41 protein-coding genes (1 of these 41 running past the window's edge) are annotated in these 57671 nt (G+C 30.5%); 25 read left to right on the top strand and 16 right to left on the bottom strand.

Annotation, left to right across the window (positions count from 1 at the left end; all coding sequences use genetic code 11):
* Positions 1-3116: the 5' portion of a right-handed parallel beta-helix repeat-containing protein gene (locus MXE27_RS07770; RefSeq protein WP_248611852.1), read on the bottom strand. It extends 106 nt beyond the left edge of the window; the window shows 3116 of its 3222 coding nt (coding positions 1-3116); it begins with the start codon at positions 3114-3116; its stop codon lies beyond the left edge, outside the window.
* A gap of 212 nt (positions 3117-3328) precedes the next feature.
* Here MXE27_RS07770 and MXE27_RS07765 point away from each other — a divergent pair, with 212 nt between their 5' ends.
* The 11 genes from MXE27_RS07765 to MXE27_RS07715 all read left to right on the top strand — a co-directional run bounded on the left by MXE27_RS07765 (position 3329) and on the right by MXE27_RS07715 (position 15420).
* Positions 3329-7807 (top strand): right-handed parallel beta-helix repeat-containing protein, encoded by a 4479-nt coding sequence (locus MXE27_RS07765; RefSeq protein ID WP_248611851.1) that lies wholly within the window; start codon positions 3329-3331, stop codon positions 7805-7807.
* Between the two features lie 56 nt (positions 7808-7863).
* Positions 7864-8247 carry a hypothetical protein gene (locus MXE27_RS07760; protein WP_248611850.1) on the top strand — a complete coding sequence of 128 codons (384 nt, stop codon included), beginning with the start codon at positions 7864-7866 and terminating at the stop codon, positions 8245-8247.
* A gap of 50 nt (positions 8248-8297) precedes the next feature.
* Positions 8298-8741 (top strand): hypothetical protein, encoded by a 444-nt coding sequence (locus MXE27_RS07755; RefSeq protein ID WP_248611849.1) that lies wholly within the window; start codon positions 8298-8300, stop codon positions 8739-8741.
* 71 nt (positions 8742-8812) lie between these two features.
* Complete coding sequence (locus MXE27_RS07750) at positions 8813-9139, top strand: hypothetical protein (RefSeq protein ID WP_248611848.1); 327 nt, start codon at positions 8813-8815, stop codon at positions 9137-9139.
* Positions 9140-9164: 25 nt separating this feature from the next.
* Positions 9165-9572 carry a hypothetical protein gene (locus MXE27_RS07745; protein ID WP_248611847.1) on the top strand — a complete coding sequence of 136 codons (408 nt, stop codon included), beginning with the start codon at positions 9165-9167 and terminating at the stop codon, positions 9570-9572.
* 53 nt (positions 9573-9625) lie between these two features.
* Positions 9626-10900 (top strand): DDE-type integrase/transposase/recombinase, encoded by a 1275-nt coding sequence (locus MXE27_RS07740; protein ID WP_248611846.1) that lies wholly within the window; start codon positions 9626-9628, stop codon positions 10898-10900.
* A gap of 894 nt (positions 10901-11794) precedes the next feature.
* Positions 11795-12490: a hypothetical protein gene (locus tag MXE27_RS07735; protein ID WP_248611845.1), complete on the top strand. Its 696-nt coding sequence runs from the start codon at positions 11795-11797 to the stop codon at positions 12488-12490.
* Positions 12491-12553: 63 nt separating this feature from the next.
* Positions 12554-12808 carry a hypothetical protein gene (locus MXE27_RS07730; protein WP_248611844.1) on the top strand — a complete coding sequence of 85 codons (255 nt, stop codon included), beginning with the start codon at positions 12554-12556 and terminating at the stop codon, positions 12806-12808.
* A gap of 345 nt (positions 12809-13153) precedes the next feature.
* Entirely contained in the window at positions 13154-13816 is a 663-nt protein-coding gene (locus tag MXE27_RS07725; protein ID WP_248611843.1) for a hypothetical protein, read from the top strand.
* Between the two features lie 146 nt (positions 13817-13962).
* The gene (locus MXE27_RS07720) at positions 13963-14268 is read left to right on the top strand and encodes a tetratricopeptide repeat protein (RefSeq protein ID WP_248611842.1); all 306 of its coding nucleotides are present in this window, start codon (positions 13963-13965) and stop codon (positions 14266-14268) included.
* Positions 14269-14328: 60 nt separating this feature from the next.
* Entirely contained in the window at positions 14329-15420 is a 1092-nt protein-coding gene (locus MXE27_RS07715) for a tetratricopeptide repeat protein (RefSeq protein ID WP_248611841.1), read from the top strand.
* Between the two features lie 263 nt (positions 15421-15683).
* Here the strand turns inward: MXE27_RS07715 and MXE27_RS07710 are convergent, their stop codons facing one another.
* The 4 genes from MXE27_RS07710 to MXE27_RS07695 form a co-directional block, all read right to left on the bottom strand.
* Entirely contained in the window at positions 15684-19262 is a 3579-nt protein-coding gene (locus MXE27_RS07710) for a right-handed parallel beta-helix repeat-containing protein (RefSeq protein WP_248611840.1), read from the bottom strand.
* A 46-nt stretch (positions 19263-19308) separates the two neighbouring features.
* Entirely contained in the window at positions 19309-21321 is a 2013-nt protein-coding gene (locus MXE27_RS07705) for a chitobiase/beta-hexosaminidase C-terminal domain-containing protein (protein WP_248611839.1), read from the bottom strand.
* A gap of 1125 nt (positions 21322-22446) precedes the next feature.
* The gene (locus tag MXE27_RS07700) at positions 22447-23649 is read right to left on the bottom strand and encodes a cation:proton antiporter (RefSeq protein WP_248611838.1); all 1203 of its coding nucleotides are present in this window, start codon (positions 23647-23649) and stop codon (positions 22447-22449) included.
* A 170-nt stretch (positions 23650-23819) separates the two neighbouring features.
* Entirely contained in the window at positions 23820-24188 is a 369-nt protein-coding gene (locus tag MXE27_RS07695; protein ID WP_248611906.1) for a response regulator, read from the bottom strand.
* A gap of 286 nt (positions 24189-24474) precedes the next feature.
* On the opposite strand from MXE27_RS07695, the gene MXE27_RS07690 reads away from it, so the two are divergent.
* Positions 24475-25209 carry a sulfite exporter TauE/SafE family protein gene (locus tag MXE27_RS07690; protein ID WP_248611837.1) on the top strand — a complete coding sequence of 245 codons (735 nt, stop codon included), beginning with the start codon at positions 24475-24477 and terminating at the stop codon, positions 25207-25209.
* An 88-nt stretch (positions 25210-25297) separates the two neighbouring features.
* Complete coding sequence (locus tag MXE27_RS07685; RefSeq protein WP_248611836.1) at positions 25298-25477, top strand: MarR family transcriptional regulator; 180 nt, start codon at positions 25298-25300, stop codon at positions 25475-25477.
* 308 nt (positions 25478-25785) lie between these two features.
* On the opposite strand, the gene MXE27_RS07680 is transcribed toward MXE27_RS07685, so the two are convergent.
* From MXE27_RS07680 to MXE27_RS07650, 7 genes are all read right to left on the bottom strand, one after another.
* Positions 25786-26247, bottom strand: a complete 462-nt coding sequence (locus MXE27_RS07680) for a hypothetical protein (RefSeq protein WP_248611835.1) — start codon at positions 26245-26247, stop codon at positions 25786-25788.
* 468 nt (positions 26248-26715) lie between these two features.
* Positions 26716-27177, bottom strand: a complete 462-nt coding sequence (locus tag MXE27_RS07675) for a hypothetical protein (RefSeq protein WP_248611834.1) — start codon at positions 27175-27177, stop codon at positions 26716-26718.
* Positions 27178-27730: 553 nt separating this feature from the next.
* The gene (locus MXE27_RS07670) at positions 27731-28765 is read right to left on the bottom strand and encodes a M48 family metallopeptidase (protein WP_248611833.1); all 1035 of its coding nucleotides are present in this window, start codon (positions 28763-28765) and stop codon (positions 27731-27733) included.
* 26 nt (positions 28766-28791) lie between these two features.
* Positions 28792-29457, bottom strand: coding sequence for a zinc ribbon domain-containing protein (locus tag MXE27_RS07665; RefSeq protein WP_248611832.1), 666 nt, complete (start codon positions 29455-29457; stop codon positions 28792-28794).
* A gap of 307 nt (positions 29458-29764) precedes the next feature.
* Positions 29765-30901, bottom strand: a complete 1137-nt coding sequence (locus MXE27_RS07660) for a hypothetical protein (protein WP_248611831.1) — start codon at positions 30899-30901, stop codon at positions 29765-29767.
* Positions 30902-30942: 41 nt separating this feature from the next.
* Positions 30943-32547: a Zn-binding domain-containing protein gene (locus MXE27_RS12045; protein WP_425438281.1), complete on the bottom strand. Its 1605-nt coding sequence runs from the start codon at positions 32545-32547 to the stop codon at positions 30943-30945.
* 49 nt (positions 32548-32596) lie between these two features.
* Positions 32597-33754: a DEAD/DEAH box helicase gene (locus MXE27_RS07650; RefSeq protein WP_248611830.1), complete on the bottom strand. Its 1158-nt coding sequence runs from the start codon at positions 33752-33754 to the stop codon at positions 32597-32599.
* A gap of 139 nt (positions 33755-33893) precedes the next feature.
* Here MXE27_RS07650 and MXE27_RS07645 point away from each other — a divergent pair, with 139 nt between their 5' ends.
* Together MXE27_RS07645 and MXE27_RS07640 are read left to right on the top strand one after the other, a co-directional pair.
* Entirely contained in the window at positions 33894-34073 is a 180-nt protein-coding gene (locus MXE27_RS07645; RefSeq protein WP_248611829.1) for a hypothetical protein, read from the top strand.
* A gap of 1 nt (position 34074) precedes the next feature.
* Entirely contained in the window at positions 34075-36501 is a 2427-nt protein-coding gene (locus MXE27_RS07640) for an AAA family ATPase (protein WP_248611828.1), read from the top strand.
* Positions 36502-36516: 15 nt separating this feature from the next.
* Here the strand turns inward: MXE27_RS07640 and MXE27_RS07635 are convergent, their stop codons facing one another.
* Positions 36517-37053 carry a hypothetical protein gene (locus MXE27_RS07635; RefSeq protein ID WP_248611827.1) on the bottom strand — a complete coding sequence of 179 codons (537 nt, stop codon included), beginning with the start codon at positions 37051-37053 and terminating at the stop codon, positions 36517-36519.
* Positions 37054-37130: 77 nt separating this feature from the next.
* Between MXE27_RS07635 and MXE27_RS07630 the strand changes: the two genes are divergently transcribed.
* From MXE27_RS07630 to MXE27_RS07585, 10 genes are all read left to right on the top strand, one after another.
* The gene (locus tag MXE27_RS07630; RefSeq protein WP_248611826.1) at positions 37131-40901 is read left to right on the top strand and encodes an MrcB family domain-containing protein; all 3771 of its coding nucleotides are present in this window, start codon (positions 37131-37133) and stop codon (positions 40899-40901) included.
* Positions 40902-40910: 9 nt separating this feature from the next.
* Positions 40911-42722, top strand: a complete 1812-nt coding sequence (locus tag MXE27_RS07625; protein ID WP_248611825.1) for a DUF2357 domain-containing protein — start codon at positions 40911-40913, stop codon at positions 42720-42722.
* 836 nt (positions 42723-43558) lie between these two features.
* On the top strand, positions 43559-44329 hold the full coding sequence (locus MXE27_RS07620; protein ID WP_248611824.1) for a hypothetical protein: 771 nt from the start codon (positions 43559-43561) through the stop codon (positions 44327-44329).
* Positions 44316-44909, top strand: a complete 594-nt coding sequence (locus MXE27_RS07615) for a DUF5591 domain-containing protein (protein WP_248611823.1) — start codon at positions 44316-44318, stop codon at positions 44907-44909. Before MXE27_RS07620 ends, MXE27_RS07615 begins: the two co-directional genes overlap by 14 nt.
* On the top strand, positions 44906-45955 hold the full coding sequence (locus MXE27_RS07610) for a tRNA guanosine transglycosylase family protein (RefSeq protein ID WP_248611822.1): 1050 nt from the start codon (positions 44906-44908) through the stop codon (positions 45953-45955). Before MXE27_RS07615 ends, MXE27_RS07610 begins: the two co-directional genes overlap by 4 nt.
* Positions 45956-45966: 11 nt before the next feature.
* Positions 45967-46764: a hypothetical protein gene (locus MXE27_RS07605; RefSeq protein ID WP_248611821.1), complete on the top strand. Its 798-nt coding sequence runs from the start codon at positions 45967-45969 to the stop codon at positions 46762-46764.
* Complete coding sequence (locus MXE27_RS07600) at positions 46761-50297, top strand: ligand-binding sensor domain-containing protein (protein ID WP_248611820.1); 3537 nt, start codon at positions 46761-46763, stop codon at positions 50295-50297. The genes MXE27_RS07605 and MXE27_RS07600 overlap by 4 nt, the downstream gene beginning before the upstream one ends.
* A complete protein-coding gene (locus MXE27_RS07595; protein WP_248611819.1) occupies positions 50298-50855 on the top strand; it encodes a hypothetical protein in 558 nt (185 codons plus the stop codon). It begins immediately after the preceding gene.
* A 9-nt stretch (positions 50856-50864) separates the two neighbouring features.
* Entirely contained in the window at positions 50865-51986 is a 1122-nt protein-coding gene (locus MXE27_RS07590) for a DNA double-strand break repair nuclease NurA (RefSeq protein WP_248611818.1), read from the top strand.
* Between the two features lie 9 nt (positions 51987-51995).
* On the top strand, positions 51996-53591 hold the full coding sequence (locus tag MXE27_RS07585; protein ID WP_248611817.1) for an ATP-binding protein: 1596 nt from the start codon (positions 51996-51998) through the stop codon (positions 53589-53591).
* A 4-nt stretch (positions 53592-53595) separates the two neighbouring features.
* Here the strand turns inward: MXE27_RS07585 and MXE27_RS07580 are convergent, their stop codons facing one another.
* The 3 genes from MXE27_RS07580 to MXE27_RS07570 are packed head-to-tail and all read right to left on the bottom strand — an operon-like array spanning position 53596 to position 57562.
* Positions 53596-54024 (bottom strand): DUF1232 domain-containing protein, encoded by a 429-nt coding sequence (locus tag MXE27_RS07580; RefSeq protein WP_248611816.1) that lies wholly within the window; start codon positions 54022-54024, stop codon positions 53596-53598.
* Between the two features lie 10 nt (positions 54025-54034).
* The gene (locus MXE27_RS07575) at positions 54035-55222 is read right to left on the bottom strand and encodes a PD-(D/E)XK nuclease family protein (protein WP_248611815.1); all 1188 of its coding nucleotides are present in this window, start codon (positions 55220-55222) and stop codon (positions 54035-54037) included.
* A gap of 9 nt (positions 55223-55231) precedes the next feature.
* Positions 55232-57562 (bottom strand): UvrD-helicase domain-containing protein, encoded by a 2331-nt coding sequence (locus MXE27_RS07570; RefSeq protein WP_248611814.1) that lies wholly within the window; start codon positions 57560-57562, stop codon positions 55232-55234.
* Positions 57563-57671: the final 109 nt, after the last annotated feature.

The raw sequence follows: 57671 nt of genomic DNA, 5'->3' as shown, positions 1-57671 counted from the left end.
AAAAACTTGACTTTCACCGTTTTGTACTTTCCACTCCCAATTGCTGAGACTTTTACTACCTTGTACTTTTTAGAAGTGTACCATACTTTAAGGTAAGAAACTTTTGATGCCGCACTACCACTGTTTTTAATAGTGATATAATAATTATTGCCGGATATTTTGATTTTTGTTACCTTTAAATCAGCACCTTTTACAATGATCGTTCTGGATGTTGTCCATGGATTGTACTTAGTATTTGAATTACTCACTGCTTTTAATGTATGTGAACCGATTTTAGCATTTTTACCTATGGTGTAGTGGTATACTGCAATTCCATAGGCATTGGTTGTGGCTTTGGCGATGTATTTCCCGTCCAGGTAAAATGAGACCACCATACCTGAAACTGAATTGTTCTCCTCATCAACAACCCTGGCCTTAAAATCAACACTACCACCTAAAGTTATATTGCTGGAATAAACCGTAATCGTAGTATTTCGTGGATAGTTACCTCGCACAGTATCGTTATTTAATGATATTACTGCAGAGTTACCTTTTTTTACAGAAGAAACCAGATAATTGTCTTTTACTGTAGTATTTTCAGCATTGGTAGAGTTAACGGCCCACCTTCCATTGGTGGCTATGTGGTTTTCAAAAATCTGATTGTTTTTAGAACCTGTAATTACGTAGATACCAATGTTAGTTGCAGGTATGGGGTCACTGTGGCTGTTAATGATTTCTATTGCATTATTTGAGTTACCCTCAGCTGTAATGTAATTTTTTAATATGGAATTATTTAAAGCACTATATAATCCCATTCCAATACTGTAGTTCCCATATCCTGAGAAATAGTTTTGAATGAACTGATTGTAACTGGCGTGATCCAGTGCAGCCCCGTAAGTAATATTAGACTGTGTGGTGAAATTATTCCCACTTATTAAAGAATTTTCACTTCCAATCATTACCAGACCATAGGCATAGTTTAAAGCCGTTGTTATAACATTGTTACCGGCAAGGGTGGTGTTATAAGCGTACCATCCTAAATTCACACCATTACTGTAACCAACCCCTGTAGTGGTAATATTGTTACCTGTAAAATAGTTGTTGGCGGATAATGATTCATTAGTTGCTGGTTCAATACACTGATAAATAGTTAGACCATATGCATGGCCACCCCCAGAACTTATAATCTCATTATTTGCCACGAGATTATGATTACAGTTGTAATAGAAGTTCACTCCGGCAATTGGATTATTGGAAGATGTGGTATCAATTATATTTCCCATAATGTTATTGTAGGATGACTCCTCCAAATAGATACCTAGTGTAGGGAATTCTAAGCTGAATCCTCCAGTTTCCGGGCCGGTACCATTGGTTTTGATTTCATTTAATAAAATTTCATTATAATTGGATCCTTTTAAAAAAAGGCCATGGGTGATACTGGAACCTGTGGCAGAAATTTTATTTCCACTTATAATGTTTTTATCAGATTCTGTTAAGTATATACCGTAACTTTCTAATTCCTGATTTACAGAGATATCATTGGCTTTTATAGTGTTGTTTTCGCTCTTGTTTAATATTATTGCGTTTTGATTATTATTTCTAATTGTTAAATTTGATATATTAGAACCCGATGCACTTTCAAGAAGAGTTATTGTTCCATTATATATAACTGAGCCTATTTGTCCCATGATATTCAGTGGAACAGACAAAATCATGTTCTTGTTATAAAATTCACCGGACAAACGGAAAGTGTCTCCGGGAACCACGTATGACTCTTTTAATGTTCCGTCATCATTGAAGTAGGTGCTGTAATTACTGTCAGTTAAATCAAAGATAAGAGGTGCAGCTGTAGGGTTTTGTTCTGTATTAAAATTAATGCTTTCGTTACCGACTTTTCCACTGGCCTCCAGGATATTGGATAGGAAAATAGTATTTACTGATTGGGCTGCATCAATAGAGAACACGGAAGTGGTATTTATATTATTGTTAACCACCACATTATTTCTAGGTTTTTTACTGGATGACTGCCCCTGAAAGAGTATTCCAGTGCTATTAGAACCAATAATATTTCCAGATATGTAGTTTCCATAGGACAATCCATAAATATAGATTGCTTCTTTTGTGTCGGTGTTTATCCTGTTTTCGGTGATGTTGTTGTTTGAGCCTAAAATGTTGATTCCATAAGCAGAACCCACACTAATCGTATTATTGTATATTGTAGAGTATGATCCAGTAGATTGTATCCCATTTACAGTTGAATTTAATCCATATATTGTGTTTCCACTTATATTACAATTGTATCCTGCATAGATACCCGTATCTGTGGCCCGAATAATATTTTCAATAATATTATTCCCCTCTTCTGAATCTGATTGGGATGATACACCACGGTATGCCCCGGTGATATTGTTCCCTTTTATTTCATTGTGATGCCCCATAACCTGTATGGCATAACACCATGATGTGTCCACTCCATAAAGGTTGTTTTCAGTTATATTGTTATATGTGCAGGGGTTTCCATTGCTGTAATCTGCAAAACTATAGGTACAGAGATATATACAGTTGGATACATTGGAAGTGATATTGTTGTTTGAAATATTGTTATAGTGGGAGTCTCCCAGAATTAAAGGAGAATGTGTCCATCCATTGATTGTTTCAGACTCTGATAGGTTGTTTTCAATTATCTGATTGTATTTTGAACCTACCAGGGCCACACAATAACCTCGACATCCATCGGAGTGTATCGTGTTACCTTTAATGGTGTTGTTTTCTGTATTTAAGAGATAGATACCTTTAGTATTATCTTCACTGTTGTTTATTGTTAAATTAGTGATATTACTCCCTGATCCAGTAGACAAAATAATCAATGTTGTATTCACCAGTAGAGCTGTTTTAGTAGTGCTGGTAATATTCAATGGCCGATTTATATTCATTTTTTTATCGGTGAATGTCCCTGATAAATCCAGGACGTCCCCTTCCACCACTTCAGAATTATTTATGTCTCCCGAATCATTGAAATAGTTTGAATAACTTTCATTTGTTACATTATGTATGTTGGCCCCGTTAACAGCCCCTAATAAACAAAAAAATATGAAAAATGCTGCTAAGAAGCCGGGTTTAAATAGTTTTTTCACCATATCTCACTCCATTTTACTTTAATTATATTCAAGTGTACTTGAATATTTAATTATGATAAGTGATTTAGTATAAACTTTACCCAGAAAAATAATAACAAAATCATTAATTTTCCTGTTTAAGTTAATATTCTTTTAATTAATAATATTACCAGCCCCATATTTTTAAATTTTACTTGATTTTTATTAAAGTAAAATGGAAAAAAATAAATATTATGAACTATTATTTTTCTGTAATAAAATATGATAAAAATAATTTTTTTATAAATGGTGTTGTTTCTGCTGCTGATTGGGAGGTTCATCCCGGGGAGAGTATTCAGTCTACTATTAACAATGCTGCAGATAATGATACAATAACAGTAAAAGATGATGGTTTGTCCAGTACTTATCATGAAAATATTATCATTACTAATAAAAAGGTGAATCTAAAAACAGAAGGGAATGTTACCATAGAAGCTTCAAATGTAAACCAACCTGTAATTTATCTGAGTCAAACAAGTGGAACGGTTATTTCCGGATTTAATATTCATGGGTCAAATCATTTCAACACCAGTATAGGCATATATCTGGATGATGTAACTGACACTCTAATTTCCCAAAATAGTATTTCCGGAGCATATAAAGGTATTTTTTTGCATTATGGTTATGGTAATACTATAACAAATAACAACATTACAAACAATAATTATGGGATTTATACCCTGGAATCAGATGAATGCAGCTTTATCGGAAATAATGTAATCAATAATATAAAAACAGGTTTTTATTTCTTATCTCCTGGAGTAAATTATGCCCACTTTAATAGGATTGCTCAGAATGGGCGGTGTGGTCTTTTTAATGAATACTCAATGATATATATCTCAGAAAATTGGTGGGGGTCCAATGATGAACCCCAAATACAACAATTAGATAATATAGATTGGGGAAATGAAAATATTGACATTGCTTACAAAGGAAATCCGGGGCTTTATAACAACTGGCTTGTTTTAAATAGAAATATTAGTTATGCTAATGGTATTTATAGTATAAATACTAATTTTACTCCGTATTCTGGTGAAATCGATTATAACTGCTATTCCGGATACATTTATGATAATCACTGGCACATCCCTGATGGCACACCTGTATATGTATTATATTACATCAATAAGATAAGTACGGGTTATACAGTTAATGGTACAGCTAATTTGACCTTTTATAGATCTGATGCAATACAAATAACTATATCTGTGGATGATGAAAGTCTTACTGACCTGGTTGCCCCCGTAGTAAATGCAAGTCATGAAACTGGTTTTTATAATCATTATTTAAATGTAACTTTAAATGTCACTGATAACCTGGATACTAATCCTGTGATTTATTACACTCTAGATGGAAGTACTCCCAATATATATAATAGCCTGATTTATAATGCACCATTATTAATTCGTAATAGTACTGTTGTGAAATTTTTGGCCCTTGATTCATCAGGTAATCAAGCAACAGTTCAAAGTCGTAATTACATTATAATAAACCATCCTAGTGGTTCATATAATGTTCCTTCTTTAAATGTAACCTTACAAACAGTGAATAATACGGATTTAATATTTTACAGTTTCAATAATGGAACAACTTGGTATAATTCCTCAGGAAACGTGACCTGGAACCTTTATGAGGATATGTGGAATATATTATATTATAGTAGGGATTCACAGGGACATAACTCACCTACTAATAATGTATCCTATGTGATTGATGGTACGGCCCCATATGTTTGGACAAATAAGGGTACTGGTTTATATAATCAATCCGTACCTGTGAATTTAACAGCTAGTGACAACTTAGATACAAATCCACTGATCTATTACACATTAGATGGATCTAACCCAACTAATTCCAGTATACTTTTCACAGGACCATTAAACATCACTAACACCACTACTTTGAAGTTTATTGCCATAGATAACTTGGGTAATATGGGTTCAATTGTCACAGAATATTATATATTTTCACCAATTGGTAACTTAAATACGGGAATTGGTTATGATCTTATTCAAATTGCTATACTTGATCCTTTGACTTTAGATGGGCATGTTATTGAGGTTGCAAATGGTACTTATGTGGAGAATGTGGTGGTTAATAAGAAGGTTAGTTTAATTTCTGATGGTGATGTGACAGTTCAAGCGGCGAACACTTCACGCCCTGTTTTCACCATTATTCAAAGCGGTAACGGATCTCTGATTCAAGGTTTTGTTATATCTGGGGCTGTTAATAGTTATGGGTTATGTTTGGATGGAAGTTCAAACTGCACTATCAATAACAACACAATAACCAGTAATTACTTTGGAATCCTTACTAATACTATCAAAACTGAGAACAATACTATTATCAACAATAATATAACTCTTAATCAAGAGGTTGGATTAGGAACTTTCAATGCGGATAATTATGTAATTAATGGGAATACAATCACTTACAATGGATACTGCGGCATAGAACTCCTTGATTCAAACAATAATATCATCTACACTAACCTGATAATGGATAATGAGGGTCATGGAATTTTTATTTCAAATTCAAACAACACCCTAATTCAAAATAACCTCATCCCCGGAAATATATTGGGGCTATGGGTTGAATATAGTGAAAATTGCACAGTTTATGGGAATTTAATAACTCAAGGCACATATGGAATATATACTAATTCTTCATCGGCTGACATTAATTTTAACAGAATCGCTTCAAACACTTATTATGAGCTTATTAGTGAGGATGGAACGGTAAATGCGACAAACAATTGGTGGGGGTCAAATACTAATCCTGTGAATTTAGGGGAAATTATCTTCAGTGGATATGTGGATTACAATCCATGGCTCGTGCTGAGTATTGACAATACTTCAACCATTAATTCCGGTGGAAAAGCCAGTATAATCGCTGATTTAACTCATAATAATCTGGGAGAGGATACTTCATCTCAAGGACATGTTATAAAAGGACTACCTATTACTTTCGGCACAAATTACGGAACAATTAGCAACCAAGCACTTACTTTTAATGGACAGGCAGCTGCCATTTTGAATCTGGGCACCACAGGGTCTCGAACAGTTACAGTTAATGCATCTCTTGATAGTCAGACTGTTTCCAAACAGATAGTTATTGCTCCAGGTGTAGCAACACTGAATATTACAAGCACGGCTTTAAACAGTTCCACACTCCAACCCATAACTTTAAGTTATAATTTGCCTTTGAATAATTCAGTCTCTTGGCTCAGTGTATTATGGAAGAATACTTATCTGTTTTATGGTGAATTACAGATAATAGTTAATGGAACTATAGTAAAAAGAGTAGGATATGTTAATCCCGCTTATAATACCTGGAAGAACAGTTATCGTAGTGATGTTTTCAGGGCCATTATTTATGCAAATAATTACATACTGCAGGAGGGTATGAATACAATTACAATACCCGTAAGTTTTTGGAATGATTTAAAATCATTGTACAATTTAACTAACATAGAATTAGTTTTTGTCCAGAATCACCGATTAGAGTTCATTGACAATCTAACAGTTAAATTAACCTATCCTGGAGTAAAATCACCGACGATGACGGTTACTGATCCTCAAAGTAATAGTACAATAAATTTAAACTTCACGGGCAATGTTGTTAACCGGTCCAGTCAGATATTCTATATGGATGGAAGTTTAGGGACTGCGGGATATGAAGGTGTTAAAAGTTTCGCCATCGCCACCACACGGGTTACGGATGAGATTGCCCAGTATTGGGCAAGTCAAAAAAATGCAACATACAATAATGGAACTCTATTATATCCTGCAGGTTCAATGAAAGCAGCTTATGGAACCTTTTTCACGGCTTTAATGTTGATTTACTGTCATGACACTCTAGCAGATACCGCCGCAACTGAGTTTAATGTTACATGGAGTAGAACACATCCAGTAGTAGTTTCTCTGGGCGATGATGCAAATCAAACTTACTTAACCCTAGAATGTGACCACAGTATGGGCATGACAGTTATCGGATCGTTGAAGAATATAATACTCTTTAACTCAGCATGTTCTTCTCAAATTTCCACCATTGAATACGGGATTATGCGAAACCTGGATTTCAACTCCCAGTATGGCAATGCAAGCTTGGATATTATGGGGTCCGTGACAAGAGACATGTTCTATACATTCCTTACAGGAACAGATATGGAAGTATTCACACAAGACGGTTACATTTTCATGAAACTAGTGGGTCGTGACGATTTGATACTGCTTTATGATCCGGAAACGGGTATTATGCGAGATATTAATACCGAGAATGGGTTCTGTGGTGCATACTGTTTTCATAACTCCATAACAGAAATGGCTAATGATTTATTTAATGCAATTTCGAATAATGCTTCTGATTTTAGAAATTGGTTAATGGATACTATGGTGAATTTTAATTGGGGTATGATTGATGTTAATTTCAATGGGAAAAAATATTGGTATCTGGCAAAAACATATGGTACTGCAGCAGGATTTGTATTCGGGCTGTTTACTGGTTCAACTGAAATAGTAATAGGTACTGTTGTGATTGAAGTAATAAGCCAAGGGTATGATTTTGTTTTTGATCAATCCCTCCCTTCAAATAAATTTTGGGATACTCCCTGGTTAGAAATAACAGTCAATGGGCGTATAGTGCTTGTTAGACGTCATACTTTGTTTGAATGAAACATTATCAGTGTTTCATAAGGTTTTAATTGTAAATTAAGATGGGAGAGATTATAATGGAAGAAGTTATGGCAAAAGGAGATTATGCTTTTTTACTATTTTTTTTATTTGTGGGTGCTGCAAATATTCAAACTAACATAGGAATAGCAGTCCTTAATTTAAGTGCAGGGTTGTTATTAACGGTAATAGCTATATTTAATTACAAAGAATATGCTAACAGAACAATGTATTGGATAATAGTTTTTATAATACTCTGCACCATGTTCATACTGGCTTCTTTTATTTTACTTTGGGGATTAATACATAATATTGATAAATTCATTATTTTATTTATTGGAAACGTGCTGGCCTTGGCTGCATTAATTTATATGGCCCATATAAAAATGAAAAAATTAGAAAAAAGATTTAATAAGAGTTCGGATTCCATTAATGAATCTTAAATTTTATTATAATTTAGAGTGCTAGAACTGATAGGGGTAGTGACGATTTGATGCTGCTTTATGATCCGGAAACGGGTATTATGCGAGATATTAATACCGAGAATGGGTTCTGTGGTGCATACTGTTTCCATGACCCCATAACTGAATCAGTTTATAATTTCTTTAATAATGTTTATAATAGCACATCCGATTTCAGGGAATGGGCAAAGAAAATTATAAATAATTTCAGTCAAGGTGTAAACTGGTTTATGGGTCCATTTTATAATATTCGCAGTTCTTATCAGTGGAAAGGGTGGGAAGTAGTTTATAATCGTATCAGATATGGTTATCTTATTGTTGGAGGTGCTGCTGGAATTTATTATTCATGGAATAAAGTTTTCACTTTTGAGGGATTCATAACTTTCGGTTTTGCTCTTGATTCGCTTTGGACTGGTTTAAATGAGTATTCTGCACATTTGGATGAAGTTGGATCTATTGATTATAAGCCTTTTTAATAAAATAACTTATTTTAGTAATTTATAGAAAAAATTTAAAACGTTATGAAATTCATAGGTGAGGGATGATAATGAAAGTTAAGAATTGGAGTTTTAATGAAGGTATTTTCTTATTAATATTTTTTTTAATAGGCATTTTTATTTTGGGTAGTTTACCATTTTGCCTGTTAATTTTAATAATATTTTCAATAATGATTATAATTGAAAATCTGGTTCGAAAAGAGCATAGGGATAAATTAACACTATTATTTCTTTTTTTAGTGTTAATAAGTGCTTTATTATGGATTGCAATTGGTCAGATAGCTTTAGATGTGATTTTTGCTTTAATTTTATCCATATTTTTTATTATATTATGGATTTTAAGATTTTCAGGTTATATTCCTGAAAAGTGGTTTTAAGAATAATTGATATTAAGTGATAACTATGACAAATATTTCGCGTCGCAAAATTTGGATTTTTTTATTTATTCTTTCTTTAATGTTTTGTTGGGGTCCTCAAGGACCATTTTTTCCTGCATTTGTGATAATGATAGCTTCTTTTTTCACTATCATTTTGGAATCTGTGGATAAAAAGTATTCTGCAAAAATATCAATAATAGAAATGTTTTTATTTATAATTTTATGTTCAATATGGATTTTATTTAAAGGAACAGCTCCAGACGTGATGATTATCCTAATAATTGCTGTAGGGGGCTTAATCGTAATGGGTTTAGTTGATTCGGGTTTTATACTTGAGAAATGGTTTCAAAATCGTGGCTGTAAAGTTGTTGGGTGTTGGGACTTTGCGAAAAATTTTTTGAAAAAAAATTATTATGGAGTTCCTGACCCATAAATCTGAATTTAAGCCGTTAAATATAAGTATTAAGTGAGGGTAGATATATTATCATGCGAAATCAAATTACATCCACCCTCAGTAATTGTATTGATTCTATTCAACTTAAACTTTCCGATTTTGGTTTTGAAAAAATTGAATTTCAAAAAATTCTAAAAACCAGATTTACAAACACTAAAAATCCCCGAAACGTAAATAAAAACTTAGAACTGCTTGATAATAACCATTTTGAATATGTGAATCCTACTTGCCCAAATTGTGATTCTAAAAAAGTAATTAAACAGGAATTTCGCGAGAGGCAAGTGATTATTGATGATCCACAACCTTTAAAGCTTTATTTACGAAGATACCAATGCAAAAAATGTGGTAAAAAGTTCACCACAACCATAGAATCAATTATAAAACCACACAACAAATATTCAAACAATTTCAGAGACAAATTAGATGTTTTAATAAAAACTGGTTATCGTTCATTGCGTAATTCTTCATCAGACTTCTACAACTTCTTTGGAGCGTCACCATCACATCAAACCATACAAAACTGGCTACAACAACCCACTAAAAACACACTCAACAACATAATAACCGATTATTCTGGATATTACTGTTACGATGAACAATATATTAAAATCAAAGGCATATGGCATTACCGTTTAACACTATTCGACCATAAATTAAATTTACCCGTAAATGAACGAATCACCTCAGATAAAGAATACAAGACCATAAAACAATTTCTAATAGAATCAACAAAAAACAAAAGATTAATAAGCATAACCACAGATCATTTAAGAGAATATAAAACTATAATCGACCAAATGGGTGCAAAACACCAATTATGTCTCTTCCACCTATACAAAATGATAAACAACAAAATATACGGCCCCCAGAAATCTAAAAAGATCTCAAAACATAATAAAAAATTATTAGACAAATATTTCAAAGAAATCAGAGAAATATTCAACACAAATGATGAAAAAATCGCAATAAAACGATTAGAAAAATTATTAGACAATTTTAATAACATCCCCCATGTTTTACAAAAAATAATCAATAAAAAAATCATCCCTGACTTCCAAAGACTCACACAATTCATGCGAGACCCAAACATCCCCAAAACAAACAATTCTATTGAAAACTACTATCGTCAAACACTACCCAAATCAATAAAAAAAATATTCAAATCAACACACGGAATAACCAACCATATACAACTCAAAAAGCAAAACTGGACACAAAAACACGGAAAACACACCAACCCCCCAATAACTTTACAACCCCGTAAAATGGGAAAAAATATATATTATGAAATATTATTAATTCTGTAATAAAATATGATAAAAATGATTTTTTTATAAATATTAGAATAGTAGGAAATAGGTGTGTGTAATTTGAATGAAAATGAATTGAAAAAATGGGTAAATGAAATATTATATCTTTGTGTTTTTTGTTTCATTCTTCTTTTATTGAGTTTTTTATTTGATCAGAATTTTGTTAAACTATGTTTTGCTTTAATCGCGTTTGTTGGTGTTTTAATTCTCTTTTTAATTAGGAAGAAATGTTTGAAGTAGATTTTTGTGTTTTGTTTGAAATATTTAGTGCAAAAAATTGAATAGTTAATGGTGTTTTTTTATGGAGTTAAATAAAAAGTTTTTTGGGATATTTTTGTGGGTAGTTGGGATTGGAGCTTTTATATCATTTATTTGTTCCTTTTTTAAAGACCCCGGGTTTCTATTATATGTCGAGGCCTTTTTTTTATTTATATTTAGTATAATTATTAGCTGGTATGCGTTTATGGACTATTATCAAATAATTAGTATTCGTTATATTTTAATTATTAATTTGTTGGCAATGTGGATTGTGGTTTTTTTCAAATCAATTCCCCCAGATACAAATATAATTGTTTACTACACTTTCCCACTTTTTATATCCATAGTGTTAATAGGCTTATTAATAATAAATTGGAGAAGAAAGAGAAACCACTGCGAGATACCATGAAGGAAGCATTGGTAAATTGTTAAAAAGGATTGATTTAATGGACAAAGAAGAAATGAAAAAAACAACAAATAAAGTGTTATATCTTTGTATTTTTATATCTATCTGCGGTCTTTTTCGTATTTTATTCTTTGATACAAGTTTAATATACGTATATACTACTGCAATCATAGTTATTTGTACTTTCATAATGTTAATTTGTAGAATAAAATTATAGGGGTTTTTGTATGGATTATGCAAATGAAGACATTATATCTGATTATGAAACATTTTTAACATATTTGATACTGCTTTATGCTCCGGAAACGGGTATTATGCGAGATATTAATACTGAGAATGGGTTCTGTGGCGCATACTGTTTCCATGACTCCATAACAGAAATGGCTAATGATTTATTTAACGCTATTTTTAATAGCACCTCTGCATTTGAGGATTGGGCGCATGCAATGGTTGATAACATAGTGGGATATTTAGACACTAAAAAGTATAATCTTATGTGGGATAGTCTCAATGCAGCAATTTTAGGATATGCTATAAAATTTGCAGCCTCACCTGCAGGTAAAGTAATTCCACGTTTTTTGGGATATGTCGGAATTATTATTTCTGCAGGTGAGTTATGGTATAGTGTCAGGAATCATTATATACCTATGGAATATTGGCAGTGGGCTCATCATAATCCAATGTGGAGATCTAAAACATATACTCTTTGTCATCTTGACAGTTCAGGCACACCTATATGGAATGAACCTACGGTGCAGGTAGAAGTTCCATACAAAGATGATTTCACTCTTGATTGGGATAATTCAGTTTATTATTATTCTACAAATAGCCCTAAAAAAGTGAATTCAAAACAACTAAAAAAACTTACTGAAGGTTACTGGTGGGGAGGTTATGGAGGATTTTATCAATGTCCTATACCATAAAAAAAATAACTTATTCGTATTATCCAATTTTTTACATTTTTCAAATAGAAAACGGGGCTAAAAATGTTAGAAAAATTAAAAGAAACTGAGACTAAAATCCAAATACTTTATTTAGTTACATTCTTAATTTTTGCCTTGGAATTATTGTACCTTAGTAGTCCTAACCCTGAAATAATTGACATTGTTTTTGTAGTAAACCTGGGTATTTTAATTTTTGGAAGGGAAAAAGCAGGGGCTAAAGGACATGAGGAAGCAATTGAAGTATTAGGTGCTATGATGCTAATCACAGCCCTAATTAGACTTTTAAAGGGTCCATGAACTTCTATTCAATACATTTTATCATTAAATGATAACAATCCAGAATCATCGATATGAATTTCAAACAAAAACTTAATAAGAGTGATTAATATATTTACTTCACAAAAAATACCTAAAAATCAGACAGCACTCTTGATTAGAGTAAAACAGCAAATTATGATGGTAAATTATATGGATAACAAATTGTGAAGGTAAAATTCAGATTTTTAGTTGTTGTAGGTTCTGGATAGGAAATGATAATGCAAACTATATAACATGGAACACATTTAGATGAAGTTGGTTCGTGGGATTATAAACCATTTTAAAAAGGTTATCAATTTTTAATTTTTTTAGGAGGATTAACTGATGAGTTCATCGCATGATTTTACAGTTATGGGGTTTGTTTTTTTGGGTTTGATAATGGGCACTATTTTTTTATTTGTTGAGGATATTTTAGTTAGAAAACTTGAGAATTTCTTGAATTTTAAAATAAAGAAAAATAATTGCAAAGCTATGGGTTGTTATACTTATGAAGGTTTACCCTGGATTTTGTTAATGTATGTATTTATTGTATTAATAGTTCTATTTTATCCTTTTATAATTCATTATCATAATTTACCAGTATATATTGGAATTCTATTTATCACATTATATCCACTTTTAGTAATTATTATCCGGAAGGATACTTTTAATGATTCTAGTGTTCCTTCGGCTAAAAATCCAGTTTATATTGGTTCAAATAGGGTGAGTGGTGGTCCTGGCTATAATCCAATGTATTATTTTTTATTTTCTTTTGCCATTGGTGGTGCATCTACAATTTGGGGATTTTCAATGCTTAATTTCCCAAACATTCCTCTGAATATTGGATTAAGTAAAATTATCTTTGGTTTATTAGCCCAAACTGTGATTCTTTTTCCAGATAAATTCAATAAAATACTCCCCTCAGATACCAGAACAAAAAAAGGATTATACTACATAAATATCATCACTATCATACTAATAATCATACTAATAACATATCCAACTTAATGGGTTGTAAAATCATGAAATTCACAGGTGATGGATAATAATGAAAATTAATAAGAGTGATAATCATGTTTACTTCATAGAAATACCTAGAAATCAGGATGGCACACTTGATTGGTGTAAAGCAGTAACGTATGATGGTGGACATATTGGAACCCTGTTGTAAGAGTTTATTGGTGATAGCTTATGAAAATCCAAAATTATCTGGTGCTTGGAATGAAAAAGGCAATGCGTTTTTTGATCGTAAATTATTTAAAGATGCTTTATTTTGTTATGATATGGCATTAAAACTGGAACCAACTTATGCAGGATTTTATATCAATAAAGGAAATACATATAACGAGTTAAAAATGTTTGACGATGCTTTGAAACTTTATGAAAACGCTTTAAAAATAGATCCTGATAATGAAACAACAAAAAAACTTAAAGAAGAAATATTATCTAAAATGGAATAGTTCTTTTAATAGTATTTTTATATAAAGTATTAAATAGTAGTTAAAATAGTATATTTTTTCATGGGTTTATTTGATAGGTTTCATGAAGAATCTTTATATAAGCAAGCATATGGTCTGTTTAATGATGGGAAATATTCTGAAGCTTTAGACATTTGTGATCATATCATTGAAATTGATTCAAGTCTTGATGCAGTTTGGAATTTAAAGGGATATATTTATTTGGAAAATAGGGAATTTAATGATTCCATAGAATATTTTAAAAAGGCTTTAGAGTTTAATGACAACAATGCGAAAGCTTTTTTAAATATGGGCCAAGCTCACCTCGAATTAAAAAATTATTCTGATGCTTTAGATTGTTTTGATAATGTGTTAAAGATAGACTCAAAAAATGTTAAAGCTTGGTATAATAAAGGTTTAACTCTCCAAATAATAGGAAAATATGATGAATCAATTGAAGCTTACGATATGGTTTTAAAATGGGATAAAGAAAACGTTGAAGCCCTAATTAATAAAAGTGATATACTTGGGAATCTAAAAAAATATCCTGAACAATTAAAATGTTTAGAAAAATCTCTAAAAATGGATCCCGAAAACATTGCAGCTTTAATAAACAAGGGTTCGGTTTTGAGAAAACTTCAAAAAACAGATGAAGCTTTAAATTGTTATGATAAAGTTTTAGAAATTAATCCTGAAAATTCTGATGCATGGAATAATAAAGGAAATCTTTATTTGAGAATAGGTGACTGTGAAAAAGCTTTAAAGTGTTTTAATACTGCTTTAGAAATTAATTCAGATTCAATTATAACTTGGTTTAATCGAGGCCTTGTTTTTAGAAATTTAAAAAATTTTAATGAAGAAATAAAATCTTATGAAATGGCTTTAAAATTAGATCAAAATTATTTTAATGCCTGGTTTAATAAAGGCATTGCATGGGTAAGTATTGAAGATTATGAAAAAGGTTTGGAGTGTTTAGAGAACGCTTCAAAAATTGAACCTCAAAATCCAAAAGTATTCTATATCAAAGGTCTTACATTTCAATTAATCAATAAAAACGTAAAAGCCATGGAATGCTTGGATAAATCTTTAGAACTAGATCCAACTAATTTAAATGTTCAAAAAGCAAAAAAAAGATTATTGGCAAAAATGGAATAATTTTCTTAAGCAGTATTTTTTTCTTAATTAATAAATAGGGATTAGTATATTTTAATGAGATTTTAGATAATTTTAGAGCTTGATTAGGTTATTCTTATCTATTTTTGACATATTTAATGGCCATTGCAGAATCTAATGAAATATGGCTCAAAGTAGAACTACAATATACATTAGTAAATTGCACTGAAAACTAAAACTTAAAAATATAATTTTATAGATTATTGCACTATATTTACTAAAAAAAGAAAAAAAAGAATTTTATTTTATTTTTTAAACTTCACCTGGTTATTGCTGTAGTTGGATTCAATGATTTTCCGGTTGTAATTGATTTTAGCGTATTTGTACTTCTTCTTGTGGGTGGAATACTTGTAGAAATTGACTTTTACTGTCCTGTATTTACCAGTTCCAATACCAGATACCTTAACCACTTTGTACTTTTTAGAACTGTACCATAATTTCAAGTAACATGTTCCAGAGGCAGTATTGCCTTTATTTTTAATGGTAACATAGTACTTATTGCCAGATCTTTTAACTTTACTTATATAGAGGTCTGCTTTTTTAGGTACTACTTTAGCCTTCACATTAATAGTACTAGTCTTTGAAGATAAGATAAAGCTGGTTCCACTGGCCACAACCCTGATGCTGTGACTTCCCAAACTCATGGTTGAGGGTATAGCGTAAGTACATGAGGCCACACCACTGACTGGTTTGGCGCTTCCAACTAATTTACCATCAACATAAAATTTCACCTCAACATTGGAAACATTTCCTGGTGAAGAAACATACGCCTTTAAAATTATTGTAGTTGCCTGAGTTGCAGTAATAGACGGTAAAGACACATTCAAATTATTTTTATTTAAATAGATAGTGTTTTCGCCGGTATTGTTCTGGAAATACTCACCACTGGCATCGGCTTGTAAGGTGTAATCTGTAATTAAAAGATTTGATGGTATTTTATAGCTTAAATTAGCCACTCCATTTATCACCTGGGCAGTGCCAGCACAGATGTTACCTATATAAAATGTCACATTGACATTGGAGAGGTTTCCTGTTTCACTGTATAATCTAGCAATTAAATTCACCGTACTTTCAGGTGTAGTTGAAACTTCATCCACAGTCACATTCAAGAAATGCAAGAAGTTGTAGGCCACAGTATCAGTTGAACTTCCTAAAACCGCTAAGTCTCCTATTTTAGTTCCATTGTCTGACAGCAGTGAATTGTTCTCAACTATCGTGTTGTTAGATGAAGAAGAGTTTACTGCATATAGGGCTGTGGTGTTTATGGTGTTTAAGAAAAGGGTATTGTTCTGGCAGTTGGCCATTAAAAATATCCCTGCATTTCCCATAGGGATGGCATCATTGTGGGGTCCTATTTCAACAGTAGGGTAGCCATGGGATTGGGTTGTAATCTTGTTTTTACTTATCACATTATTTAAGGAGTGGTAAGCAGCTAATCCATAGACATAATTACCCCATGATTGGATGATATTTTCACTAATATTGTTATTGTCTGACTTATAGAGTTCTAAAGCATAGTTAATGATAGCCGAAGTAGTTATTTTATTGCGGAGGATTATGCTTTTGTTTGATGATTCAAGAGTAACCCCATATGAGTAATTACCGGCCGTTGCAGTGATATTATTATCAAACAAAGTGGTGTTGATACTGTATAGACCTGCAATGAACCCTGTTGCAAAGTAAGACCCTGTGACATTGACATTATTGTAGGAGAATGTGTTGTTTTCTGCCGTGGTGGATGTTCCCCACACACCACCTAATACACCGAATCCATAGGAAAATGGGTTGTTACCTGTTACTGTGATGTTATTTTTGTTTACTGAATTGTTGTGGCTGTCGTAGTAGATATCGATACCTACCATACTGTTTTTACAGTTAAGAGATGGAATTATTGGTGTAGTGAATCCAGATTGTAAGTATACCTCATTTTCTTCTACTTGATTAGAAGAGGAATAGATTAAAAGTATACCGTAGGTTGGGAATATCTCTTCAACTTCACCGATATCTGAGTTCAGCATAATAGATGATAAATATGGTAGTTGAACACTGGTTCCCGTGGTATTGACCTTATTGAATTTAATCACATTATTATATGATTCATATAAGAAAATACCGTATGTGACGTAATCTCCAGTTGTGGTTAAATCATTTTCAATTATCTTATTGTTTGATGAATCATAGAGGTAAACGGCATAGCTTTCATATTCCTGGTTTACAACAATGGTATTGTTTTGAATAAGGTTGTTATAAGAGCTGTGTATTATTATACCCTTCTGATTATCGTTTATGATGCTCAAATTAGTTATGTTTGTTTTTGATCCTCCATTTAATATGGTAATGGTGGTGTTGTATAATAAGGCACCGTACCCAGTTATATTCACCGGGACGTTGATTTTCATGGTTCTATTATAGAAACTGCCTGTGAGCTTTAATGTATCTCCTGGATTGATTTGATCGGTTTTAATCTCACCATTTAAGTCAAAGTAATCACTGAAATTGGCATCGGTTAAGTCTATTGTTTTAGGTGGTGTAGTATTGGTTCCGTTTCCTCCTTCACCTGGTGCGAATTTTATAGTGTCATTTCCAGATAAAAGGCCACTGAGTGCAGTTAAAGTATTTGAAGCAAAAGTGGTATTTACTGATTCATATGCATCTACGGTGTAGTTTGATGCAGTGTTTATGATGTTGTTGGTTATAATATTGTTAAATGGGTATTTTGAAGCAGACTGTTTTTTTAAGAGTATTCCTGTGGTATTGGTGTTTATGGTGTTATATGCTATTTCACACCCACTTATTCCCCCATTAATATATATTGGTTCCATGGCATTGCTGGTGAAGTTGTTTCCGGTTATCTGAGTGTTGGAAGCAGTTAACTGGAGTCCGTAACCATTTTCGGTGGTGATGTTGTTATTAGATATTACACAACCCGGACCACTCACAGATATAGCAGTTATTGATGAATTTACGTGAATGGTGTTGTCTGATATTACTGTGCTGTTACCTGTGACAGATAATACCGTGTTGGTTGCACTTAAATTGTTCCCAGTGACATTATTGTAGGGGTTAGTTACCGAAATTGCAATATATCCATTAGTTACTGTGTTATTGTGGATGTTGTTGTAAGAGCCCATTATTGCTACTGCATAACACCATGAAACACTTGTCCCTTTGACAGTGTTGTCAGTTATGTTATTGTAATATGAAAGTCCTCCCTCAAATTCACCAGAACTATGAATTGAAAGGTAAATACAATTAGCCCCATCGGATTCCACATGATTGCGGGAGATTTCATTGTAATTTGATTCCCCTAAAACAAGAGTAGAATGAGTCCTATTCGCTGTGGTTGCCGTAGTTCTAACTTCATTTTCAAGGATTCGGTTGTAGTTGGATCTTACCACAGGAAGAGCGAATGCGGATACACCATGCACATGGATATCATTACCCTGAATAGTATTGTTCTCACTTTCATAGAGGAATATCCCGTGTCCGTTTTCATTACTATTGTTTATAGTTAAATTGGTTATATTGGAACCAGACCCCGCACTAAAAATCTTGATGGTGCAGTTTATGAGTGTTGCATTTTTATTAGAACTTGTAACATTCAAAGGTTTCTTTATATTCATATTTTTATTGGTAATAGTGCCCGATAAATCCAGCACGTCCCCGTCATTAACTGCTGAGTTATTTATATCACCAGAATCATTGAAGTAATTCGAATAAGTGTCGTTGGTGATGTTATGTACACTGGCCGCAGAAACCATACCCGGCAAGGTGCAGATAATAAATGCAGTTAAAAGGAGGCTGATTTTTAATAATTTATTCATATTTCACACTCCATTTTAAAATAAATAAAAAAAAGTGGAGGGAAAATTATTTCCATCCTGTTTTAAATTTTAAGACAAAACTTTTAGCCAGTTTATTACCTACTTTATCCTTAACAGCATTAGCTGGGATGTACAAAGCATATTGGGTTAAACCGTACCTTTTACTAGCCATGGTAATTTTTAAGGTTTTACCAGATAGTAATTTACTGATTTTAACCTTTTTACCGGATACCTTATTTTTCAGGTAGATTTTTGACCAATTCGTGCTTTTTAACACTTTCTCAGAAAACTTAACATATATGGCTGATTTTCGAGATACTTTGCTTGCTTTATTTTTAGGAACTGATGAGGTAATTTTAGGTGTAGTTTTATCTATTTTATAGGTCTGAGTGTAGACTTTAGAGGGGTTACCTGCATTATCTACAGCAATGAATTTTAAAGTAGCTGTGGATTTAATGCTTATTGGGCCAGTGTACCTTTTACTGGCATTGGTAGGTGTAGTGCCGTCTAAAGTGTAGTATATGTTACCCTCTTCATTCATGGTTAAGACTACTACCTTATTTCCATTGTACAAACCGCTCCTGATACTAGCATTTGCAGTAGGAATTATTCCATAGTTATCTTTTACTGTATCATTTGTTCCCTGCATTACTGAATCATTACCCTCTTTAATACCTAATTTAGAGTATAAGAAGTTGTTTGTAATAGTATTGTTTTTTGATCCAGTTGCATTCACGGCATAGGTAGTGCTGCTTAAGATACGGTTGTTGTTGATGGTGTTGAAATTGGAATTACTGTACAATTTTATTCCTTCATTTCCTTCGGGAATTGAATCTCCATTTGAAATTTTAGCTGCTGAATCATCACCAATAACCGTAATATTGTTTCCAGTGATTACATTATTTTTTGATGCGTAGCTTGCTAAACCTATACTATAATTTCCAATCCCTTTTAAGATGTTACCAGTTATATTGTTTCCACTGGCACAGTACAACTCCATTACATAGTTGATATAAGATATAGCTGTAACGTTGTTACCTATTATGTTTGAACTCAAAGAACCGTAGTAATTTTCAAGTAACATTCCATAGGCTAAATTGGTCGCTGAAGCCTGGATATTGTTTCCAGAGACTTGAGTATTCTCTGTAGGAGAACCAATTTTTAGACCGTTGGCATAATAGTCACCAGTAGTTCGGATAATATTATTTGTTAGAATGTTGTTTGAAGCATAAAACATGTCGTAAGTGTTCCAATCAAATTTTCCAGAAACTTCCAAACCATAGGCATATTTATTACCATTAGTGGTGATGGTGTTGCCAGATAAGTAGTTATCACTACTGTAGAAAACATGGACCCCTGTTATGGTATCGTAGCTGCTGGTACTGGAAATAGCACTGTAATCTGTGTTAATCACGTTGTTGGTTAGGTTGTTTCCCGTGGAATTCTGTAAGAATACACCTGTTGTTGTATATACCCCATCTTTACTCCAGTCTGCATCTCCGGCAAAACCAATAGTCTGAATATTATTGGAATTAAAGACATTGTAATTGGAATCTTCCATATGTATACCATGGGTCACTACACTACCAGTGGTGGTGATGTTGTTTCCAATTATCCGGTTGTTATTGGATCCAGTCATGTATATACCGTAGCTCATACTATTTTCATTTACCCGGATGCTGTTGTTGATTATACTGCAGTTGTCTGAGTTTAATACATGGATACCGTTCTCGTTTCCATTGACTATAACCAGGTTGGTGATATTTACACCAGAGGATATTACTGCAATATTCCCGTTGTAAATTTTACCTGTTTTATCGCTGCTGGTTAGATTTAATGGTCGATCAATAGTCATGTTCTTATTTTTAATTGATCCAGATACATCCAGAACGTCACCATCGATAATGTTCGCATCATTTATAAATCCCATTGAATCAAAATAATTTGAATACGAATCATCGGTGATGTTATATATATTAGCTGCACTTACCGCCCCTGCAGAAGAGCATAATATAATCACAGCTGTTAATATTAAAGCTAATTTTAGCTCTTTTTTCATTGATTTTTAACCTCCCTTATCAAATATTCTTTAATAGTATTCAAGTTTACTTGAACAATGGAATAATTATGATAATGTGTGTAATAAAATTTTCTATAATAAATTAACAGAGCATAATTCAAAGAGGAATAATAAAAAACTTAAAAAAGAATATAAAAAAAATCAATGATCTTGAATGATTAAAAAATGATATTAAAATGAATTATATTCCCAAAAATAATCTTAAAAATAATTTAACTGACCAATACCATGCTATGGAGTTTAATGTTCACAATAAATAATATTCTAAAAAATCCCTATCATTTAATTCTTTAAATCGGGCAATGGATTTAGAAGAAATGGCTGCATATTGGTTAAGGAGAAACAAACTAAAAACAAGTATTCTCTCTAATGTATAATAGAAGCACCACACCTACAATACCCCGTCATATCATCTTTCTCTTTAAATTCAAGTACTTTGATATAATTTCCTGAAAATTTTTTAATAAGAAATCCGAAAAGCCGTAACAAATGACCTGAAAATAATATTAATAATTCCCGGACCTATTATTATTCAACCCCATAAATTGAACCGAAAACAATTCAAAACTAAAATTCAACTAATTATAGTTAACAATTTTTATTGAATTCTTTTTTTAAAGTTTCTTCAGCATATTCCAATAAATAGTATTTAGCACTTTCTAAAATCTTATAAATATTCCTTTTTCCAGTTTTAAATAAGAAGAATTGTTTTCAATAGCTACAGGTGATCTTGAACATTTTCTATAAAATAGCATGACTTCTTTTTTGCCTTGAAGTTAATTTCCACAAAAATTCAAATATAAAATTAAAAATACATCCAATTAGTGAACTATTTTCTAAATTTCTCCTAATAATAATCCATCTTTTATTTTTTAGCGAGGCCCAATGCTTGAGTCTCCCATATAAATGAATAAATTTGATTTCAACGGGTTAAACTGAATTAAATATTATAATATGTACTATTAATAATTCTGAAATTTAATCAGATAAAATTAAAACTGAATCATATACTCCCCCGCCCATGAATCAGTAGATATTTAAAAGGAAACACTAGTCACACACCAAAATAATGAAAAAAAATTTAAAAGATAGGAAATAAATGAACTAGGATTCAAATTTCAATCGTTTTACATACTCTTCAGATAAAGGCAGTGCAGTTATGCCGTGGGCCACCACACTGAATAGAACGGTAGTGAAAACAGCTAAAATAAAAGTGCTTTGGCCAGGGAAAACCACCACCCGCTCTAAAGCAATAAGGGCTAGTACAATAGATGCCAGACCTCTGGGGCCAAACCATCCCATGAATATAATCGAACGCGTATCTACTGGAGTTCCCCATAAAGATAAGGCTACAGGTAACATTCGGATAATAGTTAAACTTAATATAGAATAGAGGACAATCTGCCAGGTTAAATATGGCAGCAACCCAGCAATGACTATTCCCAACATGAAAAAAACAGCGAGATTTAAAAACTGACCCTCTGCTTGTGCAAAATCTAATAATACTTTACCCGCATCCCGGGTAATGTATCCTGATGCCAGACCACCTATAAATGCAGCTATGAATCCACTGCCCCCGATTTCATCTGCTATTAAAAATGAAAGCACTGCCAAAACCAAGAAAGCTATTCGCTGATAATCTGGTGTGATCCAATCATTATCCCTGGATTTTATCACTATCTTGGAACCTACAGCCCCTATCACAATACCTACCAATGCTCCTAAACCTATTTGAGCCAGGGCCACATCAATGAAGTATCCTGAAGGAGAGAATGATTCTTGTGCCAGACCAATGGCAATGAAAACAAGTAAAAATGGCACGCATAATCCATCATTTAAACCACTTTCGACTTCCAGGGCTTCTCTGATTCTTTCGGGGATTTTTTGATTTTGAACCACAATTTGGCCCAGAGCAGCATCTGTTGGAGCCAACACCACACCAATAATAGCAGCTTCCCAGAAATTCAATTTAGTGAATATTAAAATTGCCGACGCAATACCTAAAATAATGGTGGCGACTAAACCTAAAGAGAGTAACCGAATGGTTAAAAAATTGGATCTTATATCCCCTAATTTAACCCTAGAAGCATCTGTAAATAGCACCAGAACCAGGGCCACCTCTGCTATTACCAATATCATGGTAGATATAGGGGGTTGATTGATATCCACAAAACCCGTCAATAAAAATCCAGCTAATATTCCCGAGAATATAACGATCATCTGTGCTGTGACAGGTAATTTATCAATTTTTCTAGAAATCAAAGCTATAATAAAAAGTATTATGAGAAATAGTAGTACTTCCACCATGGTATCTATTTTATATTTAGTGAATTTATAATGGAAATAATTTTTCAATTCCAAATAAGAAATGATTTGTTTATTTTAAGGGAAAACGTGCATTATCCTTAAAAAAACTCTATCATCCTTAAAATAATATAAAAAATAGGGTTAAACCTATACCATAACATGGAGTAAATTTACACAGTTGAAGGGGAGCAGTTCTGTTTTTTAAAATCTTCAATAGTGTGAATTATCTGGAAATTTTCCAGGGGTTTATGTAAAAGTGGGCATTGCAGTTCATGAACCTCATCCATATATTCTCTGTCGTGATATGCCGTGCAGAAAATGATGAAAGGATGGTAGTGTTTTAGTATTTCAGTAGCAGCATCAATACCATTTTTATCTCTTTTAAGAACAATATCCATTAAAATAACATCTGGTTTTTTATCTAAAGCGACTTGAACTGCTTTTTCATAAAAATCAGCACTATCCACAACTTCATAACCCTGGTTATTTAAAAAAATTCTCAACCCTAAACTTATGATTGCATCATCCTCAACAATCATTACCTTCAATGCAATAGTAATACTCCCCTAAAATATCTATAAAATATATCCAATAATATATTTGGCTTTAACTTATATTAATTTTTTTCGATTACCCCTGGAAGTACTGAACGGCCTTATAATATAAATTCCAGAATTTAATATGAAGATTATGACTGTAAATATAAACGCACTTAAATTAATAAGCGCACTATGCAATAACTAATAACTATCATTAATACATAATAAAATCGCAATTTAGCCTGAGAAAAGGGAACTTTTATACAAGATTATACAGTATATATACATGGTTGAAATTATAATTCTATTTCTCATAGCCGCATTCCTATCAATCTTAGTGGGCACTGTAGCGGGTTTTGGAGCGTCAACTATTTTTTTGCCTATCGCGCTCATTTTCTTTGATTTTAAAACTGCACTGGTATTGGTAGCCATTGCCCACTTATCTGGAAATATAGGGGCCTCATCTTTTTTCCGCCAGGGCTTGGATAAAAAACTTATATTATTATTTGGCATTCCCAGTGTTTTATTAACAGTCTTAGGGGCATATGTCGTGGTTTATTTTCCGCAGAATATCTTAAAAGTAGTTTTAGGATTATTCTTACTTATTTTCTCATTATATTCACTAGTGCGGCCAGAATTCCACGTTAAAGCCAGTAGATTTAATACGGTTTTTGGTGGGGGTTTATCCGGGTTCCTGCAAGGACTCATGGGTATTGGTGGTCCACTTAGAGGTTTCTTCCTCATATCGTATAACCTGGACAAATACACCTACATCGCTACCATTTCAGCCATAGCTGTGGTCATTGATTTAAGTAGAATCCCTATTTATTTTGCAAATAACCTTCTGGATAGAGAATTTTACTATTATATAATTCCATTAATAGTAGTGGGTGTTCTAGCATCTTATGTAGGTAAAAAGATGGTTAATAAAATTCCCCAGGATGCTTTTAAAAAAGTGGTGCTGGTGGCTATTATCGTGGCCAGCATACTGCTTATTTACAATGGTACTCTAGGGGGTTAATTGTAATTGTTCGCTTTTTTATAATGAATATAAAACTACCAAAAATATTATTTGAATAAAATCAATAAATAGGACTGTAGGTGAAATTATGGATAATAAAGAAAAAGTCATTAAAGCATTCAAAGACTCTGAAGAACCATTAAATGCTACTAAAGTTAGTCAAATTTCGGGTGTAGATAAAAAAGAAGTTGACAAAATCATGAAAGAATTAAAAAAAGATGAGACTATAATATCTCCAAAAAGATGTTACTGGGCATTGAATGAATAATTAATTTTATATTATAATTTTTCAAGTTCAAATACAATTTTTTTTACTCTATTTAAAGACATTTCAGCTTTAGAAATTTTTATTGACTCTGTCACGTTATATTCGATTTATAATACTCTCTAATTCAAAACTTTCAATTTAATTAGTTCTATTCTTCATCTTTTGTTTGTTCAAAATATTCTAAAATTTTTATTCTAATTTGGTGCTTAATTGGGTTTTTAAAATGACCATAAATTGAAGAAGTTCCTTGAATGGTTTAATGAGATTAAAATAAGAGTATTATTATTTATTTTTAAAAAAAAACTTTATTAAGGTTCCCTATAAGACAGCAGTAATTCTTCAAATTCTATTCTTGTTATTCCACATTTTTTAGCGTGAAAACTAATAACATCACTGCCTGTAAATTTATTGATATCCAATGGTTTGCAATCATATTCTCTGGCAAGTAAATGTATTGTGATGACCGCTGCTTTTATCTGTTGATTTTCTTCTAAATCGTCACTATATTTACCATTATTCAGTTCCCACTCATTTAATAAAGTTTCCAAGTAATTCTCTTTGGACACTATTTCATGTTCTATTTTCTTGATTTGTAATTTTAATTCATCAATTTCAGCACTGGTTAATTTAATTTCAGCCATTAATCGAGTGGAACTATTGGTAATGATCCGGGCTAGAAAATCAACACAATCGCCATAGGTATACTTGCTTTTTTTAATTATTTCCTTTGATTCAGGTTTACACTTTGCAGAAATCAGGACTTTATTCATATAATCCCCCCAATAATTTCCAGTTATTCATTATATTAAAACCTATTAAAAAAATTTAATCCCATTTTGAACTTTTTAAATTTGCAATTTGTAATATTAAATTTATGATTTTTCCACTGAACCACTTACCTGTTATATTTCATTTTAAGCCATAGATAAAGGAGATTAGGAAATTTCTTAATCTCCGAGCGTATTACTATTAAAAAATTATTTAATATAATATATAAATATTAGTACTAATGATTATGATAGTAATACTTATATGGGGTTGTCTTTTTAGTGAGTTTTTTAGTACTCTTAAAATAATGGTAGAATAACACCAGAAAGAGCATAAAATTGTGCAATGGAAATGGATCTGAAAATATTATTCCCTCTTAAAAATCAAAATTATTTTTTCATAACGAAAGTAGATATCAATTCATTAGATTGAAGGAAAATAATGAATTAGAAGTGGGATATATATTTTCATTATTTTTTAATTTTCAACCAGATACCATTAATATCCAAAAGTCTGGTTTTTTTCTCATCTTTTATTTTCACGTAAACTTTGGAATTGTCTTTTATCCCCAGGGTAATTTTTAAGGCGTAATCATGGTAAATATAGCCATTCTCATCAAAGAAGTTTAGAATCTTCCAGGCAGATTTAGAGGATATTTGGAATTTTTTTCCAAGAGAGACCTGAGTAATGTAACCTTCTTTATCTATTATATCGTAGACCATAGGCAGTGCCTCTAAAAGAGGGTGTTTGAAACCATTAATTGTGTTGTGTTCATTTGCAACCTGATCAATATAACTTAGAATTTCTCCTCTTTTTAAAATTTCCAGCAATCCTGTTTCTTCTGAAAATATTTCATAATCTGCACTTTTTTCTAAATAATTTTCTACTTTCTCAGGCGCGGGTTTTATGAATTCATTTTGTGATCTGTTCATTTTCCTCCCTTCCAAATTTTAATTAATTCTCTGACTTTAATGGCTAAATCACCACAACTCAGTTTAATATGGTGAGTTTAACTAACCTGTTGTAATCAATGAAAATAATTTTAAGAATGTAAACCACATTATAAACTGCATGTAATACTAGTTAAAAGTAGATTAATAAAGACACTTAAAAGTTCATGAAGTGTGTAAAAAAATATCCGTGCAAAAGTGAAAAATCAGTTATTTAACAGAAAAACAATACAAAACATTTAAAACCCACTGATTTTTTATACAGTAATTAAATGCATTAACAGACATCTTAAAAAACCTACTATTAACCCCCTTATTTGATTTGCTCTATTAAAAACCCATTTAAATATGTATCCAAAAAAAGTACTTATTTCTAATTTTTAATTAATCTTATAACATTTTCCATGATAAAGTGATAGTAAATATTATACTTCATTAACCTAAATCAGTACTAGGGGTTAATATGGTTTACTAAACTCTAAATCATAATATTATATTTTTTGAAAAGTGGTTTTATTGAAGAAAATTAACAGTATTAACGAATCCAGAGTCTTTCTCCACAGACTCCACAGAATGATTCTCCACCTAATAACTCTGTGCCACACTTGGAACATTTTCCAATCTCGGGTTTGGAACCGCAACACCCACAAAATTCTTCATCGTCATTTAGTTTAGTTCCACATTTAATGCAAGTTCTTTGTAATTCTTCCAATTTGCCTTCTGTGTGTATATCTAAAATTTGATTATATCTTCCGGATTCTATCCATTTTAAAAGCTCAAATGCCCTAATTACTCCCCAAGGATGGTTATAGTCAAGTTCAATTATTTCTTTATAATATTTCTCCAAACTTTCAAAATTTTCAAATTCTTCAGCTTGTTTAATAAATTCATTAGTATCCATTTTATCATAAAGTTTGGGAGGAACACCACATAATTTCATTTCAACAGAAATAGCAACATCTAAATCTTGGCAAGCTAATAATCCCGCCCTATCTGCAGTAAATTCTGACATTCGACTCCAATAATTCATTGTTTCTGCTATAGATTGGTTTAAAGAGTCTCCAATAATTTCATTTAAACCCAAAGTAAGTGTTGTGATTGCAGAACCAATAGAAGATAGTGAACTAATCATCGTATGGTATAGGCAATGCCCACTTTTTATATGACCTGCCTCATGACCTATTACACACAATAATTCATCAGGAGTTAAATATTCAACAGAACCGGGCGATAGTAAAATTATCGGATTATCATAACCTAAAGTGCAAGCATTAACATCCCATCCAGATCCACCCATCCAATAAGAGCCAATATACATTTCAGGAATATGATTAAGGTGAATATTTGAACATGCTTCTATTAAAATATCATGAATATCACTAAAATGTGTGGGAGTTACTTTAACAGAACTACCCATATTCCTAACATTTTCCCTGCTTTCTTGATGACTCAACTCATTTTGAAAAAAACGTTTCAGTGCAGGAATTTTTTTCACTGCATTTAAAGCTTTTTTATCAAATTTATGCTCATATTCTATTGGATTAAGCATCAATAATTTTTTACGCTGCAAATGAAATCCCCCAATTGAAACATTATTTAAATAGATCGATAGGGTCTTGTAGGTTTTGGAAGATTTTTTAGATGAGTTAATTTACCACCACAAGTACAATCTTCACTGAAATCATCTACACTTTCACATGATTTCAGCTTATAAACACCCCCACACGTATTACAAACCAAAAATCCGGGATTTGGATTATCAATGCCTTTTATTCGAACCGGTTTAAATTGTTCTCCGTTACCTTTTTGTTTTGCTCTACTTTGGTTGATGTTTTTATCCAAACTATCCGTAGCAGAATTTATAAATTCATCCATACCTTTCATTAAAGTTTTACTTGATTTAGAAATTGAATCCATCCATTTAGATTCTTTTTTTATAGTTTTATTATCTTTAATTTTCGTCCCACAATTAGTGCAAAAAGTGAGTTTGGGTCCAATAATAGTATCACAGTTAGGACAATTTGCCATTTGTTTTGGATTGATAATTTGATCTATCTTTTCTCCACATTCCGTACAAAATTTTAGCTCTAATTCCAATTCAGCATCACATCGAGGGCAATTAATAATTTCCTGTTCAGATTCATAAGAATCATCTTCTATTTTTTTAATTGGTTTACCACATTCTCCACAAAATTTTTTTCCATCTGGAACTTTTGCACCACATTCTGGGCACTTGATTGATGAGTTTTTATCCCCTTCCATTTCATATCACCAAAAGAATTAATATTATAATATTTTAAAATTAGATATATAATTTTATGTATAACATTGAAAATTGAAGAGAATTTATGGAATAATGGCAAATATCTTTAAAAATATCTTAAATGTTTTGAAAAGAAAATTTCGTGCTTAAACTTAGTACACAATAATATAAGCTTACATTCAAGTAAAGGTAGCCTCATACTCCTTACCTAATCTTTAATGGAACATCTATGATTAATTTCAAACCAGACAATAGATAAAAACTAAAAACAGTCCACAGAGAGTAAGTTTCACATTTCCCTTACTTTTAGAGATTTTCAAACTCATTATAGTACGGAAAACTGTAAATACTATTAATGTGAAGCCAGTGAATGTCCTCCCCAATTTCCTGGAGGCCAATTCTTAGATATAAATCCTTATTTTCTAACTTAGCTTTAATTAAGTCAGTTATATGATCTGGAGAATTTCCTTGTTCTCTTAAAATATTTAAATATTCTTTAAATGAATAATCTTTTACAGATAGATCATATCCCTCATTTTCTTCATCTATAAAAGATAGATTACATTCATGCTCATTGTTAATTTCCCTGTAATCCAAATGATCTATTTTTGAAACCTTAATAGTCCCTATAGACATTTCTATCTTATTTGATTTTATGAAATTTTTTTGATGAATTTCCTTATTGAAAATATCTTTAACCGAGTTATGGCAATCATAATCCAACAATTCTTTTCTTTCATCTTGAGAAAGTTTTCTAATGAAAAAAGGAGAGTGATCATTATCCCATAACTTATCTTCTAAATAATGGCTTTTTATTTGTGAATGTAACAATTTTAGTTTTACCACCGAAAATGGTCGGATATCCTTATTTTTATTAGAATCAATATTTTCACTTAGAAAATCTAAAGTAGGTATTAACCTTAGAGATTTGCCATCATTATCCATAGCATGTGCTGTCAATTTATTTTTACCATTATAAACCAAATCAGTTATAATGAGTGTTTTAAACTTTTCCACAGAGGAAATTGACGAATAATCATCTTCTTTTTTTATTGATTTAATATGGTAAGGTGATTTTTTTTCTTTAATCTTTTTGGCATAAGTATACCAACTTCCTTTAGTAATTTTAGCATTATTAAGCTCAATTTCTGAAATAAGGCCTGACTCAATAATCCCTTTAATTTTTTTAGTATCAGGAGATAATACTCTATCCCATAGTCCTTTTTGTTGAAGTATGGATTTTAATTTATCCTCATCCCAACTAATTCGAGTTATATAATTACGGTAGACCTTAATGTCATCACTAATAATTTCATTTACTCTTTTCTGGTCAAATATTTCAAAAAGAGAATTTTTAATTTCTTTTCTCAGAGATTCCAATTCATTTATTTTTGATTTAATTTCAAAGTATTCCCTGGCCAGTTCTTCTGGATCTACTTGCAAAAAATCACCTGATTATATGCGTAAATTTAGGATATATATCCTTATATTAAATTTCTAAGATTTTCAACGGCCTCCCCATGTCGGGGATTGATACTCAAAGATTTACAATAACATTTAACTGCTTGGGCGGTATCTCCCTGATATTCCATTGCCAAACCAAGAAGATACCATGCATCGTCATTATCGGCTTTAATTTCTACTATCTTTTGTAAATAGTTTACTGCATCCACTAAATCATTATTATTAAATAAAGAAACCGCTTTTAAATACATAATTCTCCCGTTATGAGGGTCTAATTTAAGGGCTTTATCATAATATTTTATGGCCTCCATTCTATTCTCCTTCAATTCCATTATCATACCTTTGTGTTTTAGAGCTTCCACATTCTCAATAGAAAGTAAAGATTGGTCAAAATAATGTAGTGCCTCTTCTAATTTACCTTCATTAAAATGGCCCATTCCCTTTTCATTTAATAACTTACAAGAATCAAACTCTTTTAACGCTTCAGCACCAACATTAGCCCTTGGAAAATTGTTTGTAGTATCTGGATTTTTTGATGGTATTTCTTTAGATATGATGTTCTCAAAATCAGAATTAATTAATTTTAACATTTTCTGTAAGATATATTCCGTTCCATTTTTATCCAATGGCTGGTTATCATTACCACACTTAGGAAAATATATACATGAAGGACATCCCGCCTTACAGCCACAGCTTTTCACCATCTGCAGAGTTACCTTTAAAATTTCTTCAAATAAGTCCATTGCTTTCTCTGCCAATCCAATACCGCCACTATGAGCATCATAAATAAATATTGTGGCTTCTCGCGTATGAGGATGGTACGGTGTGGAAAATCCACCAATATCTGTGCGGTCACACATCACATGTAATGGGAACATGGCAATAAAAGAATGTTCAACTCCGTGTAATCCCCCTTCAAAAATATCAACCCGTGCAAACTTTTCTACTAGCTTATCTTTAATGGAAAATGGTATGGTGAACCATAATCCTTTGGTCTGGAATTTTATGGGAGGGAGTTCTAAATTATAAACGGCAAGAGTCTTACCATAATTCATAAGTTTATACTTTTCAAAATATTCTGTAACTTCAATTTCACCAAAATAAAGAGATAAATCTCCTATATTCTTGGTATCAATTTCTTTAATAACCTGAATATCCACATCACTCATGACATGAGTATTATAATCCACATCTTTTTTAGTTACATTTATGATTCTCTTTTTAAGATCAAATCCATCTACGATATAGGTTTCTCCCTGATTCATCAGAACTGCACCTTCATGGGCTTCCCTATAGGCATGGACACGCTCCATCTTTTCTAATAATCTATTTTTATAGAAAACTTTGAAAATATCAGAATATATCTGATCCAAACCATATTTAAATGCAGGATTGTCCTTTTTATTAACATATATCCATCCTTCTGATGTGGGAGAAATTAAAGATTCCTGAGACATTTTTTCAATAAATTCTTCTCCAGCTTCAAAATATGTTTCCATTTCATCCTCACTTAAAGGGAGTTCATTGGTGGCGCACAGAAGATGAGAATAAATTATATGAATATTTTCCAGGCCAATAATGGCATTTTCATGAGGTTTATCAAAGAGGAACTCCGGATTTTTCATGAAATACTGATCCAGAGGATTTTGAAATGCCACCAAAATCACCATTGATTCATTCAAACCCCTTCCTGATCTTCCAGCCTGCTGCCAAGTGGAAATTATAGTACCGGGGTACCCTGAAATGATTACTGCATCCAATAAACCTATATTTATGCCAAGTTCCAGGGCGGTGGTAGTGGTGACCCCCCCTGAGATCACCATCTTTCAAACCTTTCTCTATTTTTCTCCTATCCTGTGGCAGATATCCTGCCCTATAAGCCGTTATTTTGTCCACCATTTCAGGTTTTGACTCATTTAACGCTTTTCTAGTCCAGGTGGCAATAAGTTCTGCCATTTTTCGGGAAGTGGTGAAACACAGGGTTTGCAGATTTGATAGAATAAGGAATAATAATAAGTTTTTAGTCTCCTGATGAGTAGAAAGTTCCCCATTTTGTTTATAAGGATTATACAATACAAAATATTTTTTACCCCTAGGTGAAGCATCTTCACTAATTAATTTAAAATTTAAACCCACAAGTTTATTTCCAAATTCTAAGGGATTAGCAAGAGTAGCTGATGAAAGAATGAATTGAGGATCAGATCCATAATAGTTGCATATTCGCCTTAATCTCCTGATTAAAAGAGCCACATTAGAACCAAAAACACCCCTGTATTGGTGGGCCTCATCTATAACAATGTATTCTAAGTTACGATAAAATTTTGCCCACTGAACATGCCAAGATAAGATTAAATGTAATTCATATGGGTTGGTGAGAATAATACGTGAATTTTCCCGGATCCATGGTCTTTTATCTTTAGGAGTGTCACCATCATAAATATTTGGCTTAATATCAATTTTCAATTCTTTTTCAAGCGTTTTTAGAATTTTAAGTTGATCATTGGCCAGTGCTTTGGCGGGATAAATATAGAGAGCTGTGGACGATTTATTTTGAGATAAATTCTCCAGTATAGGGAGGTTAAAGGCTAATGTTTTACCGGATGCAGTGGGAGTTGTGATTAGAATATTCTTACCATCTCTTAAATATTCAGAAGCTTCACATTGATGTTTATAAAGTTTAATATTCTCTTTTTGAAGATAATTTTCAATATTAGATGGCAAGTTACCTAATTGACCGTACTGGGCATCATGAGACGGAATAATTTCTAAATGCTCAATTTTATCTCGAAATTGAATATTGGATTGAAGTTTATTTAGTACCTTTTTCACCATTTATTTCGCCTTGAGCTTATTTTGCTGAAATTTAGCAATTAATTGCTAACTAAAATTAAATAATAAAATTTTTTAGTTAATACATTCAACTAATCTATAACTATCCATTATAATATATTTTCTATTAAGGGGTGTTCATGTGGTAAAAGGGGAGAAACCGGTTCCAAATACAATTTTAGATGAAATTATTGGCCAAACTATTTCTAATCTTAACTTAAAACCAGAATTTAATGAGGAATCGGTTGAATATTTGGAATCACTACTTAAAACTGGAAAAGCAGATCCAGATAAGATTATAAAAATTTTGAAGGGGTCATAGAATGAAGCTCCTGGAATTGGAGATTCAAAATTTTAGAGGTGTTAAACAACTAAAAATAGAAACCCAAGGAAGAAATTTTCTTATATGGGGTCCGAATGGCTCTGGTAAAAGTACCATTGTAGATTCTCTGGATTTTTTATTAACGGGAAATGTTTCCCGCATGACTGGTAAAGGAACTAAAGATATCAAAATTAAAAAACATGCCCCCCATATTGATTCTGAAGTTGAAGATGTGGAAATTAAAGCTTTAGTTAAGCTGCAAAATTTAGATGAACCAGTTAAAATAAAACGTTCCTTAAAAAACCCTAAAAAACTTATCTATGATCCCTCTTATGAGAAAAATATTGAACCTGTTTTGGAATTAGCAACTAGAGGTCAACATGTCCTGACCCGGAGAGAAATCCTGAACTATATTACTGCTGATTCCAGTACCCGAGCCCGACAGATTGAAAAACTATTAAAACTGGATGATGTTGAAAAAACACGTATTGCGCTTAATAAAACAAAAAACCAGTTAAAAAATGATTATAAAATGGCTAATGGTGCTCTAAATAGTTCCATAGAATCTATTAAAAATATTATGGATGAATCTTATTTTGAAGAAGAAACAATCCTTGATTTTGTCAATGAAAATAGAGAGATTTTAGAGGGATCCCCATTAAATAATCTGGACTCAACATCAATTAAAGAAGGTATAAATCACCCAAGGACTCCTGAAGATTTTGTCAATTTGGGTTTGCTTGAAAAAAATATTCATAATCTCCAGAATAAACTTTCTAAAGATAATCAGAATTATTTATCCCAATTAAACCAATCATATGTAGAATTAAATAATAAAATTTCATCAAATCCTCAACTAAATGATACTGTAAATCGTTTGAGGTTAACTGAGTTGGGATTGGATCTTTTAGATGATTCAGGAACATGTCCATTGTGTGAATCATCATGGGAAATGGAAGAACTTAAAGAAAACTTAACAACTCGTATTAAATTACTGGGCGATATACAAAAAGATCTTCAAAAGATGGATGATTTAAAAGAAGAATTAATTCAAATTTTCACCAGCACTTGCAGCATATTATCTGAAATAATCCCTGTTGCTGGAACTTTGAAATTAGAAAAACCATGCCATGAATTAAAATCCTGGCAAAATGATATAAAAAGATTACTTGATGAAGATATTGCTGTTTATTCTCCAGAAAATATCAGAACTCTACTGGCACCGGAAAACGTTTCTTATTTATTGGATGAAATAGTTTCAACTGCCAGGAAAAGCTCAAACGAACCATCCCCTAAACAAACTGCATGGGATATCTTAACCAAGTTAGAAGAAAATTTAAAGAATTATACTGCTACTAAAATTAACTGTCTTTCTGCTTTTAAATCTTATAAAAAAGCGGAAGTTCTATTACATGCTTTCATTAAATCGAGAGAACTTATTTTAGGTGGCCTATTTTCTGAAATAGAAGAGAGATTTATAGAATTATATAAACAGTTGCATGGTTCTGATGAGTTTGCTTTTAATGCCCAACTAAAACCTAAAGGTAGTGGTGTTGATTTCTATGTTGACTTTTATGGTCGGGGATCTCATCCACCCCATGCCCTACACAGTGAAGGTCACCAGGATACTATGGGTATTTGTTTGTATTTAGCCCTGGCTGAAAGATTAACTGAAGGATATATTAATTTAATTATTTTAGACGATGTAATGATGTCTGTTGATGCTCCACATCGCCGTGAGATTTGCCGGTTATTGGCCAGTTTCTTCAAAGGAAGGCAATTTTTTATCACTACCCATGATCAAACCTGGGCCCGACAGTTACAGTTAGAAGGTGTGGTAAATTCTAAACAAATGATTGAATTATATAACTGGAGTATTGAAAATGGGCCTAATATCAATTCTCGCCAGGACATGTGGGAGAAAATTGGAAAAGATCTAATAAAAAGTGATGTTAATTCAGCAGCATTTAAACTTAGAAGAGGATCTGAAGAATTTTTCAGAGCTGCCTGTAATTCTTTAGGGGCTTCAGTTACTTTTAAAGAAAATCAAAGATGGGAATTAGGTGATTTTCTCCCTGCTGCTTTAACTAGTTATAAAAGTTTATTAAAAAGTGCTAAAGTGGCTGCCAATTCCTGGAATAATCAGGACGAAGTAATGAGATTGAAAAATATTGATGATAATTCTAAAGAAGTGTTTGATAGATCAAATGCTGAACAATGGGCCGTTAATATTAATGTCCACTATAATAATTGGGCTAATTTTTCTGTTGAAGATTTCAGACCAGTAGTGGATGCTTTTCATGATTTATTTGGTGTATTTCAATGCAATGATTGTGGTGGGGTCTTGCATTTGACTAAAAATGGTTTAAATGCAGAGGCTGTTCGGTGCAATTGTGGTGGAGTTAATTGGAATTTGGTTAAGAAATAGTTTTATTTTAATATATTAGTCCAAATTCTCTAAAAGTTTATTTAAAGAGGATATCAAATTTTCTATTGGGGTAATAGCAAAATCTTGGATATTAGAATGTTCACTCCTTAAGTTAATAACTCCTCTAAATTTTTCATCTAAATCACCAAACTGCACTTCTTTTATACCTTCAGATTGATCAGGAACAACAATTAACAGTTTCAATTTATTAGTTAATTCATCTAAATCAAATTTTATACTGTTTTTTTCCATGCGATTTATAACCATAGATCTAGTTATCATATGAACCGGAAGTAAACCAGCTATAACTTTAGGTGGAGTTGGTGCTGTGGGAATAACATCTACCGATAAAAATGGCACTCCATCTCTTAAAATTAGAATTGTTAAAGTACCTATTCTATACCTTGCCTTTTCACCAGGGATTAAATCAGGTTCATCAAATAGAACAATAGTTTTTACACCATTTTTACCCTGACAATAAATTGTTTCATCATTGAGTTCCCTGGATAATTCTTCATAAACTTTGTTGAGCATTTCTTCAATTTTAGCCATTTTATCCCAAGAATTTTATATACTTCAGAAAACTTAACTTTATCTAATTAGTTATTATAGATTGGGGGTGAGTTAATTTGTTAAGAGATTATATTCAACGAATTTTTAATAATTATCAAAGAGCTAAAACAAGCAACTTTACTGGTAGTCCTATTGTTAAACTGATAACTGAAGACTTTCCAGAATATTTAAAAGAAATAAATTTAGATTCTGATGATTACATCTTTAAAGGCAACGCTGGAAAAGGTAATTGGACTGAATGTCCATATATTGCCATATTAAATAGTAAAATTACTACAGGTGTTGGTTCTGGTTATTATGTGATTTATATATTCAGTAATGACACTAAAAGTCTTTATTTATCCTTAAATCAAGAAATTTTAAAAAGTAATTCTGTGACAACTCAAGATTATCTTAAAGATTTAAGTTTAAAAGCATCTGAATTTAGAAAAAAAATAGGTGATATACCAGATAAATTTAATTTAGAAACTCTATCTTTGGGAAATCCCACTTTTTATAGTAGGTATGAAATTGGGAATATTTGTGCAAAGGAATATACAATTGAAGATTTACCTTCTGAAGAAGAACTTGAAGCGGATTTAAAGGAAATTTTAAAAATATATGAAAAATTAGCTAATTCAAATAATGAAAAACATGATATAAGGGATTTCATTAAAAATATGCTTGAGAATTATCTTAAGGCAAAAAACAATGAAAAGCTTGCTAAAGAATTGGTTTCTTATGCAAATGGTGGTGAATTTCACCAATACTGGATTAAAATTGCCAATCGATTCGAAAAGGGAGATTATGCAACATTCGGATTGTTTGGAGCCGCCAAAACGTTACAAAGGATACCATATATCCATATTTTTAATAAAAAATATCCTACTTGGCGTATAATTTTCCTATTTAGAGAAGATATGAAAGGAGTTTATTTATCATTGGGACAACACCCTTGGACAATGGATGGTAGACTTAAAGAAAAAGGATTAAATATTCAAAAATTCAGTGAAGAATTCAATAATTATTTACTAAATGATGCTTCAGAAGCAAGAACTAAATTAAAGAATTTGACAACAATTCCGGATGAATATCTAGAAAAAATAGATTTGGGCTCTGAAAATGCTATTTCTGCTGCTTCAAGAGAAGCTGGAAATGTTTTTGCTAAATATTATACTTTAGAAAATTTACCTTCAGAAAATGAGTTAATATCTGATTTTAAAGAAATTTTAAATCTATACAAAAAATTAGGAGATGAAACAAACATTTCTGAAAATATTAATATTAAAGAACCATTGGAATTTATTTTTAAAAATCTACCGAAAGCCAAGAAACAAAATGAAAATCCAAAAAATCATGAAGTCCACAGAGCATTTTTAGATATTAAAGATGCTATTTTTGAAATTGCAAAATCTATTCATCCTGAAAAAAACTACAATTCACAAGCATATTATCAAGACAAAGGTAACTGGTTCAAAAGTCCTTACGTCTACTTAGAGAATAAAGCACATAAAGATATTTTTGACCATAGGGATCAACACTTTGTAGTTTTCTGGTTTAATGAAGATCTCAAGGGAGTAATTCTTTGTTTAAGTCAATCTGCAAAGTATGCTAAAAAATTTTTAAGAATTAGAGGGAAAAAGGATTCTAAAAAAGAAATTCATAGTTATATGCAAAATCATGACAACTATGTTAAAAATGAATTAAAATACTTGAATATTAAAGAAGATTTATTTTTAGATTCAGAGATTGATAATGTGTCTGATCGAATGATATATGGCAAATATTATGATAAAAACAATTTACCATCCAATGATGAAATAATCGCTGATTTTAAAGATTTATTTTATTTATATTCTAAATTAAAACCAGATCATGGTAAATATGCTAATGCTGATTTTAAGATTATAGAAAATAAAAATCAGATTAAAGAATCTCAAAATAAATTAGAATCTATCTTCAAGCTAAGTTCCCAAAAAAACGATAATATTCATTTCTCATCAGATTTAGGAATATGGATGTCATCAGGCAAAAACCCTGATTCTTTTTATAATCTATTTGGAATAGAAAACCCTTATCCCACTGCATCTAATGAGACCATAATAGAAATAAACTTCCCATTTAATGGAATTAACCGTAAAATATCCGGAGCTTTTGTAAAAGATGATTCAGGAAATGTTTTTTTAGTTCATCGAGGGAATTTAGGAGGAAAATATGCTGGAAAATCACTCCTTGAAGAAAATTATGATGGTGAATGGGTAGATGTCGATGATGGAAGAATATTAAAAAAATTTATTTTAATCGGAGATCTAGATAATCCAGATTTCCCAGAAAAATTGAAAAATTTTGTCTATGATATTTGTAAGATTAAGAAAGGGACTGATTGCATGGTAAACCAAAACTTCTTTAATTATCTCCATGAAAAAGGATATCTATTCGACCAAAAATTAGTGGAGAACTTTTTATTATCTTTAAAGGTAAAACCATTTGTAATTTTAACGGGAAATTCAGGAACTGGGAAAACTAAGGTGGCCCAACTATTTGCCAAGTACCTTAATCTTCAATCAGGACCAATAAATCCACGAGGAGAAAAATCAGTTATATTCCCTAAAAGAGTTGATATTACGTCTAATTCAAAAAAAGTTATGGGTAATTGGGAACTAAAACCAGATGAATTAAATAAATTAAAAGATTTTACTGAAAACCTTACTTTAGAAGTGCATCAAGGCCGTACCAGATCAACTAAAAGCGGGAAGGGTTATGTAGAAAATAATAGGTTATTTTATGCTGAAAATACACCATTTTTTGAAGAGATAAATAAAATAATAGGGGGTAGTCGAACTGAAATTCAAGTGATTGCCCAAGAATATCAAGAAAATCTTCCCCATATAAAACATGAAATTGTGCCAGTAGGTGCCAACTGGACAGAAAACAGGCATGTGGTCGGATTTTACAATGTCATTACAGGAAATTATCAAAAAACACAAGCATTAAATCTAATTTTAAATGCTAAACAAGAAAATGAGAATTTAGTAGAACTATCAGACCCTTATTTTTTAATATTAGATGAAATGAACCTCTCTCATGTGGAAAGATACTTCTCTGATTTCTTATCAGTTATGGAAAGTCAAGAAGAAATGCCTTTACATGATAATAGTTCAGAAGAAGTTCCTGCAAAATTAAAATTACCTAAAAATCTGCTGGTGATTGGAACAGTGAATGTAGATGAAACCACCTACATGTTCAGCCCTAAAGTCTTAGATCGAGCCAACACTATTGAATTTTTAACACTCAACCCCTTAAAATTCATGAAAAACCAATCTAAAAGTCCAGAACCTTCTGGAGATATTGAATATCTGGAAAATCCATTATCTGATCTTAAATCCAGAAATTCTTCCATTGATGAATTACAAGAATTAATGAAGAATATTAAAACAAAAGACAATCAAACGTTATGGGATGTAATATCCAGAGAAATAAATAATATTTATAATGAACTTAAAAAAGCCGGTTTTGACTTTGGATTTAGAGTGGTTAATGAAATAATACGTTTTATGTATGTGGCCTGGAAATACGAGGGAAAACTTGACAAGTGGGAAAACTGGGAAAGGTACTTTGATGCCCAAATAAAACAGAAAATGCTCCCTAAATTACATGGATCTCAGAGAACCATGCAAGAGCCCATAAAATCTCTTTTTAAAATTTGTTATGGTGAATCGACAGATTTAGATCCTCGTATATTTAATAGTGAGCAACTTGCACAAGCCAAATATCCTACTGCTGCTCTTAAACTGAGTGAAATGGATAAAGTTCTTTATGAACAAAGATACGTCGCCTTTATCAATTAGGTGAATTTCATGACTTACCAATTGGTTTCTATAGATATTGAGAACGAATCTGGCTCTAAAAAACTGGGAAAGCTAGAAATCAGGGCTGAATCTAAGTCAGATATAATTAACCCTATTTTTAAGGATAATGGCATTTTCTATAAAAATGTGGAAAAAGTTAAAGAATTAGATGATGAAACTCCCATTCAATTTTTCATTAAAGAAGATATAGAAAATATTTCTTCCATGGTACTTTTGGAAGAAACATATTATAAATTGAATTTCCTACCTAAATCATCAATATCTAAAATTAAAGTTTTGCCTTCGTTAGTTAGTCAGCAAAATTTCGTTCTGGAACATTCGGATGATGAGTATAATCCATACAGAGCCAGTTTAAATTTTAGAAGTTATGCTGGCAAATCATTTTTTGATTTTGAAGTAAATGGAATAAAATCTAAAAAATATCCATTTGAGGTTCGTTCCAAAAAAATAGGTTATTATAAACAGTACGATGCCATGATTGCAGATCTAGCAGAAGTGGCATCCGGAATGATATTTGAACAGAATGCCCCTCTTCTGCAGCGTTTTGATTTTGGACATGACAAAAAAGAAACACTTTATGAAGAATTCATGTTCTTAGAATATCTTTTTAGAGAAGAAAATTTGCCATTTGTTTATGAATTCATCAAACAAAATCCCCATTCTAAATTAGAAAAATATTCTGAAAATGTCCCCACAGCATTTGCCCATAATATTGGGCCTTCGGAGTTAATAGATATAGTTTCTAAAGCTGAAAATTTATCTAAAGCTGAACAAATACCCCATAGCTGGCCTGCAGAAATGAAGGAGCATATACTTGATTCTATTAATCATGATTTCTTTGAAGATACTTTAGACACCCCTGAAAACAGGCTTTTGAAGTATTTTTTAGAATCAGTAGATAAATTAATATATGATCTGATTTCTAGAGCAGATGAGGGTAATATCAAAGATAAACTCCAAATATTCCTGAAAAAAATCCAAAATTATCTTTCTGATCGATGGTTAATGGATATTGGTCCTTTAAAATATATTCCTATGAATTCCCAGATAATGCAAAAAAAAGAAGGTTACAGGGAGATCTTCAAATATTATATTTATTTTGAATTTGCTTTTAGACTGAAATGGGAAGATATTGAAGATACTTTAGAAGGATATGAGAGAAAATTAAGTGAATTATATGAATACTGGTGTTATATCAAGCTCTTAAATGTTTTAAGTGAGTTAAGTAATAAAACATTGAAGTTTGAAGAAGTTTATAAAGTTAATTTGAATGACTGGTCCATTAGTCTTAAGAAAGGAATATCAAATGCTCAAGAATTTAATTGGATTTATAATGATAAACCAATTAAAATTAGAGCAGTTTATGGTGGACGTTTTTCTAAAAAATCACGTTTTAATGCATTTTCTATACCACTAAAACCAGATTATACATTAATTATCAAATATGGCCATAAAGAACGTCTTCTTCATTTTGATGCTAAATATAAATTTAAAAAGAAAATTTTAAATTACTTCAAGACACTTAATTCTTTTGATCTAGAAAATAAAGATGATGAAGAGATATATCGTGAATATAAAACGGAAGATATTTGTAAAATGCACACCTATAAAGATGCGATTTCTAATAGTTTAGGGGCTTATGTTCTTTATCCCGGAGATTTATCAGAAATATTTGAGGAAATTGAAAATAAATGTATTCCTTCAGTAGGGGCTTTCCCACTCACACCTGGAAAATCGGAAGATAATGAAGAAAAAATTGAAGATTTCTTGAATGATGCATTATCTCAAATTAAAGATTAATCAATTATTTTTTAATTCTTCCTCTTTAAAATCCTCACAAAAACTACAAATAAAACTAATATTTTTTTGACGATCTAACTCCTAAAATGCAGAAACTGTTCTTCGATTTAATAAATGGAAATTATTAAAAAGTATGATTAAGTAATTAGAATGTAATTTGATAAAGAGTATTTTAATTAGTTCTGCAGCAGTAAATTTCTTGAGTGATGGTTCTTTTTGCTGGACAATTGTTTCAATGCATTCAATGAGCCTAATTTTTATGGTATTTGGTTCATTGAAGAATACACATAAGTGATCTGATTTTAATTGTTTATATATTTCGTGGACATCTTTATAGTAGAATAGAATGTTTTTTTGTTTATTTATATGGTGTTGGATTTGTATTAAATTCATACTATAATATATGAAATTGGAATTATTTAAAAGTATTTTTAGTATGTAAATGTGTGTTGATGTAGTTATGTATGAACTAAATTAAAAATCCATGCAATAATGAAATTATGATGATTTCATTTGCCCATAATCAAACAGAGCATTATAATTCAATTATTCAATTATAATCAAACCATCAATGATAATATAATCATATTACTTCCCTGAGTGACACTAAATTTATAAGTAAAATTAAAAATCTTGTTTTAAGAGTAAATAAAATTAAATCAATTATAAAATCTAAAAGTATTGTAATTATGATATATGTATTTTAAATATATATTTATTTAAGAAATATATATATTTATCTAAAAATTTTCCATAGTCAACTTTATACATTAAATAAAACACCAATAATATATAATATTATATTAATTGATATATTTTTTAAAAGAGGTATTGAATTGCATTTTGAGCAAATAACTACTCTAAAAAGAGTATTGGGTTTACTAAAACAAATCTCTAGAGAAAGTGTATATATACACACTAAAAATTCAAAGAATAATCTTCATTTTTCAACTATTAACAAAGAAAGAACAGTTCTATTGGACTTGATGCTCCTAAAAGAAGAAACAATAACTCATTCTTCCAAAGAAAAAAAACAAAAATTTTCACTTAGAACTGGAAAACTATTTTATGATATTATGGATGCTGTAGAAAATGGAAGCATTGTTAATTTGGAATTTGAAGATGAAAGTCTATCTGTAAAAGTCATTTATGAAGATATAAAATTTAAATCCATATTGAGTTCATATTTAGACGGATTCATAGGTTTCCCACCATCAAATGAGAAAATTGTGTTTAATATTTCAGGCGAAAAAATGTTTCATGGTCTTAACTTACTTTCAAAATTTAAAAATGATTTACATGTGCGTGTTGAAAGTAATGAACTAAGTATTGAGTCTTTAAGTGAGTTAGGTAGTACTAAATTAATAATACCCTCCAAAACATCTTTTGAAGAGAATAAAACATTATCAAATAATTCAGTATATGATTATGAAATAATTAAGCCACTTATTAATGCATCTAAATTATCAAACAATATTGAAATGAATTTTCAATGGAATGAAAAAATCAAAGATAACGTAATTGTAGCAAAATGCAACTTGAAAGATTATAACGGTTATGCAAAATATTTATTTACTCCTAAAGGTGTTCTAAATGGGATATCCTAAATTCAAAGAAACAGATTACATCGGACTTAATGGTACTACAGAACAACAGCTTATGCACCCACATTTTGAAAAATGGCAAAAATGGTTTATAAATGATTATTTACCTCCAGAAAATAAATTAGCAGTTTTCATACCTTGTGCTGCCATTAAACCTTATATTAATTCTCCGATTCATAGATTATTTAATGAAGTTTTGGATGTTTATAAAAATGATATTCATCGATTAGTTATATCAAATGCAGGGATTATACCTTATGAATTTTCTGATAAGTACCCATTTAATGCCTATGATTGGAATCCACTAGCAGAATCTGATGATATACAGATTAGATATTATGAAACTACCCGAGCCAGGATACACAAATACCTTAAAAAACATGAATATAAAGGTTATTTATCTTACCTTAGAACCAAATCATTATCTTTTAATGCTTTAAAAGACGCTTGTTCCGATTTAGATTTGAATATAGTTTATGAAAATTTAAATGAAACAATTAACCCAAATAAAGATTCTGATTTGGTTTTAACTTATCCAGAAAATTTAAAGATGTTAAAAAAGGCGCTAGAGGAAATTTTATGAAATTTTGGGCTGGAGAAACTCCTAACGAATCAATTAAGTTAAAACACGATTATGTTATGGATAGTGTCATCAATTATTACAATAAAGAAGATCCAAAAATAAATTATAAATATAAAAAGTTATTTTTGGATAATGGTGCTTTTTCAGCTTTAAAAAATACTAATCCTAATAAATCCTTGTTAAATAAAGAAAAGGTGCTTGATGTTCAAGAAACATTGAAACCAACATTTACTGTACCTTTAGATTATCCATTTACTCCAGAAATGCCTAATTCTATAATGAGGAAAAGATGGCTTGAAACTAAGAGTAATATTGAATATTGGTCTGATGCTACTAAACTCGACTTAGTACCAGCATTACATGCTTGGGATAGTAATTCATTAGAAAATAATGTTAAGTGGTTATATAGTAAAGACTTTGATTATATATCCTTGGGAAGTATCCTTACTGCAAAAGATGAATTTTCAGGATTTTTTGGGGACAGACAACCTTCTAAAGCTTTTATTGATTCCATAATCACTTCTCAACAAATTGCAAATAAATTTGATATGCAAGTGCATATTTTTGGATTTGGGTCTTCTCCCATAATGTATCATATTGGAGCATATTGTGGCTTAAAAAGTACTGATTCAATAGGTTACAAAAGAAAAGCGGCCTATGGTAAAATAATACTTCCACAAAAGGGTGAAAGATATTGTGGAAATGGTGAAGCCAAATTTGGAATTAATACTAAAGGGGATAGTATTGAAAACTTTTTAAATAAAGATGACATGAATCAACTTGAAAATTGTGAATGTCCTATTTGTAGAACCCAACCAAAAAATGCAAAGATTAGATGGGATAATATGAGATATGACTGGGTAAAACGTACACATCATAATAAATGGGTTATGGAACAAGAAGAAAAAATTGCAAAACAGTTTAAAGATGATAAACTGGAATATGAAAAGTTTTTAAACACCACTATTGGGAAAAGTGGACTTAAACATCTTTGGGAATACACAAAAAGGAGAATTAATCATTATAAATTAGATTTATTGTATTAGGAGGATTTTAAGTGGCTGAAGGATTAACATGGACCATAACTTTCCAAAAAACTATGTTTGAGGATTCTATCGGAGTTTTAGGAGGATTAGAACGAGATGGATCTAGAACTACAGGATTTATTAATAAATATTTCCCTAAAGGAGCTAGTAAATCAAGAAGACTAGATGTAATGAAACTATTGGATGATTTAAACTTTGTTAATGTAATTCCGTCAAGAGGGACTAATCTATATAAAATAACAGATATTGGAAAAAATTTCTATTTTGAAAATGATTTGAATAAAAAAAAATTTATTTTTCACGCTAATTTGTACCAAAACATTTTTCATTATTCTTATGCTTTTGATTATATTCTAGATAATGATTATTACGAATTTGATAAGTTAGATTTCATAAAAACTATGGTTATTAGTGCATCAAATGATTTTGGAACAAGAATTCATGACTGGAAATCTGGTGAAAATGTATTAAATTTTATGGAATGTTTAGATATATTATCTAAAGAAAATAAGATTTATAGACTTAATGACGAATACAAGATTACTTTTAAAGAAAATGAGCTTCTTGAACTTGTCTATGAAAATTTTGATCAAAATAAAATTCTGTTTACAAAAAGCTTATGTGAACAGCTATTAATTTATTCATCCTATTTTATTACTTCTAGAAATCCTCCAACAATTGAGTATCTATATAATAAATTATTAGAGATTAATACTAATAAAGAACTTTTTAAATTTAGCCCTGGTTTGCCTAGGCCACCAATTCCAACTATACACACATTAATTGAATTAAAGGAGGAATCATTATGATTAATCCATTTCCACAATTAGGAACTAATTCTAATATAGATCCAATAGGTTATAATAAAAATCTGGAAGAAATCAAAAATATAGTTACATCTAACATTGGATTCCAGCCACTAATAATTAATGTTTATGGAGATTATGGACAAGGTAAAACAACTATCTTGGATTATTTGAAAAAAAAATTCAGCAATGATTGGGCTAATTTAAGCATATTTGAGAATGACATCAGTGAGTTTCCAAACTTAGAACAAGATTTGTTAAAATACCAAGAAATACAAGAGAATAATGATACTGATGGAATATTTGTTGTTTTAGATGAAATGCAACATGTTACATTATCTTCAAATGAAACTAATGATATAAATATTTTAACTAATGAACAGGCAAGATTTTTAAATCTTCTTAGGAAGTTTTCAGATAATAAAATTGAAGGTTTAAATAATAAAAATTTTGTATTGTGTATTGCGATGCATCCCGGCACCAAGGCTTTTTTGGGAGAACACGGATTTACTGATGTTTTACAGAGAACAGAAACTCTTAAAATAGATTTAAAGGATATAGATTATTATATGGCTTATATGCTAATAAAAGAGCATTTAAAAAAAATAAATGTAACATATGATTACTTTTTTGATGAATCTTTTATTTATGCCTTTTATGCTATATTACCTCATTTAGATGAACAAAGAACAGGCCAAACAGGTCGTTTTAATGGAAGAACTTATTCACAATTATTTTTCAAATTAATAGAATTTTGGAGAACAGAAGAAAAAAAATTAAGTTTTCAAGTTCTTAAAAATATAATGTTAGGTAAAATTGACATTGATTTAAGTGAAAATGTTAATTTGGCTAATATAAAAAAATATCATGAGATATATGATACTTTAAAAGATGATGAAAAACCTCTTTGGGATATGTTTGTATTTAATCCAAGATGGCATTTCAATAAAGAATTTGATATAAATAGTATCAAACCCACATTACATAGTTTATTAGAAAAAAATTTAATAAGTGAAAGAATATGTGTTATTTTGAGTCCGGACCAATTATTAGAATTAAATAATGAACTTTTAGCAGATATAAAGACATTACCTAAAGATAGAATCTATTTAAACGGCGAAAAATTGGTTATTTTCCTTGATACTGCGGATGATAAACTAAAGGGAACATTAGATAACCAATTCCAAATTAATATCATATATAGATTAAATGATGAGCTTTTAAAATCATTGTATAACTTTAGTTTATCAGGTTTAGATCCAATAATTATTGATTATTTTAAAAAGGAACCTCATGAAAAGGTCGATCAATTCTATTCTATTTTAAATAAGATGGATAGAGGAATCGAAAATTCAGAGAAAAAATTTGAAAAAATTTCATTAGAAAAATGTAAAATTGGATTAAAATACGAATATCTAAATGTTTTATATAAAGTTAAGGGAAAAATTAAACATCGAATTGCGATTTTTTACTATTCTAAAGATTATGGGTCAGTGGAATTTGACAAATACTTTTCGGATATTAAATCAGAGCTTCATAATTCTGACTTTGATTTATCATTAATTTATGTTTGTCCATATTATATAGAAGAATTACCTAAAGAGAAGGTAATTATTAGAAATATGGAAAATAGAATGTTTCTCCATAAATTAAGTCGTTTAGAACTAATTAATATACTAAAAGGCGACAATTATACTATTGAAAGCACTTTAGAAGAATCAATAAAATTATACACTCAAGAATCCGTCCAAAAAGGTTTTACAATTCCTTTAACAGGTTTTAAAGAAAAATTCAACTTAAAAAATAAAAAAAGTAATCCAGAAAACAATTTCAAAGAAGTCTTTTTAGAAGATATTGAAACATCTTGGAAGATTGAACTTGACAAAAGAAGAGGAGAATTGAATAATAAGCTATCAAAGATATTAAAATTAGGAATTGATGGTAATGGAATGTTAGAAGAATTAGGAAAAGAATCTTTGAGTCAATTTATGCATATTGATGAATATGGAAAAATTCTTGGTGCTAAATTTTCAAAATATGAAGTTAACTTTTTAGAACTATTTGGTTCTAATGAAGTCACTAAAGATGAATTAAAAATAGAATTATCAAAATATTTTTCTTATTTCTCAAGATTTGATCCATTAATTTACATTCCAGAAATCCTAAAAAGAAAAAAATTGTTGAAAGAATGTGATACTAAATATTATCTTATTCAACCCACAGATTATCTAAATGATATATTTAAAATTCTAAACAATGCTGAAATAACTGAACTTTTGGGAAATGATCAAGAAATAATTATTAAAAGAAATATTAATGATTTGAAATTAATTGTTGATGAATTAGATGATCAAAACCTGGATTTATACAAAAAAGCAGTTTACAATACAGAACTTGACAACATATTTTCTATTCTAAACAATCTTAAGGGAAATGATGACAATTCAATTGAAAAAATTTGTGAAAAATATCAAAGTATAGAAAAAGATCTTAAAGAAAGTTTTGAAGAAATAAATGTTGAAGATGTAAATATTTATCCTTTTTTGGAAAGAATGGAAAAACAATCTAAAATTAATGAATATTACTTTGAAAATCCTATTAAATTCCAAGTAATCAATCTCGAAAATATTAATAATTATCTTAAGCCTCTAATAAATTCTAATTCAAGTCAAAATATAGATAAAGAATTATTATTTATTTTAGAGTCTATTTTAAATAAAAACATTATTAAAGATCTTAATTTTGTGAAAACCGATTTAAACGATTTAAGAATAAAGATTGAATTGCTGAAAAAAGGTGAAATAAATTCTGACAAAGAAATAGAACTAGAAGATTGGTTATACAACGAAAATGTTCAAATAACACCATTCAAATTGAAATTAATTGATAACATTTTAAGTGATTTTGATTTATTTATAATAAAGCCAATAATCTCTTCTTTTAAGCGATCAGATGGAATTTATGCTGATCTTAACAATACAAAGATCTTATATGAAGATTATGAAATTTCAATGGGAAAATTTAAAGATTTCAATAGATATGATAAATATCTCAACAGAATAAATCGTATAGATATAGATTTAGAAAATTTTGAAAATCATTTTAAATATATTCCGAATATTGCCAAATATTCAATAGAAATTTTGGAGCCATACTTAAGATTCCTCCAAAAGAATTTACAAAAATCTGAAATAGATAATCTTATTAAAATTGAAAAAGAGATTGATCTAAGCGAAAATAAAGGAATAATAGAATATATTGATTATATCTCAAATTTAGACTCTAGAGAATATCTCAATTTCTATCTCAAAAGTAATTACTCGAATAAAAGTTTTTCAGAAGATGAACTAATAGACATAGTATCAAAAATTATAGAAACTGAAACAGAATTATCAAATCAAGACCCCCAAGAAATTATTAATCAGATTTTATTACCATCAGGACTTTTGATACGCATGACATTAATAGAAGAGTACTATGATAATCATGAGAAAATAGAAGATATGAATATAAAATATTCAGTAAAAGGTGTTTAAATGAAGCCATTTAAAGTATTTAATGAGAATATGAAAAAGAAATTTCTCTGTGCTCCTTTAAATCATCCGAATATTGATTATAAATGGATTGAAAAGGATATTCAATTAGAAAATGAAATATATAAAATAGATTTTGTTGGGGATATTGTAGACAATATTAATATTGATATAATTGAAATGGGAAATTATAAAGTTGGGTTTTTTGATAAAAATCAAAATTTTATTACTCCAATTTTATTTCATCCACTAAATCTTAAAAAAAGTGAATATAAAGAATTATTGAAAAAAATTAAAGATTTATCCGATTTGAATTTGGTATTTAAAGATAAAATTGAAATAAGTTCTAAAAATAAAGCTTTAATTGATGAAATGGAAACAAATCAAAATTTTTTGCTAGACATCTTTAAATATTTGGCTAGTGACAAATTTGACTTCTCAAATTATGATTTTATTACAACTGAAGACCTTGAAAATCTTATTACACTAATAAAAAATAATAAGGACACAATTTGTAAAGAATATCCTCATCTTCAATTTATTGTAAATTTACTTGATTAGAGGTATCAAATGGCATATAAAACTGGAATTGAGGGATTTATCACTGAAACTCTTAAAGAAAGATTTGGTGAAATGGATAAAATCAGGGCAGTCTTTAGAGAGATGAAAGATGATGCTGAGTCATTAAGAGATAATTTATTAATTGATATTGCAAATCCAGAATACTCCGATTTAAAAAGAAATGTTATAGCAGTTGATGGAAGTAATTATCAGGAACAATTTGAATCGATTTCAATAACTATTGCAACTGCATATGCATATTTGAACAACAAACAAATTGAACGTTATTTACCAAATGTAAAAATAGTGCCTCCTTATTATTCTAATTTAGTAAATTCTATTAGAATGAGAAATTTAGAGTATAATGTGGCTTTAGATGTTATTAAAGAAATAAACAACCAAAAAGAAACTGTAGATCTAATTTTATTGGATGGTGCTATGACATTTCCTGATGAAGCGTTAGGAGACTATATAGATAATGTTCCTTGGGTAAAAGAGGTTTATGATGAACATCACGAAGCTGTAAATAATTTTTTTGATTATGTAATTGACAATAATATTCCAACAGCGGCTGTTGTTAAAGATTCTATGGCAAATAAGTACTTTTTATCACTTTATTCAGCTCTAAATAATTTTAAGAACAATTCTGAAATTGATTATGAATTTTTACAAAAGAATAAAGATTTTATCAACAAGTGGAATAAAGAAGGAACATATAATATTGTATCTGAAAATAGTTTTCTAAGGAACCTTTTTTACAAAAAACAGTTCTGTAGAACAAAATATGCTGAAGTAACTTGCTCTTTAAGAAATGAAATTCCAGCCAAACAGTTAAGAGGAAATGTTATAGGTTTTTATTTTAAATCATTGCCTTCAGAAAAACCATTTTTTGTTGAAGTTCCTATACATTTCAAAGATAAAATTGACGATATAACTCAATTATTATCAACATACAGTTATTATTCACTAAGACCAGGCTACCCTTTTCCACTTTATGTAGCACATAAAAAAGTTGAACTTAAAAAAAAATATGCGAAGAACATAGCATTAATTCTTAGAAATATAGCTCGTAAAGATCTTAAAGAAGATTATAATTTACTATTTTCAGATAAATTTCATGATAAACTATAAGGTGTTAAAATGGAAGGATTTCTAGGTACTATATATGAAACCATATCAACTATTAAATTGCGTTTTTCAACCAAACCTGGAGGTTCAGTCAGTTCAGGTCAATTAGTAGAAATTATAGGAGATAATAAATCAAAAACACATTATTTAGGTAGAGTTACTGGAATTGAGAGGAAAAATTATTTAATTGATCAAGATGGTGCTGTTCAACTTTCTACTTTATATGAAGATAATGAAAAACTAAATTCTGAAGATATTGGAATAAAAGGAGACTTCCAAGATTATGTAATTTGTGAAGTTGAAATAATTGGAAATAGAAAATCTAATGGAACTATATTCAATAGGCCTAGAAAACCATTTAAAATAGGAACTAAGGTTTATAAAGCTAGTTCTGATTTTTTGAATGATCAGTTAAAACCTTGGGGAAATTCTATTGAAATAGGGAAATTTAGAGATAATAAAAAAGTTCCAATACATATTGATTTGAACGAGCTAATTTCAAAGCATTTCTCAGTATTAGCAATGACAGGTAGCGGAAAATCATGGACAGTGAGCGTAATTATTGAAGCAATTGCTAATAATTTTGATATTCCCATTCTAATTTTCGACCCTCATGGTGAATATAGCTCATTAAAAATCCCATCTAATAAAAATATAAACCAAAATACTATTAGTGATAAAGTAAAGGTTTATATGCCTTCAGATATTACTTCCAAAGAGCGATCCGATGATATGTTTAAAGAAAAGTTCGGAATTGACAGAGAAAGCGAACTTCTACATGTAAATATTACTGAACTGGAAACATATCAAATAATTCACTTATTAAGAAGTTTATATGATCTTTCTGAAGCTCAAAGCCGTATACTGCAAGCAGGTTGGACAGATATTATTGAAGATCCAGAACTTAGGAATACAATAAATATTGAGAAAATAATTAAAAAACTTGGAGATATTGGTTCAGACGTTGTACAAGGGCCTTCTGCAAAGAACATACTAAGTACTAAATTAAGAATTCTTTTTAATTCAATGCCATTTATTAGAAAATCAACTTCAGACACACCGTTAGAATTAAATAATTTAGTAAAAAAAGGTCAAATATCTGTTATTGACATGTCTGGTATAGAAGTAATTCATCAACAAGCTTTAATGGCCATATTATCATCAAAAATATTAAAGTCACGGATGGAAGGAAGAATACCTCCTCTATTAATGATATTAGAAGAAGCTCATCGATACATACCCTCTGGAGCAGTTAGCACAGCTTCTAAACCTACGATTAAAAGAGTTGCTCAAGAAGGAAGGAAATTTTTAATGGGAATGGGAATAGTTAGCCAAAGACCAAGCAGATTAGATGACGATGTATTATCTCAATGCAATAACCAAGTTATAATGAGATTAACTAATCCTAATGATCAAAATTATGTTAAAAAAGTATCTGAATGGGTTGCTGACAGAGATTTGGAAGAAATTCGATCTATGGTTCCAGGTGAGGCATTTATATTTGGAAGTGCTGTGCCGCTTTCTTTACCTATCAAAGTTACCAAAGACCGACTAACTAAACATGGCGGTTATACTCCAGACATCATCGACGAAATAGAGAAATATTAGTTGATTATTCTATTAAACCCCCATATCTAAGAATTTCTTTTTTATCTTTTCCTACAATTTTTTTAGATTTATTATAACAAAGATTCAATGTTTCTTCAAGATTAGGCAATTGATCATCCCATATTTCTTCTAATAAACTGAAACCATATGATTCCCCAATATTTAAAAGAACATAACAAGAAATAAAAATATCATCAACATAACCATAAGGACCATAAATTTGCTCTGGAATTACATCGTAAGGTGCTACGAAATAGGCAATAGCAGAATTAACCATCATTCTATCATCAGAAGATAAAAATTCTTCGTTTAACAGCTTAGTTAATAAATTGAACAAATCAGGTCCAAAATCTATGAATTTATCATATTCTCCTTCAAATGAATCTAAATTTTCTTTTAGTAACTCATAAAAATCTTTGAACACATATGCCATGATAAAACCTCTAAGGTACTGTTGGTCTATATTTAGATGGAGCGGGATTAGGACAATAAGTTTTAAAGTCACAAACCGTACAATTTCTTTCTATAGGATTATATCTCCAAGATGAATTTATACCCCTATTATTTGATTCCATATAAACACACATTTCAATTTCCCCAACTACTTCATCAAATTTATTTAATGATTCTTTAATTCTATCTTCAGTAATGGGTATGATCCTTATAGATCTTTTTTCTTTAAATTGTCCGGACAGTTCAGGAATGGATTCACTTTTTTTCCAATTTTTAATAGCTTTTAAGTCAAAACCTCTAGGTTCAACATCTGTTTTTTCATTTAAAACGTCTTCTTTCAGTTCAATGAAATTTTCTAATGAAGGAATTAACTCATTTATGTAAAATATGATCCCAGCAGTGATTTTTTTAGCATTAGGTTGTTTAGATCTTAACCAAGCATAAGTTAAAATTTGCCATTCATGATGTAAACATGAATCTGAATCACTAGCTGGTCTTGACATCCCTTTGTAATCAATAATGATTTCATATTCGGGGGTATTTAATGTATCTAAAATTTTTAATACATCCTCATTCTGATTAATGTGACTTAAAATTAAATTTCCTGGAGGTATTTTATTGATGTTTACTGAACTAATAACATCTGCTACTCCCTTAATACCATAATAAGGAGATCTAGAAATCTTTTCTAAGTGATTAGGAATGTTTCTAGTCCCTTTCAATTTTATTTCAGCTTCATCAATTAATGGGAAAAGATGAGGCCCCCAAGTATTGATAGATGCCTCAACCCTCTTACTTGCAATTAATTTATGAGGATGTTTATTATTACTACATAGGCCTTGACTTTCTACTGTTTCATCATGGGGACAAAAAAGGTTCAATGGAGGTGATAATCCTTTGCCTAACAATCTTCGATAAATTTCAATTTCAATTTCTCTAATGTTATCATTCCAGTCCCATGGAAAAGATTTTTTTCCATTATCCCTCCAAACTAAATAAGCTTCCTCTAAAACACTGTGAATAAATTCCCCAAACCATAATTGAACTGGTTTAGATGGAGGTAAGGAACCTTTATTATGATACCTATACTTCAATCCACATGAGAGATATGTTAGCAAATCTCCCGTCAAACTATACTCCGGTATTACAAAAGGTTTAGATCTTTTTGAAAGGTACATAATATCACATCATAAATGAGTTAAATTTTCCAACCCTTTATCCCATATCCATTCTTTATTTCTGTTCCAACCAGTAGCAACGTTAGGAATAACTCTTTCACCAGATTTTACAGAATATCCATCTTTAACTGAATTTAATCCAATCAATAGTAAAACATCTTGAGCTCTACTAAATCCAACAAAATATTGTCTGACCAAATCATCAAATGCCCGGTCTAAGGCTGATCTGGATGGGGAACCTAATTCTGAATATTGTCTAAGCGAATCCTCCAAACTACAAGTATGGCCACCATTTGTCGGAAATCGTTTAAGTGAACTTGAATTTAAATTTTTAAAGTCAGAGCCTACATCTACGATAACTAAAGGAAATTCCAGACCTTTAGATTGGTGTATTGACATCACATTTATTCTGTCGGAAGGTAAAGTTTCAAGAAGATCCTCATTTACTTTTATTGCGCCTGTAGCAATAGGAATAAAAATATTTCTATAAGTTTCCTTAATAGATGCAGCTGTTAATTCTGTATTTGAATCATCATAAACAATTTCCGAACTAAAATTACCAAAAAGACTAGCTTGGTTCACTGTTCTAGTGATTGCTTCAAGATAGACTAATCCTTCAATGTCGCTCTGCATACTAGGGATCCAAGTAATTAACTTATAGATCATGTTCATGATAGAAACCCGTTTAGGCCATTTCCTTTTACCTAAAGGAACTTTATTTTGCCAATGATTTATAAAATTCCTTAAATCATTAGACCCAGATTGTTCAAATTCTTTGATAAAATTATTTCCTTCAGTTCTCCACTCTTGAAATGTATCCAATGTGCCATTAGGTAATTTAATAGATTCTTGAACATCTGATAAGGGATCTATTGCACTTAAAATAAGGCCACATAATTGTTTTACTTCAAAAACACTTTCCAAGTTTTGTCCTCTAGGATTAAAAACTTTTAATGAATGATCATATGTTTCCAACCTATTTTTTAAAAGTAAAGGGAGTCTTGGATTATTTTTATAGTCTAATTCCTTTGGAGAACTGCAAAGATAAGCAATGTCTGAAGGTGAACCTCCATCCGGATTTAATTTTAATATTTCTCCTCCCGGAATTTGATAGCCATCACCTACAGCTATTTCATGAATAAAATTAGCTAAATCTTCTGCTAATTTATCTTTATCATCCCTGAATAATCCTAAAATGGGATAATCTGTATAAGAATCCATTCTGGCTTCTTTTATTAGCGGTTTTTCATCAACCCTTGTTTTAAAATAATTTTTGTCAATTAATATAAATTCATTACAAAAATTTACAATATTACTGGTAGAACGATAGTTGGGAGATAAAAATATTTTTTCAGGAATTATTCCTAACTGACTTCCGATACGATGTTCAAAGTTTTGGAATAAAGTAACAGTAGCACCTCTAAATCGATATAATGACTGATCATCATCACCTACTACAGTTACACTCCCCCCATTATTAACACAAGCTTTTGCAATTTGGAAGTAGATTTTTTCTTGAAGTAAGTTCGTATCTTGATATTCATCTACTAATAAAAACTTAACTTCTGATAAAAATCTTTCAAGTTTATTATTTTCGAGTTTTTTCAGTAATTCATCTTCTAACGACGCAAAATCAAAAAGATATCTTTCCTTAAGCGTTAATAAATAATCTTTTATTGCTTCACATACTAAATCAATTCCATCAATTTTACAGTCATTTAATTGTTGAAAATCTATTTGATCATGATATAATCTCTCTTTAATCTCTAATAATGTTTCATTCATGGAAGGAACATTTAAACCCCATTTACTATTTTGTATAACTGATATGGCGTCTTTAATTTCTTTTTTCTGGAATCGACCTTCATTAAAAAGTCCCATTTTCAGCATCAATGCATTGGAAACAAAGTCCTCAATAACTGCAGGACTAGGTGTACCTGGCTCTCTATTTTCGTTAACTATCTCCTCAGTTAAACTGTCAATTGTGCCTGTTTTAATTCGATTAATGTCTAAATCTTCAATTTGATTTTTTAGATTTATATTATTTGATAAGGATCTTTTTAAGATATCACCCCAACCTAAAATTCTTGATCTGAGTTCAGAAGCTGCTTTTTTAGTGAAAGTTGTGATTAATATTTCAGAAGGATCTACATCATCGACAAAAATTAGTTTTAAAACTTTTAAAACCATTACAGTAGTTTTACCACTCCCCGGGCCAGCTACTATAAAAAAAGAAATTTCAGGACGAGATTTAATAGCTAATTTCTGTTCTATATTATTCTGGATATCTCTACCAATTTCATTGATAACTATATTTTCAAATTCATCGTAGCTAATCATCTCTATTCTTCCTAAATTGTTCAATAATATCTATAAGAAATATAAATTAATTAAAGTTGTATATACCTGTCTCTTATACACATCTGACGCTGCCGACGATCTTACGCGT

Origin of the sequence: Methanobacterium alcaliphilum, assembly GCF_023227715.1 — an archaeon.
In the GTDB taxonomy this organism is placed as follows: Archaea; Methanobacteriota; Methanobacteria; order Methanobacteriales; family Methanobacteriaceae; genus Methanobacterium_E; species Methanobacterium_E alcaliphilum.
Note: the sequence above shows the minus strand (reverse complement) of the source record. Positions and strands in the feature narration are given on the sequence as shown.

Excerpts from the sequence above, each read along its gene's own strand:
- MXE27_RS07585 (WP_248611817.1), top strand. The coding sequence starts at position 51,996 with ATGGAAGGATTTCTAGGTACTATATATGAAACCATATCAACTATTAAA.
- MXE27_RS07700 (WP_248611838.1), bottom strand. The coding sequence starts at position 23,649 with ATGGTGGAAGTACTACTATTTCTCATAATACTTTTTATTATAGCTTTG.
- MXE27_RS07685 (WP_248611836.1), top strand. The coding sequence starts at position 25,298 with ATGGATAATAAAGAAAAAGTCATTAAAGCATTCAAAGACTCTGAAGAA.
- MXE27_RS07575 (WP_248611815.1), bottom strand. The coding sequence starts at position 55,222 with ATGTACCTTTCAAAAAGATCTAAACCTTTTGTAATACCGGAGTATAGT.
- MXE27_RS07595 (WP_248611819.1), top strand. The coding sequence starts at position 50,298 with ATGAAGCCATTTAAAGTATTTAATGAGAATATGAAAAAGAAATTTCTC.
- MXE27_RS07705 (WP_248611839.1), bottom strand. The coding sequence starts at position 21,321 with ATGAAAAAAGAGCTAAAATTAGCTTTAATATTAACAGCTGTGATTATA.
- MXE27_RS07625 (WP_248611825.1), top strand. The coding sequence starts at position 40,911 with ATGACTTACCAATTGGTTTCTATAGATATTGAGAACGAATCTGGCTCT.
- MXE27_RS07745 (WP_248611847.1), top strand. The coding sequence starts at position 9,165 with ATGACAAATATTTCGCGTCGCAAAATTTGGATTTTTTTATTTATTCTT.
- MXE27_RS07730 (WP_248611844.1), top strand. The coding sequence starts at position 12,554 with ATGTTAGAAAAATTAAAAGAAACTGAGACTAAAATCCAAATACTTTAT.
- MXE27_RS07640 (WP_248611828.1), top strand. The coding sequence starts at position 34,075 with ATGAAGCTCCTGGAATTGGAGATTCAAAATTTTAGAGGTGTTAAACAA.
- MXE27_RS07765 (WP_248611851.1), top strand. The coding sequence starts at position 3,329 with ATGAACTATTATTTTTCTGTAATAAAATATGATAAAAATAATTTTTTT.
- MXE27_RS07755 (WP_248611849.1), top strand. The coding sequence starts at position 8,298 with ATGCTGCTTTATGATCCGGAAACGGGTATTATGCGAGATATTAATACC.
- MXE27_RS07710 (WP_248611840.1), bottom strand. The coding sequence starts at position 19,262 with ATGAATAAATTATTAAAAATCAGCCTCCTTTTAACTGCATTTATTATC.
- MXE27_RS07580 (WP_248611816.1), bottom strand. The coding sequence starts at position 54,024 with ATGGCATATGTGTTCAAAGATTTTTATGAGTTACTAAAAGAAAATTTA.
- MXE27_RS07665 (WP_248611832.1), bottom strand. The coding sequence starts at position 29,457 with ATGGAAGGGGATAAAAACTCATCAATCAAGTGCCCAGAATGTGGTGCA.
- MXE27_RS07675 (WP_248611834.1), bottom strand. The coding sequence starts at position 27,177 with ATGAACAGATCACAAAATGAATTCATAAAACCCGCGCCTGAGAAAGTA.
- MXE27_RS07690 (WP_248611837.1), top strand. The coding sequence starts at position 24,475 with ATGGTTGAAATTATAATTCTATTTCTCATAGCCGCATTCCTATCAATC.
- MXE27_RS07725 (WP_248611843.1), top strand. The coding sequence starts at position 13,154 with ATGAGTTCATCGCATGATTTTACAGTTATGGGGTTTGTTTTTTTGGGT.
- MXE27_RS07735 (WP_248611845.1), top strand. The coding sequence starts at position 11,795 with ATGGATTATGCAAATGAAGACATTATATCTGATTATGAAACATTTTTA.
- MXE27_RS07680 (WP_248611835.1), bottom strand. The coding sequence starts at position 26,247 with ATGAATAAAGTCCTGATTTCTGCAAAGTGTAAACCTGAATCAAAGGAA.
- MXE27_RS07740 (WP_248611846.1), top strand. The coding sequence starts at position 9,626 with ATGCGAAATCAAATTACATCCACCCTCAGTAATTGTATTGATTCTATT.
- MXE27_RS07695 (WP_248611906.1), bottom strand. The coding sequence starts at position 24,188 with ATGATTGTTGAGGATGATGCAATCATAAGTTTAGGGTTGAGAATTTTT.
- MXE27_RS07760 (WP_248611850.1), top strand. The coding sequence starts at position 7,864 with ATGGAAGAAGTTATGGCAAAAGGAGATTATGCTTTTTTACTATTTTTT.
- MXE27_RS07590 (WP_248611818.1), top strand. The coding sequence starts at position 50,865 with ATGGCATATAAAACTGGAATTGAGGGATTTATCACTGAAACTCTTAAA.
- MXE27_RS07635 (WP_248611827.1), bottom strand. The coding sequence starts at position 37,053 with ATGGCTAAAATTGAAGAAATGCTCAACAAAGTTTATGAAGAATTATCC.
- MXE27_RS07650 (WP_248611830.1), bottom strand. The coding sequence starts at position 33,754 with ATGGTGAAAAAGGTACTAAATAAACTTCAATCCAATATTCAATTTCGA.
- MXE27_RS12045 (WP_425438281.1), bottom strand. The coding sequence starts at position 32,547 with ATGAAAAATCCGGAGTTCCTCTTTGATAAACCTCATGAAAATGCCATT.
- MXE27_RS07600 (WP_248611820.1), top strand. The coding sequence starts at position 46,761 with ATGATTAATCCATTTCCACAATTAGGAACTAATTCTAATATAGATCCA.
- MXE27_RS07715 (WP_248611841.1), top strand. The coding sequence starts at position 14,329 with ATGGGTTTATTTGATAGGTTTCATGAAGAATCTTTATATAAGCAAGCA.
- MXE27_RS07750 (WP_248611848.1), top strand. The coding sequence starts at position 8,813 with ATGAAAGTTAAGAATTGGAGTTTTAATGAAGGTATTTTCTTATTAATA.
- MXE27_RS07615 (WP_248611823.1), top strand. The coding sequence starts at position 44,316 with ATGGGATATCCTAAATTCAAAGAAACAGATTACATCGGACTTAATGGT.
- MXE27_RS07570 (WP_248611814.1), bottom strand. The coding sequence starts at position 57,562 with ATGATTAGCTACGATGAATTTGAAAATATAGTTATCAATGAAATTGGT.
- MXE27_RS07610 (WP_248611822.1), top strand. The coding sequence starts at position 44,906 with ATGAAATTTTGGGCTGGAGAAACTCCTAACGAATCAATTAAGTTAAAA.